The organism is Streptomyces sp. ML-6 (assembly GCF_030116705.1).
Classification (GTDB): Bacteria; Actinomycetota; Actinomycetes; order Streptomycetales; family Streptomycetaceae; genus Streptomyces.
In genome coordinates this window covers 5,423,780-5,478,702 of record NZ_JAOTIK010000001.1, presented here as the reverse complement: position 1 = coordinate 5,478,702, position 54,923 = coordinate 5,423,780, and the positions used below count along the sequence as shown (strand labels likewise).

Annotated in this window: 55 protein-coding genes and 2 pseudogenes (2 of these 57 running past the window's edge); 26 read left to right on the top strand and 31 right to left on the bottom strand. The window is 72.0% G+C overall.

The genetic code is table 11. The annotated features are described in order from the left end of the window. From OCT49_RS24430 to OCT49_RS24415, 4 genes are all read right to left on the bottom strand, one after another. On the bottom strand, positions 1-108 hold the beginning of the coding sequence (locus OCT49_RS24430) for an SAV_2336 N-terminal domain-related protein (protein ID WP_283853968.1). The gene continues 3,345 nt to the left of window position 1, outside the view; 108 of the gene's 3,453 nt are visible here — the first part of the coding sequence; it begins with the start codon at positions 106-108; the stop codon falls past the left edge of the window. A gap of 163 nt (positions 109-271) precedes the next feature. Then, positions 272-1,303: an AAA family ATPase gene (locus OCT49_RS24425; protein WP_283853967.1), complete on the bottom strand. Its 1,032-nt coding sequence runs from the start codon at positions 1,301-1,303 to the stop codon at positions 272-274. 88 nt (positions 1,304-1,391) lie between these two features. Next, a complete protein-coding gene (locus tag OCT49_RS24420; protein WP_283853966.1) occupies positions 1,392-3,476 on the bottom strand; it encodes a VMAP-C domain-containing protein in 2,085 nt (694 codons plus the stop codon). 56 nt (positions 3,477-3,532) lie between these two features. After that, positions 3,533-4,264 carry a CU044_2847 family protein gene (locus OCT49_RS24415; RefSeq protein ID WP_283853965.1) on the bottom strand — a complete coding sequence of 244 codons (732 nt, stop codon included), beginning with the start codon at positions 4,262-4,264 and terminating at the stop codon, positions 3,533-3,535. 186 nt (positions 4,265-4,450) lie between these two features. Here OCT49_RS24415 and OCT49_RS24410 point away from each other — a divergent pair, with 186 nt between their 5' ends. From OCT49_RS24410 to OCT49_RS24400, 3 genes are all read left to right on the top strand, one after another. Then, entirely contained in the window at positions 4,451-4,630 is a 180-nt protein-coding gene (locus OCT49_RS24410) for a DUF6104 family protein (protein ID WP_003992906.1), read from the top strand. Between the two features lie 745 nt (positions 4,631-5,375). Next, the gene (locus OCT49_RS24405; protein ID WP_283853964.1) at positions 5,376-6,233 is read left to right on the top strand and encodes a DUF4097 family beta strand repeat-containing protein; all 858 of its coding nucleotides are present in this window, start codon (positions 5,376-5,378) and stop codon (positions 6,231-6,233) included. Position 6,234: 1 nt separating this feature from the next. Continuing rightward, complete coding sequence (locus tag OCT49_RS24400; protein ID WP_283853963.1) at positions 6,235-7,263, top strand: PadR family transcriptional regulator; 1,029 nt, start codon at positions 6,235-6,237, stop codon at positions 7,261-7,263. Positions 7,264-7,350: 87 nt separating this feature from the next. Here OCT49_RS24400 and OCT49_RS24395 read toward each other — a convergent pair whose 3' ends face one another. The 5 genes from OCT49_RS24395 to OCT49_RS24375 all read right to left on the bottom strand — a co-directional run bounded on the left by OCT49_RS24395 (position 7,351) and on the right by OCT49_RS24375 (position 12,249). Further along, the gene (locus OCT49_RS24395) at positions 7,351-7,929 is read right to left on the bottom strand and encodes a Clp protease N-terminal domain-containing protein (protein WP_283853962.1); all 579 of its coding nucleotides are present in this window, start codon (positions 7,927-7,929) and stop codon (positions 7,351-7,353) included. After that, positions 7,929-8,138: a sigma factor-like helix-turn-helix DNA-binding protein gene (locus tag OCT49_RS24390; protein WP_014154112.1), complete on the bottom strand. Its 210-nt coding sequence runs from the start codon at positions 8,136-8,138 to the stop codon at positions 7,929-7,931. Before OCT49_RS24390 ends, OCT49_RS24395 begins: the two co-directional genes overlap by 1 nt. Before the next feature lie 89 nt (positions 8,139-8,227). Continuing rightward, positions 8,228-9,658, bottom strand: a complete 1,431-nt coding sequence (locus OCT49_RS24385) for a cellulase family glycosylhydrolase (protein ID WP_283853961.1) — start codon at positions 9,656-9,658, stop codon at positions 8,228-8,230. A gap of 68 nt (positions 9,659-9,726) precedes the next feature. Next, positions 9,727-10,692 (bottom strand): zinc-binding dehydrogenase, encoded by a 966-nt coding sequence (locus tag OCT49_RS24380; protein ID WP_283853960.1) that lies wholly within the window; start codon positions 10,690-10,692, stop codon positions 9,727-9,729. A 345-nt stretch (positions 10,693-11,037) separates the two neighbouring features. After that, positions 11,038-12,249 (bottom strand): NAD(P)-dependent malic enzyme, encoded by a 1,212-nt coding sequence (locus OCT49_RS24375; RefSeq protein ID WP_283853959.1) that lies wholly within the window; start codon positions 12,247-12,249, stop codon positions 11,038-11,040. Between the two features lie 523 nt (positions 12,250-12,772). On the opposite strand from OCT49_RS24375, the gene OCT49_RS24370 reads away from it, so the two are divergent. Genes OCT49_RS24370 through OCT49_RS24360 form a run of 3 tightly spaced genes read left to right on the top strand, consistent with a single transcriptional unit; the run spans position 12,773 to position 15,489 of the window. Then, complete coding sequence (locus OCT49_RS24370) at positions 12,773-13,735, top strand: ABC transporter substrate-binding protein (protein WP_283853958.1); 963 nt, start codon at positions 12,773-12,775, stop codon at positions 13,733-13,735. A gap of 27 nt (positions 13,736-13,762) precedes the next feature. Then, a complete protein-coding gene (locus OCT49_RS24365; protein WP_283853957.1) occupies positions 13,763-14,731 on the top strand; it encodes an amino acid ABC transporter permease in 969 nt (322 codons plus the stop codon). Next, complete coding sequence (locus tag OCT49_RS24360; RefSeq protein WP_283853956.1) at positions 14,728-15,489, top strand: amino acid ABC transporter ATP-binding protein; 762 nt, start codon at positions 14,728-14,730, stop codon at positions 15,487-15,489. The genes OCT49_RS24365 and OCT49_RS24360 overlap by 4 nt, the downstream gene beginning before the upstream one ends. A 119-nt stretch (positions 15,490-15,608) precedes the next feature. On the opposite strand, the gene OCT49_RS24355 is transcribed toward OCT49_RS24360, so the two are convergent. Beyond that, the gene (locus OCT49_RS24355; protein WP_283853955.1) at positions 15,609-16,367 is read right to left on the bottom strand and encodes a class I SAM-dependent methyltransferase; all 759 of its coding nucleotides are present in this window, start codon (positions 16,365-16,367) and stop codon (positions 15,609-15,611) included. Positions 16,368-16,458: 91 nt separating this feature from the next. On the opposite strand from OCT49_RS24355, the gene OCT49_RS24350 reads away from it, so the two are divergent. After that, entirely contained in the window at positions 16,459-17,088 is a 630-nt protein-coding gene (locus OCT49_RS24350; RefSeq protein ID WP_283853954.1) for a CGNR zinc finger domain-containing protein, read from the top strand. Here OCT49_RS24350 and sodX read toward each other — a convergent pair. After that, entirely contained in the window at positions 16,992-17,444 is a 453-nt protein-coding gene (gene sodX / locus OCT49_RS24345; RefSeq protein WP_283853953.1) for a nickel-type superoxide dismutase maturation protease, read from the bottom strand. The genes OCT49_RS24350 and sodX overlap by 97 nt on opposite strands. 180 nt (positions 17,445-17,624) lie before the next feature. Between sodX and sodN the strand changes: the two genes are divergently transcribed. Beyond that, positions 17,625-18,020 carry a superoxide dismutase, Ni gene (gene sodN / locus OCT49_RS24340; protein ID WP_072483792.1) on the top strand — a complete coding sequence of 132 codons (396 nt, stop codon included), beginning with the start codon at positions 17,625-17,627 and terminating at the stop codon, positions 18,018-18,020. 388 nt (positions 18,021-18,408) lie between these two features. Here sodN and OCT49_RS24335 read toward each other — a convergent pair whose 3' ends face one another. Beyond that, entirely contained in the window at positions 18,409-18,840 is a 432-nt protein-coding gene (locus OCT49_RS24335) for a DUF5959 family protein (RefSeq protein ID WP_283853952.1), read from the bottom strand. A gap of 149 nt (positions 18,841-18,989) precedes the next feature. On the opposite strand from OCT49_RS24335, the gene OCT49_RS24330 reads away from it, so the two are divergent. The 4 genes from OCT49_RS24330 (at position 18,990) to fabV (ending at position 22,694) form a co-directional block, all read left to right on the top strand. Beyond that, positions 18,990-19,379, top strand: coding sequence for a TIR domain-containing protein (locus tag OCT49_RS24330; protein WP_283853951.1), 390 nt, complete (start codon positions 18,990-18,992; stop codon positions 19,377-19,379). 464 nt (positions 19,380-19,843) lie between these two features. Then, the gene (locus OCT49_RS24325; protein WP_283853950.1) at positions 19,844-20,455 is read left to right on the top strand and encodes an RNA polymerase sigma factor; all 612 of its coding nucleotides are present in this window, start codon (positions 19,844-19,846) and stop codon (positions 20,453-20,455) included. Positions 20,456-20,916: 461 nt separating this feature from the next. Then, positions 20,917-21,258, top strand: coding sequence for a hypothetical protein (locus OCT49_RS24320; RefSeq protein ID WP_283853949.1), 342 nt, complete (start codon positions 20,917-20,919; stop codon positions 21,256-21,258). 224 nt (positions 21,259-21,482) lie between these two features. Continuing rightward, positions 21,483-22,694, top strand: a complete 1,212-nt coding sequence (gene fabV / locus OCT49_RS24315; protein ID WP_283853948.1) for an enoyl-[acyl-carrier-protein] reductase FabV — start codon at positions 21,483-21,485, stop codon at positions 22,692-22,694. Between the two features lie 135 nt (positions 22,695-22,829). Here fabV and OCT49_RS24310 read toward each other — a convergent pair whose 3' ends face one another. Next, positions 22,830-24,089 carry an MFS transporter gene (locus OCT49_RS24310; protein ID WP_283853947.1) on the bottom strand — a complete coding sequence of 420 codons (1,260 nt, stop codon included), beginning with the start codon at positions 24,087-24,089 and terminating at the stop codon, positions 22,830-22,832. Between the two features lie 198 nt (positions 24,090-24,287). On the opposite strand from OCT49_RS24310, the gene OCT49_RS24305 reads away from it, so the two are divergent. Then, positions 24,288-25,220, top strand: a complete 933-nt coding sequence (locus OCT49_RS24305; protein WP_283853946.1) for a hypothetical protein — start codon at positions 24,288-24,290, stop codon at positions 25,218-25,220. Between the two features lie 64 nt (positions 25,221-25,284). On the opposite strand, the gene OCT49_RS24300 is transcribed toward OCT49_RS24305, so the two are convergent. Next, complete coding sequence (locus tag OCT49_RS24300) at positions 25,285-25,875, bottom strand: helix-turn-helix domain-containing protein (protein ID WP_283853945.1); 591 nt, start codon at positions 25,873-25,875, stop codon at positions 25,285-25,287. A gap of 118 nt (positions 25,876-25,993) precedes the next feature. Between OCT49_RS24300 and OCT49_RS24295 the strand changes: the two genes are divergently transcribed. Both OCT49_RS24295 and OCT49_RS24290 read left to right on the top strand, forming a co-directional pair. Then, a complete protein-coding gene (locus tag OCT49_RS24295; RefSeq protein ID WP_283853944.1) occupies positions 25,994-26,830 on the top strand; it encodes an EamA family transporter in 837 nt (278 codons plus the stop codon). Positions 26,831-26,924: 94 nt separating this feature from the next. Then, complete coding sequence (locus OCT49_RS24290; protein ID WP_283853943.1) at positions 26,925-27,632, top strand: B3/B4 domain-containing protein; 708 nt, start codon at positions 26,925-26,927, stop codon at positions 27,630-27,632. A gap of 63 nt (positions 27,633-27,695) precedes the next feature. Here the strand turns inward: OCT49_RS24290 and OCT49_RS24285 are convergent, their stop codons facing one another. From OCT49_RS24285 to OCT49_RS24275, 3 genes are all read right to left on the bottom strand, one after another. Then, positions 27,696-28,370, bottom strand: coding sequence for a response regulator (locus tag OCT49_RS24285; protein WP_283855927.1), 675 nt, complete (start codon positions 28,368-28,370; stop codon positions 27,696-27,698). A 134-nt stretch (positions 28,371-28,504) separates the two neighbouring features. Further along, complete coding sequence (locus OCT49_RS24280) at positions 28,505-29,680, bottom strand: sensor histidine kinase (protein ID WP_283853942.1); 1,176 nt, start codon at positions 29,678-29,680, stop codon at positions 28,505-28,507. 27 nt (positions 29,681-29,707) lie between these two features. Further along, positions 29,708-30,496, bottom strand: a complete 789-nt coding sequence (locus OCT49_RS24275; protein WP_283853941.1) for a hypothetical protein — start codon at positions 30,494-30,496, stop codon at positions 29,708-29,710. Positions 30,497-30,900: 404 nt separating this feature from the next. Here OCT49_RS24275 and OCT49_RS24270 point away from each other — a divergent pair, with 404 nt between their 5' ends. After that, positions 30,901-31,380, top strand: a complete 480-nt coding sequence (locus OCT49_RS24270; RefSeq protein WP_283853940.1) for a VOC family protein — start codon at positions 30,901-30,903, stop codon at positions 31,378-31,380. A 182-nt stretch (positions 31,381-31,562) separates the two neighbouring features. On the opposite strand, the pseudogene OCT49_RS24265 reads toward OCT49_RS24270, so the two are convergent. Further along, positions 31,563-32,903: pseudogene (locus OCT49_RS24265) on the bottom strand (MFS transporter); the annotation flags it as partial. Between OCT49_RS24265 and OCT49_RS24260 the strand changes: the two are divergent. Further along, a pseudogene (locus tag OCT49_RS24260) lies at positions 32,900-33,190 on the top strand (TetR-like C-terminal domain-containing protein); the annotation flags it as partial. The pseudogenes OCT49_RS24265 and OCT49_RS24260 overlap by 4 nt on opposite strands. Positions 33,191-33,373: 183 nt before the next feature. On the opposite strand, the gene OCT49_RS24255 reads toward OCT49_RS24260, so the two are convergent. From OCT49_RS24255 to OCT49_RS24235, 5 genes are all read right to left on the bottom strand, one after another. Further along, positions 33,374-34,309, bottom strand: coding sequence for an NAD(P)H-binding protein (locus OCT49_RS24255; RefSeq protein WP_283853939.1), 936 nt, complete (start codon positions 34,307-34,309; stop codon positions 33,374-33,376). Beyond that, positions 34,306-34,665, bottom strand: a complete 360-nt coding sequence (locus tag OCT49_RS24250) for a DUF952 domain-containing protein (protein ID WP_283853938.1) — start codon at positions 34,663-34,665, stop codon at positions 34,306-34,308. Before OCT49_RS24250 ends, OCT49_RS24255 begins: the two co-directional genes overlap by 4 nt. A 9-nt stretch (positions 34,666-34,674) precedes the next feature. Next, positions 34,675-36,372 (bottom strand): choice-of-anchor A family protein, encoded by a 1,698-nt coding sequence (locus OCT49_RS24245; protein WP_283853937.1) that lies wholly within the window; start codon positions 36,370-36,372, stop codon positions 34,675-34,677. A gap of 234 nt (positions 36,373-36,606) precedes the next feature. Then, the gene (locus tag OCT49_RS24240) at positions 36,607-37,683 is read right to left on the bottom strand and encodes an NAD-dependent epimerase/dehydratase family protein (protein ID WP_283855926.1); all 1,077 of its coding nucleotides are present in this window, start codon (positions 37,681-37,683) and stop codon (positions 36,607-36,609) included. Between the two features lie 135 nt (positions 37,684-37,818). Next, on the bottom strand, positions 37,819-38,772 hold the full coding sequence (locus OCT49_RS24235) for a LysR family transcriptional regulator (protein ID WP_283853936.1): 954 nt from the start codon (positions 38,770-38,772) through the stop codon (positions 37,819-37,821). Between the two features lie 259 nt (positions 38,773-39,031). Here OCT49_RS24235 and snpA point away from each other — a divergent pair, with 259 nt between their 5' ends. Further along, positions 39,032-39,712 carry a snapalysin gene (gene snpA, locus OCT49_RS24230; RefSeq protein ID WP_283853935.1) on the top strand — a complete coding sequence of 227 codons (681 nt, stop codon included), beginning with the start codon at positions 39,032-39,034 and terminating at the stop codon, positions 39,710-39,712. A gap of 144 nt (positions 39,713-39,856) precedes the next feature. Here snpA and OCT49_RS24225 read toward each other — a convergent pair whose 3' ends face one another. From OCT49_RS24225 to OCT49_RS24205, 5 genes are all read right to left on the bottom strand, one after another. Then, positions 39,857-40,216 (bottom strand): GntR family transcriptional regulator, encoded by a 360-nt coding sequence (locus OCT49_RS24225; RefSeq protein WP_283853934.1) that lies wholly within the window; start codon positions 40,214-40,216, stop codon positions 39,857-39,859. A gap of 2 nt (positions 40,217-40,218) precedes the next feature. Next, a complete protein-coding gene (locus OCT49_RS24220) occupies positions 40,219-41,202 on the bottom strand; it encodes a DUF1648 domain-containing protein (protein WP_283853933.1) in 984 nt (327 codons plus the stop codon). A 235-nt stretch (positions 41,203-41,437) separates the two neighbouring features. Then, on the bottom strand, positions 41,438-42,124 hold the full coding sequence (locus OCT49_RS24215; RefSeq protein ID WP_283853932.1) for a DUF6304 family protein: 687 nt from the start codon (positions 42,122-42,124) through the stop codon (positions 41,438-41,440). A gap of 326 nt (positions 42,125-42,450) precedes the next feature. Further along, entirely contained in the window at positions 42,451-43,503 is a 1,053-nt protein-coding gene (locus tag OCT49_RS24210; RefSeq protein ID WP_283853931.1) for a family 2 encapsulin nanocompartment cargo protein polyprenyl transferase, read from the bottom strand. Between the two features lie 129 nt (positions 43,504-43,632). Continuing rightward, entirely contained in the window at positions 43,633-45,036 is a 1,404-nt protein-coding gene (locus tag OCT49_RS24205; RefSeq protein WP_283853930.1) for a family 2B encapsulin nanocompartment shell protein, read from the bottom strand. A gap of 179 nt (positions 45,037-45,215) precedes the next feature. Between OCT49_RS24205 and OCT49_RS24200 the strand changes: the two genes are divergently transcribed. The 3 genes from OCT49_RS24200 (at position 45,216) to OCT49_RS24190 (ending at position 47,989) form a co-directional block, all read left to right on the top strand. Beyond that, positions 45,216-45,662 carry an RrF2 family transcriptional regulator gene (locus OCT49_RS24200; protein WP_283853929.1) on the top strand — a complete coding sequence of 149 codons (447 nt, stop codon included), beginning with the start codon at positions 45,216-45,218 and terminating at the stop codon, positions 45,660-45,662. Between the two features lie 113 nt (positions 45,663-45,775). After that, complete coding sequence (locus OCT49_RS24195) at positions 45,776-46,972, top strand: globin domain-containing protein (protein WP_283853928.1); 1,197 nt, start codon at positions 45,776-45,778, stop codon at positions 46,970-46,972. A 96-nt stretch (positions 46,973-47,068) separates the two neighbouring features. Then, entirely contained in the window at positions 47,069-47,989 is a 921-nt protein-coding gene (locus tag OCT49_RS24190; protein ID WP_283853927.1) for a 1-aminocyclopropane-1-carboxylate deaminase/D-cysteine desulfhydrase, read from the top strand. Positions 47,990-47,999: 10 nt separating this feature from the next. On the opposite strand, the gene OCT49_RS24185 is transcribed toward OCT49_RS24190, so the two are convergent. After that, positions 48,000-49,601 (bottom strand): Na+/H+ antiporter, encoded by a 1,602-nt coding sequence (locus tag OCT49_RS24185; RefSeq protein WP_283853926.1) that lies wholly within the window; start codon positions 49,599-49,601, stop codon positions 48,000-48,002. Between the two features lie 80 nt (positions 49,602-49,681). Between OCT49_RS24185 and OCT49_RS24180 the strand changes: the two genes are divergently transcribed. The 3 genes from OCT49_RS24180 to OCT49_RS24170 all read left to right on the top strand — a co-directional run bounded on the left by OCT49_RS24180 (position 49,682) and on the right by OCT49_RS24170 (position 51,536). Next, a complete protein-coding gene (locus OCT49_RS24180) occupies positions 49,682-49,942 on the top strand; it encodes a UBP-type zinc finger domain-containing protein (RefSeq protein WP_283853925.1) in 261 nt (86 codons plus the stop codon). Positions 49,943-50,172: 230 nt separating this feature from the next. Further along, positions 50,173-50,586, top strand: a complete 414-nt coding sequence (locus tag OCT49_RS24175) for an ATP-binding protein (RefSeq protein WP_148839137.1) — start codon at positions 50,173-50,175, stop codon at positions 50,584-50,586. A 23-nt stretch (positions 50,587-50,609) separates the two neighbouring features. Then, positions 50,610-51,536 carry an RNA polymerase sigma factor SigF gene (locus OCT49_RS24170; protein ID WP_283855925.1) on the top strand — a complete coding sequence of 309 codons (927 nt, stop codon included), beginning with the start codon at positions 50,610-50,612 and terminating at the stop codon, positions 51,534-51,536. Positions 51,537-51,660: 124 nt separating this feature from the next. On the opposite strand, the gene OCT49_RS24165 is transcribed toward OCT49_RS24170, so the two are convergent. Further along, a complete protein-coding gene (locus tag OCT49_RS24165) occupies positions 51,661-52,038 on the bottom strand; it encodes a hypothetical protein (protein WP_283855924.1) in 378 nt (125 codons plus the stop codon). 240 nt (positions 52,039-52,278) lie between these two features. Between OCT49_RS24165 and OCT49_RS24160 the strand changes: the two genes are divergently transcribed. Continuing rightward, positions 52,279-53,247, top strand: coding sequence for a diacylglycerol/lipid kinase family protein (locus tag OCT49_RS24160; protein ID WP_283853924.1), 969 nt, complete (start codon positions 52,279-52,281; stop codon positions 53,245-53,247). Positions 53,248-53,566: 319 nt separating this feature from the next. Further along, positions 53,567-53,824, top strand: coding sequence for a WhiB family transcriptional regulator (locus OCT49_RS24155; RefSeq protein WP_003953983.1), 258 nt, complete (start codon positions 53,567-53,569; stop codon positions 53,822-53,824). A gap of 213 nt (positions 53,825-54,037) precedes the next feature. Here the strand turns inward: OCT49_RS24155 and OCT49_RS24150 are convergent, their stop codons facing one another. Then, on the bottom strand, positions 54,038-54,923 hold the 3' portion of the coding sequence (locus tag OCT49_RS24150) for a sensor histidine kinase (protein ID WP_283855923.1). 581 nt of this gene lie beyond the right edge of the window; 886 of the gene's 1,467 nt are visible here — the last part of the coding sequence; its start codon lies off the right edge, out of view — the gene reads right to left on this strand; the stop codon is at positions 54,038-54,040.

Genomic DNA, 54,923 nt, shown 5'->3' with positions numbered 1-54,923 from the left:
GTCGGGGTCGAGCCCGGCCTCGCGCAGCCGCGCCACGAACGCGGGGTAGAGCCCGGCGTCGCCGGCGGGTACCGAAGCGCTCTCCGGCGCCGACGCGCCTTCCGGCACCCACCCGCCTTCCGGTGCCGGCATGCCTTCCGGCGCCGTGCCCTCCCCCGGTACCGACGCGCCTTCCGGCGCCTGCGCGCTCTCCGTGCCCGGTGGCGCGGCGTCGTCGGGGTGGTGCCCTCCGTCCGGCCCGTGTCGTGGCCCGGCGCCCGTCATCGGCTCATCACCTCGGCCGGTCGAGTCGCTGGATGAGCAGGTCCGCGAGCCGGTCGCGGCCCGCCGGGGCGGCGGCGTCGGTGAGGTAGATCGCGTTCAACAGCTGGTCGGTGGCGAGGAGTTCGCTGCGGGACCGCTCCAGGAAGTGGGCGATGAGGTCGTCCCCGGAGCGGGCCGCCTCGTCGCCCAGGTGGGCACGGACGAACGTGGCCAGGCGCTGGTGGTCGGGGCGGCCGAGTTCCAGGTGGATGCAGCGGCGCATCAGGGGTGCCGGGAAGTCCCGTTCGCCGTTGCTGGTGAGCACCACGAACGGGAAGGACGTGCACTGCACCCGGCCGCCGCGCACCTTCACCTTGTTGCCGTCGTCGTCGAGGACCTCCGCCTCCCCGTCGGGCAGCCGGTCGGCGATCCGCTCCAGCTCGGGGATGCCGAACTCGCCCTCCTCCAGCACGTTGAGCAGATCGTTGGGGAGGTCGATGTCGCTCTTGTCGAGCTCGTCGATCAGCAGCACCCGCGGCCGTTCGGAGGGCAGCAGCGCGGTGCCGAGCGGGCCGAGCCTGATGTAGCTGCCGACGTCACCGGCGACGTCGGCGCCGCCCGTGCCCGCCGCGGCGCCGTGCGCGGCGATCTGCACGTCCTGGAGCCGGGCGATCGCGTCGTAGTGGTACAGCCCGTCGAGCAGCGTCGTCCGGCTCACGATCGGCCAGCGCAGGACCCGGCCGAGCCCGAGCTCGTGGGCGACGGAGTGGGCCAGGGTGCTCTTGCCCGCGCCGGGGGTGCCGGTGACCAGCAGTGGGCGCCGCAGATAGAGCGCGGCATTGATCATTTCGAGCTCCTCGGCACCCGGCCGGTGGAGCTCCGCGACGTGCCGGTGGCCGCCGAGCCGGCGGTCGGCGGAGCCGTCCCCGTCCGCCTCGTCCGGGTCCGGCGCGCCACGGCTCGCGAAGTCCCGCCAGGGCGGCGGCGGAGGCAGCCGCTCGATGCCTTCGTGCGGTTCGCCGGCCCCTCGGTAGATGAGCCACTCGCTGGGTTCACTCATAACGTGTTCCTCGTCGTCACTCGTCCGCCAGGGCCGGCAGTCGAACGTGCTTCACGGTAGTCATCCGGCACACACGCCGTAAGGGGGTTCACGGCGCTTGCAGCAACTCACCGGCGTCGCACGCCGGTTGTTGCGGGTCGTCGAACATCAGCACCACCCCATGGGACCAATACGTCTCCGCCTGCCCCGCGAACACCCCTTTTCTCAGTTCATGGATCCTTCGCGGGAGCCGCTCGGCCGACCGGCTGCCGGCGACCGTGTCGCCGACACGGAGGTGGAACTCCGTGCAGACCGCGGCCGGTTCGGATCCGGGCCGCCGCCACAGGGCCACGCCGAAGCCGCTGTCGAGCACGCGCACGAACCCCGCGAGGCTCTGCGCGTCACCGGTTCCGCCGTACCGGCAGAGCACCGGGACGGTCTCGTAGCCCAGTTCGCGCAGTTCCGCCACCGCGGGTACGGATACCCGCAACGCGTCCGCGCAGTCGAGGACCGCGGCCCTCATCGGGCCGGTGCGGGTGCGGTTCCAGCGCGCCTCGCGTTCCCGGAACCCGTCGTCGGACAATTCGGGGCGCTCGTCCGAGCAGCGGACGACCACCGGCCGCTGGACCCCGAGCGGCCGTCCGTCCGGCGGCAGCCGCCACTCCTCGACCTCCAGGTCCAGCAGCGCGAGCGGCACCGAGACCTGGAGGACGGCGGGGCTGCCGGGTTCGTCGCACAGCCGGAACGCCTCGGTGAGGGGCGCGGCGAGCCTGCCCCGCAGGTCACCGACCGCCGTTCCCTGGCTGTCCTCGGTCATGGGCACGTCCTGGCCGGCGGGACCGGAGGGGGAGGCCACGATCCGCCAGTCGTAACTGTCCGGCTCCCAGGCGCGCGCCCGCAGGCTCAGCAGGACGAACGGCGCGGGCCCCGAGGGTCCGTCCGGTCTGTCGGCCGACGGCTCGGCCTCCCCCGGGTGTCCGTGTTCCCGGCCGGCCCCGGCAGGGTCGTACGAGGCCGGGCCGTGCCGGGCCGGATCGTCCTGGGCGGGGTCGTACCGTTCCCGGTGCCGGAGCTTGGTCATCTCCAGGCGGAACGGCGGGCCGAGCCGGTTCTTCGCCGTCTCCTTCACCCAGTCCCACAGGGCTTCCTCGGCGAGCTTGGTGGAGGGCACCGCGTAGGGGCGCTCGGCGGCGATGACGCCCATGCAGTAGCGCAGGACGAGCTTCAGCGCCTCGTCGCCCTCGCGCGCGTCGTAGAGGACGCCCAGCCCGTCGCGCCAGCCGCGCGGGGCGGGGACGCCGACGGGCCGGTACACGTGGCCCAGGCCGCCGAGGATGTCGAGGAGGTTGCGGGTGCTGACCGGCGGCGGGAGTTTGGCGAGCCGGCCGAGCAGGTCGACGCGCTGCTGCGGGGTGAGGGCGGGGCCCGCCGTGGTGCCCAGGTCCCGTTGGACGTCCGCCCAGGTCTCCTCGCCGTAGACGGGGTTGTCGTGCCGGTCGGCGTGGTAGCGGTCGTGGGCGTGGAACACGGCCTGGTACGGGTCGTCGGACTCGGCGGTCGCCGCCGCCTCCGGCACGGGGAGCGTGCGCAGTCGCTCGATGCCGATGACCGTGCCACCGGTGGCGTCGTCGGAGCGCGACTTGAGGACGCCGACGACCTCGCCGCGGGCCAGGTCCACGAGGGGGCCGCCGGACATCCCCGGGTACAGCTGGCTCGCCTCGATCAGCATCTGCTCGTCGCCGTCGGACCAGTCGTCGATGGAGCCCACCACCCGGCACTCCCGGCCGAGCCGCTTGAGCGCCCCGGCCCCGCCCTCCGCCCAGCCCGCGAAGTAGTACACGCCGCGGTTCAGTCCTGCGGAACGCTCGCTGAGGTACACGCAGGGGTGGTCCACGGGACGCAGCAGCTGGATCAGCGCGAGATCGGGGGCCGGCCATCCGCCGGTGGCGGGCCGCTCCTCGGGCAGGGCGGCCACGACGGTGCCTCCGACGGTGACGGCCTCGCCGCCGCGGGCCGTCCTGTAGACCACGTCCACCTGGCGCCCCCTCCCCTCCGACGCCACGTGCGCGCACGTGAGGACCCAGCTCGGGGCGATGAAGAAGCCGCTCCCCAGGAAGTCGCCCCCGGATTCCCCAGGGGCATACCCGGGCTCCGGACGATGGATGCGCACCGTCGCGTCCTTCACGAGGCTCATCAGAGCGGACTCCCCGCCGTTCGGACCGGGCCACGCGCCCCCGCCCGGCGGCCGCGTCACGATCCGCTTCCGTCCTCCGGCCCGGTGCCGCTCGCGTGCGCCGGTGCGCCGGTGGATGCCCCGGCGGACGGATCGTCACCGTCCGGTTCACCGGCGTCCGGATCACCGGACGCCGACGCGGGTACGGGGACGGGCGCGGGCGCGGGTTCCGGTGCCGGTGCCGGGGGGCCGATCAAGGGCGGTGTCGAGGGCACGGGCGGCGGGACGACGGCCGCGGGGCCGGACGGTACGGGCGGGGCGGCAAGCTGCCCGGTCGTCTGCGCCGGGACCTGCGCGGGGGGCGACGGATCGACGGGCGGGCCGCCGCCGTTCCAGGTCAGGGTGACCTTGATCGACCCCTTGGCCTCGCCGTCCGCGAGGAGCCCGACGACCTTGCCCGCCTTCGCGGTGAGCTCGATGCCGAACTCGACGCTGACCTCGTCGGCCCGTACGGACCGCAGCGGCTCGGCGAGCGAACGCGCGACGCTGGTCACGACGCCGTGCAGACTCTCGACCCGGGCCTGCACCCGGTCCGCCATCCGGTCCGGCCCCCGATCGGCCCGGATGTCGGTGAAGGACGGCCCCGACCCGGGGTGTGCCCCGACGTCCGTGAACGACGGCCCCGTCGACGCCACCGGCTCCGCCGGTCCGGCAGGCTCCTCCAACTCCTCCGCACCGGAGATCCGCGCCCAGACCTCCGTGCCGTCGGGCATCTCGATGCGCGTGATACGGGCCTCGCTGTCGCCCATGAAAAACCCCCGTTCCCCAACTACCCGCAGGCTAACGGCAGTACGCACCCGAAGCGAGGGACACGAGGAAGTGCGCGGGCCGGAACGCGGGGGCGGTGCGGGCGGCCTTCGGCCCGGGTCCGAGCAGGCTCCGGACCGGGTCCGGGCCGGGGCCGCGGGGCCGTCACCAGGCATTAGGCTTGGCGCATGTACTTCACCGACCGTGGTATCGAGGAGCTGGAGAAGCGGCGAGGCGAGGAGGAGGTCACCTTCGAGTGGCTCGCCGAGCAGCTGCGCACGTTCGTCGACCTCAACCCCGACTTCGAGGTGCCGGTCGAGCGCCTCGCGACCTGGCTGGCCCGGCTCGACGACGAGGACGACGAGTAACCCCTCGTACAGCCCCTCGTAACAACCGTCCCCACCCGGGCCCCACCCGCCCGGGACGCCCCCGGGTTCTCACGCGTCCGGCCGTCGCGGCCGGCCCTTCCCGCCGCCCGCTCCCGCCTCCCCCGCCCCTCCCCTTCCCCGGACCCCTCGCGTCCGCCGCGGGCGGCGAGGAGGCCGAGCGCTCCGTGCACCAGCAGCGCCCCCGCGAAGGCCCGACCGCCCTCGCGCGGGCCCGGTCGGACGATCGGCTCCGCTCCGGGGCACCCCGGCCGCCGCGTACAGCCGGTCGCCGGCCGTGACCGACCGGGCGGCGGAAACCCGACGCGAGCAGCCGGCCGGCCCCTCGCCGTCCCACCACAGGGCGAGCACCGGCCACGCCGAACCGACCGCGAGCGCGACGGCCCGCCCGGCCGTGCCCCGGCCCACCGGCTCCGCACCGCCCCCGTGCCCGGCCCCGCGTCCGGCTCCGCGTCCGGCCCCGCGTCCGGCTCCGCGTCCGGCCCCGCGTCCGGCTCCGCGTCCGGCCCCGCGTCCGGCTCCGCGTCCGGCCCCGCGTCCGTCCGCACTGTCACAGGCCCCAGCCGCCGCCTCCCCACCCGCGCCCGCCTCCCCACCCGCGCCCGCACTCGCACCCGCGCTCGCACCGGAATCGCGACACGTCTTGACTTCCCCGGACCGCGATATATCGTCTCCAACAAGAGACGCGATATGTTGCGTCATTCCGTGTTCCTTGGAGGTCAGATCCATGCCTGTGTCGTCATGGGCCATCGCCGAGCCCCGGAAACTGACCTTCGACGACCCCGTGACGTCGCTCAACGTGCGCATCGTCGGGGGCACCGTCAACGTCGTCGGCACCGACGACCCGACCGCCCGGCTGGAGATCTCCGACGTCGAGGGCCCGCCGCTGACCGTGACCCGGGAGGGCGGCACGCTCACGGTCGCGTACGAGGACCTGCCCTGGCACAACTTCCTCAAGTGGCTCGACCCCAAGGGCCGGCGCCGCAGCGCGGTCGTCTCGCTCGCCGTACCGGCCGGCTCGGCGGTGGAGGTCGGGGTGGTCGGCGCCGGGGCCGTCGTGTCCGGGCTCCGCGGACGCGCGGAGGTGCGGAGCATCACCGGCGACACCACGCTCGTCGGGCTCACGGGCCCGGTCCGGGCCGAGACCGTGTCCGGGAACGTGGAGGCCCAGGCGGTCACCGGCGAGCTGCGCTTCCACTCGGTCTCGGGCGACCTGACGGTCGTCGAGGGCGCGGGCACCTCGGTACGGGCGGACTCGGTCAGCGGCGACATGGTGCTGGACCTGGACCCGGGCGGGGACCCCACGGACATCCGGCTGACCACCGTCTCCGGCGGGGTGGCCATCCGGCTGCCGCACCCGGCGGACGCGACGGTCGAGGCCAACACCGCGAGCGGTACCGTCTCCAACGGCTTCGAGGACCTGCGGGTCAGCGGCCAGTGGGGCACGAAGAAGATCACCGGCACGCTGGGCGCCGGTACCGGCAAACTGCGGGCCACGACCCTCTCGGGATCGATCGCCCTGCTGCGCCGCCCGCCGAGCGAGGACGACCCGTACGCCGCCGAGCCGACCGGAAAGGTGCTCTGACATGCCCCCCGTATTCGCCCACGGCCGTCTCCGCCTCTATCTGCTGAAGCTCCTCGACGAGGCCCCCCGGCACGGCTACGAGGTGATCCGGCTGCTGGAGGAACGTTTCCAGGGGCTGTACGCCCCCTCGGCGGGCACGGTCTACCCGCGCCTCGCCAAGCTGGAGGCCGAGGGCCTCGTCACCCATGCCACCGAGGGCGGGCGCAAGGTCTACTCGATCACCGACGCGGGCCGCGCCGAACTGGCCGACCGCACCGGCGAACTGGCCGATCTGGAGCTGGAGATCCGGGACTCGGTCTCCGAACTGGCCGCCGAGATACGGGACGACGTGCGCGGCGCCGCCGGCAAGCTGCGCAGCGAGATGCGGGCCGCCGCGCGCGAGACCAGGCACACCGGCTCCGGAACCGGCACCGGGGGCGACCGGGAGTCCCCCTTCGGAAACTTCGGGAACTTCGGCGACCTCGGCGGCCTCGGGGACTTCGGCGACCTCGGCGACAAGGAGGCGTGGCGGGTCGCGAAGGAGGAGCTGCGCAAGGCCAAGCAGGAGTGGAAGGAGCAGGCCCGCCGGGCGAAGGACGAGTCCCGCCGCGCCCGGGAGGACGCCCAGAAGGCCCGGCGCCAGGCCAAGGAGGCCCAGGAGCGGGCGCGCGAGCAGATGCAGAACGCCGCCCGCCAGGTGCAGGAGCACTTCGCCCGGGGCGACTGGCCCTCGGGCGTACGGGAGGGGCTGGCCGAGATCACCGGTCAGCTGGGCGGCTTCGCCAGGACGGGCACGTGGCCCCCGTACATCAAGCCGGAGCCCGCCGACGCCGACCCCGACTGGGGCCGGGACACCGCCCGGACCGGCGACCCGGCCCGCGACCTGGACCGCCTGCTCGACCGGTTCCGCGACGACATCCGTGATGCCGCCAGGGACCGGGGGGTCACGGCGGAACAGGTGGCCGAGGCCCGTCGTCACCTGTCGACGGCGGCGGCGCACATCGACGCGCTGCTGCGGAAGGACCACGAAGGCGACGAGAGCGACGGGTAACGACGGCCACAGCAAGGGCGACGCCGAGAAGCACTGACCGGCGGGCGGGGCGGGAGGGGTGTACGCCCTCCCCGCCCCGCCCGCGGTTCAGCCCGCCTTCCTCCAGGTGCCCGTGCCGCCGTCCGTGCCCCCGGCGCCGTACAGCGCGCGGTCCACCGTCTCGTACGTCGCGCCGTGCGCGGCCAGCACGTCGGCGGCCACGCCGGGGCAGGCGGTCAGGGCCAGCAGGATGTGTTCGTCGCCGATGGAACGGTCCTTGCGTCCCGTCGCGATCCGCAGCGACCTCGCCAGGACGTCCTTCGCCCCGCGGGTGAACGGGCGGCGCCCGGTGCCGCGCCTCCTGCCCCGGTCCAATGCCCCCTCCCCATGGGCCTCCTCGACGCGGGCGACGACCTCGGTCACGTCGATGCCGAGTCCGGCGAGCGCTTCCGTGTCGGCCCGGGTCAGCCCGCCGCGCCGGCGCGCCTCGGCCAGATCGGCCTCGACGGAGGCGCGGCGGTCGGTCAGGCCGAGCGCGGCGAGGGCGAAGCCGGCCCGGCCGTCCTGCCGGTCCAGCAGGGCGAGCAGCAGGTGTTCCTCGGTGATCGATTCGGCGCGGGTCCGTTCGGCGTGGGCCACGGCGCCGGTCACGGTCTCCCGGGCGCCCCGGGTGAAGCGTTCGAACATCAATGCCTCCCGTACTTCTTGTGCACGGCCTGTCGGCTGACGCCCAGTTCGGCCGCGATCTCCTGCCACGACCAGCCCTGCACCCGGGCGCTCCTGACTTGTACGGCTTCCAGTTGTTCCAGCAGTCGGCGCAGCGCGGCGACCGCCCGCAGCCCCACCCGGGGGTCGCGGTCGCCTGCGCGCGCGGCGAGATCCGTCGCTTCGGTCATGCTGTCAATCTAGGTTGACACTCCCCTCATGTCAACCGTAGTTGACAGGAGGGGAGTGCGCCGGACGAGGAAGGCCGACAGGGGCGTGCTCAGCGCTCCGTGCGGCCGGGGGCCGTCCCGGTCGCCGTGACCGTGATGCGCTCCCCCGCACGGGCCCGGACCCGCACCTCGTCGCCGTGCCTGCGGACCTCGGCGCGCCCGCGCACGGAGATCCGCCACCTCCCCGCCTCCGCCGGCAGCGAGATCTCGGTGACGCCCCGGCGGCCCGCCGTGTAGACGAGCCGGTAGGTGCGGCCGGTGTCGTCGTACGTGTCGGAGTGGACGGTTCCGGCGACGGCGGGCGCGTACGGGGTGACGGTCCGTTCCTTGTTGGCCGCAAAGGCGCCGCTCTCGTCCAGGGCGCAGTAGCCCCCGCCGTAGCACCACACGTAGCCCGCCCAGCCCGAGGTGTAGCGGCTCAGGGAGGCCATCGCGTCCCGGTAGAAACGGCCCATCATCGGCAGCCTGTTGTTCAGCGGGCCCCACTCCCCGACGACGATCGGGACGCGCCGCTGTCGTGGGTAGGCGGTGACGGCCGCCTCGTACGACTCGATCCAGCCGGCCGACGGGTCGTAGTCGGCGCCCGCCTCCATCGCGGTGTTGTAGAAGTGCGGGGCGTAGACGGTCCGGTGGTCCCTGATCGCGCCCAGGCCGGTGGGCACGCCCTCGCCGACGATGGGGGTGGGTTCGACGAACAGCCAGTTGGTGCGGTCGACCGAACGGACCGCGCGGGCCAGCCGGTTGTACATCGGGGTGAGCTGCCGGGCCTCGATGCGGCGGGCGGCCGTCGGCAGGTCCTCGCCCTCGCGCAGCTCCCCCATCGGCTCGTTGATCAGGTCGTAGCCGAGCACGGCGGGGTGGTTGCGGAACCGTTCGGCGACGACCTGCCACATCCGGGCCTGGGCGCGCTGGAGGTCGGGGTCCTCGTAGAGGTGGGTGAAGGCGCGCTGGACGGCGGGTTCGAAGTACTCCGAGAACCAGTCGTCGGGGTTCGGTGTGAAGGGCAGCCCGTCGGTGCGGGTCGCCCAGGCGGGGATGCCGCGGTGGCCGAACGCCGGGCCGAACACGTCCTGGTGGGCGTCGAGCAGCACCTGGATGTCGTACTTCCGCGCCCAGTCCAGGATCCGGTCGATCCGGCGCAGGTACTCGGCGCTGTAGTGGCCCCGGCGCGGCTCCAGGTCGTCCCAGAAGAAGAGCAGCCGGGCGAAGTTGAAGCCCTTGGCCCGCAGGTCGCGGAAGTGTTTCTCGGTGATGGCGGTGAGTGCCCGGTCACCGCTGTTCGCCTTGTCCTCGACGTTCCAGCCGCGCAGGGTGAGCGTGCGCCCGGCGTCGTCGGTGAGGCGGGGGATGCCGGCCCGTTCGGAGGCCGGGGCCGGGGCCGATGCCGGTTTCGGTGGTGCGGGACGTGCGTCGGCGGCGGGGGCGAGTGCCCCCGCCGCGAGCACGAACGACGTGACGATCGAGGTGAGTACGCTGCCCATTCGCAGCCGCATCCGTATCCGCGTCCGTATTCGCATGGCGCAGATCAGAGCAGCTCACCCCGGACACCTCAAGAGCAGGTGAGCACGATTTTTCCGAACTGGTCGCCCGATTCCAGCCGTTCGAAGCCCTCGCGGGCTCGGTCCAGCGGCAGCACCTCGTCGATGACGGGCCGCACCCCGGTCGTCGCGCAGAACGCCAGCAGGTCCTCCAGCTCGTCCTTGGAGCCCATGGTCGAGCCGACGATCTTCAGCTCCAGGAAGAAGATCCGGGTCAGCTCGGCGTGCGAGGGCCGGTCGCCGCTGGTCGCACCGGAGATGACGATCGTGCCGCCGGGGCGCAGCGACTTCACCGAGTGGGACCAGGTGGCGGCCCCGACCGTCTCGATGACCGCGTCCACGCGCTGCGGCAGTCGCGCGCCCGGTTCGAACGCCTCGGTCGCGCCGAGCTCGACGGCGCGCCGGCGCCTGGCCTCGTCGCGGCTGGTGGCGTAGACCCGCAGTCCGGCCGCCCGGCCGAGCACGATCGCCGCCGTGGCGACGCCGCCGCCGGCCCCCTGGACGAGGACCGAGTCGCCGGGGCGCACCCCCGCGTTGGTGAAGAGCATCCGGTACGCGGTGAGCCAGGCGGTCGGCAGGCAGGCGGCCTGCTCGAAGGTGAGCTCCTTCGGCTTGGGCAGCACGTTCCAGCTGGGGACGGTGACCCGCTCCGCGAAGGTGCCCTGGTAGCGCTCGGTGAGGATGGAGCGGGGCTCCCCCGGTCCGACGCCGTGGCCGCTCTGGCCGATGACGGAGTGCAGGACGACCTCGTTGCCGTTCTCGTCGACCCCGGCGGCGTCGCAGCCGAGGATCATCGGCAGCTTGTCCTCCGCGAGGCCGACGCCGCGCAGGGACCAGAGGTCGTGGTGGTTGAGGGAGGCGGCCCGTACGTCGACGGTGGTCCAGCCGGGCCGCGCCTCGGGGGCGGGGCGTTCACCCAGCTCGAGGCCGTTGAGGGGGTGGTCGCGGTCGATGCGGGATGCGTAGGCGGCGAACATGGCCCCGACGATAGGCCGGGGCGCGGGCCGGCGTAACCGGCCACGGGTGTGACGCGCACCGCGCACCCTCCCCGCGCAGGCATGCCGCCGCCGTACCGACGAGTGCGAGTACGGGCACGGGCGCGACCCCGGGCACAAGTGCCGCCCCGGGCGCGGGCACGGAAAAGGGCGGGGTGCGGAACGGGTCCGCCGCGGGCGGACTCTTCCGCCCGCGGCCACACTCCTCGACCGGGCACCCACACCCGCGTCCACACCCCGCCCCGGGGCTTCCGTCCGGATCCCCCGGCCCCCGGCCATCCGGCCCGCCGCACCCGACGGCCGGCGGTCCGGGCGGAGGTCCGGGGCTCAGCGCCGGGCCACGCCCTCCGCGCGGGCCGCCGCCGCCACCGCGGCGGTGACCGCCGGGGCCACCCGCTCGTCGAACGGCGACGGGATCACGTAGTCCGCGGCCAGCTCGTCGCCCACGACATCGGCCAGCGCGTTCGCCGCGGCGATCTTCATGCCCTCGGTGATCCGGGAGGCCCGGACCTGGAGGGCGCCCGCGAAGATGCCGGGGAAGGCCAGCACGTTGTTGATCTGATTGGGGTAGTCGGACCGCCCGGTCGCCACGACGGACGCGTACTTGTGCGCGACGTCGGGGTGGACCTCGGGGTTCGGGTTGGCCATGGCGAAGACGAACGCGCCGGGCGCCATCGAGGCGACGGCCGCCTCGGGGACCGTGCCGCCGGAGACGCCGATGAAGACGTCCGCGCCGGCCAGCGCGCTCTCCAGCGTGCCGGAGATCCCGGCCCGGTTGGTGATCTCGGCCAGCTCCCGCTTGACCTCCGTCAGGTCCTCGCGGTCCCGGCTGACGACGCCCTTGCGGTCGGCCACGGCGACGTCGCCGAGCCCCGCCTCCAGCAGGAACTTGGCGATGGCCACCCCGGCCGCGCCCGCGCCGGAGATCACCGCGCGCAGGTCGCCGAGGCTGCGGCCGGACAGCTTCGCGGCGTTGCGCAGCGCCGCGAGCGTCACGACCGCGGTGCCGTGCTGGTCGTCGTGGAAGACCGGGATGTCGAGCCGCTCCTGGAGCTTGCGCTCGATCTCGAAGCAGCGCGGCGCCGAGATGTCCTCCAGGTTGACCCCGCCGAAGGACGGCGCGAGCCGGACGACGGTCTCGACGATCTCGTCCGCGTCGGTGGTCGCGAGCGCGATCGGCACCGCGTCCACGCCGCCGAACTGCTTGAAGAGGATCGCCTTGCCCTCCATCACCGGGAGGGAGGCCTCGGGTCCGATGTCACCGAGGCCGAGCACCGCGGTGCCGTCCGTCACGACGGCGACGACCTGCGACTTCCAGGTGTAGTCGTGGACCAGCTCGGGGCTCTCGGCGATGGCGCTGCACACCTTGGCGACGCCGGGGGTGTACGCGAGGGACAGGTCGTCCTTGTCGCGGATCGGGACGGTGGCCTGCACGGCCATCTTCCCGCCGCGGTGGAGCGCGAAGGCCGGATCGAACGGCTCATCGGTGGTGCTGTCGGTGGTGCTGTCGCTGCGAGGATTGACGATCTCCGCTGCCATGGTGTTGACCCCTTAAGTCTTCATCGTTTGAGGGTGGCCACTCCTGGTTGAGGAGGGGTGGGCGGGCACCGCGTACGTGCCCTGCACCGGCGGTTGGCCCGCCCCGGCAGGGGGAAATACATACGCGCGGGCGCGCCGCACACGCGCCCTGAGCCCCGGATGAGGGGTGTAAACGTCTTTCTTACCGGACGGACCGCATTACGGACGAGTTCATAACGGTGCGGTGACGTGGCTCATAGTCGAATATCAGGACAAGTAGAACAAGCGACGAAAAAGCGTCCACCTGCCGAGACGCGCCACAGATCCTCCGGTGCGGGCAGGGAAACCCCGGAGATGGTCCGGCGCGAGCGCCTCGGACCTTGATGTTCAGGGTTCGCCCGTTATCCGATTTTGACATGACAGGCCCCCTGAATGGGCTAGTCCGAATGGCAAGATGCCCTAATCACACAGGGCGGCGACATCCGACGTCGTGTGTCTTGCACTGCCTGGCAACACTACGCACAACTGCCGGAGGAACCTGATCATGACCGCACGCACCACTCGTCGTACGCCTGCGAAACACCGGATTGCAGCGGCCGGCACCATCGCGGTCGCCGGCACCATGCTGCTGACCGCCTGTGGCGATCAGACCAACAGCGGGTCGACGAAGACCGGCGGAGAGACCACTTCCAGGAACAGCGCCCCGCTCTTCGACAAGCTGCCCGAGAAGTACCAGAAGTCCGGCGTCATCAAAGTCGGCACGAATGCCGAGTACGCCCCGATGGAGTCGGTGGAGAACGGCAAGATCGTCGGGGTCGACCCCGATCTCGCCGAGGCCCTCGGCAAGCAGCTGGGGGTGAGGTTCACGTTCACCTCCGGCTCCTTCGACGGGCTGATCACCGCGCTGAACACCGGACGCCACGACATCGCCATGTCGTCCATCACGGACAACAAGCAGCGCCAGGAGGGCCTGGACGAGAAGGGCAACAAGCTCGGCAAGGGCGTCGACTTCGTCGACTACTTCCTGGCCGGCACCGCCGTCTACACCAAGAAGGGCAACCCCGAGGGCATCATGTCCATCGAGGACCTGTGCGGCAGGACCACGGCGGTCCAGCGCGGCACCACGTACGAGGCGACCCTGAAGAAGCAGTCCAAGGCGTGCGAGGCGGCCGGCAAGAAGGCCGTCGACATCGAGTCGTTCGAGAACGACACCGAGGCCCAGACCCGGGTGAAGTCCGGCGGCGCGGTCGCCGGGGTGAACGACTACCCGGTCGCGCTCGACCTGTCCCGCAAGTCCGGCGGCGGCAAGGACTTCGAGGTCGTCGGCGAGCAGGTGGACGCCGGCCCGTTCGGCATCGCCGTGAGCAAGGACAACACCGCACTGCGCGACGTGCTCAAGGAAGCCGTGGACGCGATCATCGCCGACGGCTCCTACAAGAAGGTGCTCGACAAGTGGGGCGCGGGCACGGGGGCGATCGACAAGGCCGCCATCAACGGCGGCAAGTGACCGGCTTCCCAGCGAAGGGCAGTCTCCATGACTGACAAGTTCGACAAGGTGCCCGGCGCTCCGTCGCCCGTCACCTCACCCGTCTCCAAGGCACCCTCGGTCGCACCGGAGGCCATCCGGGCCATTCCGGTACGGCACTACGGCCGCTGGCTCAGTGGCATCGTTGTCTTCGCGCTCCTCGCCGCCCTCGTGTACGCCTTCTCGCAGGGCAACATCCAGTGGCAGGCCGTCCGGGACAAGGTCTTCGACGAGACCGTCCTGGCCGGGGCGGGCCGCACCCTGCTGATCAGCGTGCTGGCGATGCTCCTCGGCGTGGCGCTGGGCGTGCTCCTCGCGGTGATGCGGCTCTCGAAGAACCCCGTCACGAGCTGGGTCGCCTGGCTCTACATCTGGTTCTTCCGCGGCACACCGGTATACGTGCAGTTGCTGCTCTGGTTCAACCTGGCCCTGATCTTCCCGATCCTGAACATCCCGTTCATCTACAAGGACGAGATGACCGACGTGATGACGCCGTTCATGTGCGCCCTGCTGGGTCTCGGCCTCAACGAGGCCGCGTACATGGCGGAGATCTGCCGGGCCGGCATCCAGTCGGTGGACGAGGGCCAGACCGAGGCGTCGCACGCGCTGGGCATGACGCAGGCGAAGACCATGCGCCGCGTGGTGCTCCCGCAGGCGCTGCGGGTGATCATCCCGCCGACCGGCAACGAGTTCATCAACATGCTGAAGACCTCGTCGCTGGTGTACGCGGTCACGTACAACGAGCTGCTGCGCTCCACCTCGCAGATCGGTTCGACCAGTTACGCGGTGATGGAGATGCTCTTCGTCGCCTCGATCTGGTACATCGTGATGACCAGTGTGTTCAGCGTGGGTCAGTACTACCTGGAGCGTCGTTACGCCCGGGGCAGCCTGCGGAGTCTGCCGCCCACCCCGTGGCAGCGGGTCAGGGCCAACCTCGCGTCGTTCAGCAACCGCCGCACGGGAGGTGCCTCCGCATGAACGCCATGGTGAAGGCCGAGGGCGTCCACAAGTCCTTCGGCGCCGCGCACATCCTCAAGGGCATCGACCTGGAGGTCGCCCCGCGGGAGGTCTTCTGTCTGATCGGCCCATCCGGTTCCGGCAAGTCGACCTTCCTGCGGTGCATCAACCACCTGGAGAAGATCAACGCCGGCCGGCTGTACGTGGACGGCGACCTGGTGGGCTACCGCCAGAAGGGCGACAAGCTGTACGAGCTCAAGGACAGCGAGGTCGCCCTGAAGCGCCGGGACATCGGCATGGTCTTCCAGCGCTTCAACCTCTTCCCCCACATGACGGCGCTGGAGAACGTCATGGAGGCCCCGATCCAGGTCAAGGGCGAGTCCAAGGCCGTGGCCAGGGCCCGTGCCGAACGGCTGCTGGACCGGGTCGGCCTGGCCGGCAAGGCGAAGAACTTCCCCTCCCAGCTGTCCGGCGGCCAGCAGCAGCGGGTGGCCATCGCCCGCGCCCTGGCCATGGAGCCGAAGCTGATGCTCTTCGACGAGCCGACGTCGGCGCTCGACCCGGAGCTGGTGGGCGACGTCCTGGACGTCATGCGCGACCTCGCGGAGGACGGCATGACGATGGTCGTCGTCACCCATGAGATGGGCTTCGCCCGCGAGGTCGGCGACGCGCTGGTCTTCATGGACGACGGCGTGGTGGTCGAGGCGGGCCACCCGCGCGACGTGCTGACCAACCCGCAGCACGACCGGACGAAGTCCTTCCTGTCGAAGGTGCTGTAGCGGCGCTTCAGGGGACGGAGGGGCGGTACGGACCGATTCCGTACCGCCCCTCCGGCGTACCATCCCTCCGGTGTACCGCCCCTCCGGCGTATCGGCAGGCCGCCGGACGGAGGTGTCCCTCACTTCACCGCGAGCACCAGGGTGTCCGAGGGGGAGGCCCAGACGGGCCGCGCCTCGCCGAATCCGGCCTTGCGCAGGGTCTCGGCGTGCCAGTCCGCGGAGGGCATGTCGCCGTCCGCGTGCTCGCCGTAGATCCGGTACCGCTCGGCGGTGGGCCCGGCGAGCGCCGGGTCCTCGGCGGCCAGGGCCCACCAGTCGGCCCAGTCCAGCGCGCCCTCGGCCCTGGCCCGGTCCATGACGGCGTGCCGGTGGGCGCGTTCGGCCGCGTTGATCCGGGGGGTGGTGGTGTCGATCATGTGGTCGGCGTTCATGAACACCCCGCCGTCCCTGACGAGCCCGCCGATGTGCCCGTAGAGCGCGGTGAGCGGCTCGGTGTGCAGCCAGTGCAGGGCGGTGGCGGTGAGGACCGCGTCGTACGAGTCGTACGGCAACAGCCCCGTCCACTCCGGGTCCTTGAGGTCGGCGGTGACGAAGGTGACGCGCCCGTCGCCCTCGAAGTGCCCGCGCGCGATGGTGAGCAGCGCCGGGTCGAGATCCACACCGGTACTGGTGGCTTCGGGGAACCGCTTCAGCAGCCGGTCCGTAATACTTCCCGTACCGCACGCGAGGTCCAGCACCCTCGGCCGGGGCCCCACGAAGGCCTCGACCATGTCCAGCATCACCCGGAACCGCTCCTCGCGGTCGGGCATGTACCACTCCTGCTGCCGGTCCCAGCTCTCCTGCCAGGCCCGCCAGTCCGTACCAGTCGTTTCCGCCACCACCAGAACCTCCATGTAATACCCTGGGCAGGTAGAAGCCCATTACATCGTTGGCCACATCGACCTTAGACCGTCGCCGTAAGGACTACAAGTGGAACTGGCCTATTACTCGGACTATGCCGTGCGCCTGGTCAACACCGAGGAGCCGGCCCGCAACAAGGACTGCCTCACCTCCGTCGAGGCGGTCCGGGAGCTGTTCGGCCCCAACCGTCAGGCGGCCCGGCGGGCGACCGACTCGGACGTGACCCGCTTCAGGTCCGTACGGGCCCGGCTGCGCGCGGTCTTCGAGGCGGCCGACGGCGGCGACGAGACCCTCGCCGTCGACCTGCTCAACTCACTGCTGCTGGAGTTCCCGGTCAGCCCGCAGATCTCCGGGCACGAGACCCGGGACGAGGACGGCAAGCCGGACTGGCACATGCACCTGGCCGACCACCCGTCGAACGCCACGGCCGGGTACGCCGCCATCGCGGCGATGGGCCTCGCCTTCCACCTCACCTCGTACGGGGTCGACCGGCTCGGCCTGTGCGAGGCGCCGCCGTGCCGCAACGCCTACCTCGACACCTCCACCAACCGGTCCCGCCGCTACTGCTCGGACCGTTGCGCCACCCGGGCCAACGTGGCCGCCTACCGGGCCCGGAAACGCCTGGAGACGGAGCGCGCCGCCGAGACCGGCCGCAACGCGGAGACGGCCCAGGCCACCACGCCCAGCACCGACCGCTGATCCTTCTTCAGCGGCCGGTAGCGCACCCGGGCGGTGGCCAGCACGAGCTCCTCCGGCACCGTCCCGTAGTCGGTGCTGTCACCGCCCGCGAAGGTGTTGTCCGCCAGCACCCACCAGCCGCCCCGCCGGCGCTCGGCGGCCCGCTTGACGACGAGCAGGTCCTGCTGGAACGGATGGCGCAGGATCACCACGTCACCGGGCCGCACCCTCGCCCCGTACTGCACGAGCAGCCAGTCCCCGTGATGGAGCGTCGGCACCATCGACGGCCCGGTCACCTCCACCACCTGGAACGGCACACGCCCGGCCCGCCCCTGCGCCGTCCCGGGCACCTCCGGCATCTCCGGCACCTCCCGCATCTCTCCGGAACCTCCCCGCTCCCTCAGTAAAACGTCCTGATCCGGCGTTCCGTCCATTCGGCCACTGGTCTCATCCTCACCCCGGACTTTTGGCCTAAGCCCCCGGGGGCACCCACGAAAACCCGTCTCCCACGGAGTAATGTCCCACCTGAGAAGACGATCACGAGGAAGGACAGCTCAATGCTTTCCCGCCTGTTTGCCCCCAAGGTGAAGGTCAGCGCCCACTGCGACCTGCCCTGCGGCGTGTACGACCCGGCCCAGGCCCGCATCGAGGCGGAGTCCGTCAAGGCCGTCCAGGAGAAGTACCAGGCCAACGAGGACCCGCACTTCCGGGCCCGCGCGGTGGTCATCAAGGAGCAGCGCGCCGAGCTCGCCAAGCACCACATCTCGGTGCTGTGGAGCGACTACTTCAAGCCCCCGCACTTCGAGAAGTACCCGGAGCTGCACCAGCTGGTCAACGACGCCCTGAAGGCCCTGTCGGCCGCGAAGGCGTCCACGGACCCGGCGACGGGCCAGAAGGCGCTGGACTACATCGCCCAGATCGACAAGATCTTCTGGGAGACGAAGAAGGCCTGATCCTCGATCAAGCCGCTTGACCTGCGATTTCTCCGATCGTCTGGTCGACCTGCCCGCACCCGGTCCGCAGGCCGCCGAGCACGGCGTCCGTGGCGGCCCGGGTGCGGTCCTGTTTTCCCGTCACGAACAGCAGACGGCATCAGCAGAAGAAAGCCTTCCGCCACCCACAGGCAGGCTGCCGGACCTGTCCTGGTGGACTGGGCCCTCCCCTCCGCACACCGCGGACGCGGAAGAGGCGGCGGAATCCGCCCCGGCCCTCGCAGCCACCGACCTGGGCCGGACCGACGACGAGTGCCGCCGCCTGCGGATCCGCCGGGAGATCCGCGACGACATCCACGAAGTCTTCCTCGTTCTCGGATGCGCACTCAATACTGCTGGCGACGGTTGCTCAACTCGCTGACAGCATCGGAACCCAGTGCGCCCTCACCCGGTGCGAGCGCTGCTGGTGATCTGCAATCCAGTCGTCCGGCGGGACGACCGGCACTCTCACGGTGACCATGGAACCCGACTCGTCCTCCACCACCACCTCCGGACAGTCACGCTCGCCGCAGAGCTGGATCCAGACGGACGGCCCCCTGTCCCACTCCATCCAGGCGACGTCCTCGCCGGCGTCGAGCCTGTTCAGCGCATCCGCCCAGCTCGCCAGTTTCGAGGCGGACAGCACCAAATCGATACGCCCGGACACGAAGGGCGTTCTGACCACGATCTCGGCGTCGAGTCCGGCGCCCCACCTGGGATCACGCCCCAGAACGTTGACGGTGACACTGTTCCCCTCGTCATCGGCGAGGGAGATGAGCTCCCTCGGAACGATGTCGCCCATAACTGCCCCTCCATCAGCGAGTACCGAGAGATCGTCACCCTGTCACGCGTGCGTCCGCCACTCCATTTCATGAGGAGTCAAGGCGATCTCGGACATCCTCGTTCTCGTCTCCGCAAGCCCCCCTTGGACCACATCACCAGGAGGAACCGATGTCATCCCCGCAACCGCTCACCCCCGAGGAGAAACTCGCCGACGCGAAGAAGCGGCTGAGCCTCCCGCGTATCGTCGTGATCTGCGGCTCCACCCGCTTCATGGCCGAGATGACCGAGGCCGATCTGCGGGAGACCAAAGCCGGAAGGATTGTCGTCAAGCCGGGTTGCGACCTGAAGTCGCCGCACGAACTCTGGCCCGACCCTGTCGAGGCCCAGGCGCTGAAGGTTCGACTCGACGATCTGCACCGGGCGAAGATCCGGCTCGCTGATGAAGTGCTCGTCGTCGGCGACTACATCGGAGACAGCACCCGAGCCGAAATCGCCTATGCCCGGTCGCTGGGCAAGCCCGTGCGGTTCACGCACCCCGAAGTCGACCCCGACGCCTGACTGCCCGCCCCCCACACCCTCTACAGGCACCCCTCGGAATTGGTCATCCAGGTGTCCGGTCAGTCCGCACCCGGTCCGCAGGACACCCGGTCGCGACCGTCGCGCCCCCTCGCCAGCCATCAGCAAAAGGCCAGGTCAGCGCCCCGCAGGAAAGATCCCCCCTCAGGTCACCGACCTGGCCCGTCACCAGTGCCTCATCAGGCGGGGGCGTACGGGGCCGGTGGGGCACACTGTCCGGACGGGGGCGGGCAGCTCGTCCAGTACGTCTCCCGGGCACAGGTGCGCGTGATGGCGGCGGATGCGTGAAAGCGCTGTGGGCTTCGGGGCAGGCTCCTCGGCGCCCCTGCCGGATCGGTCGCGTTGGTTCCGGAAAAAATCGGCCCGGGGGTTCCCAGTGGCCGGCCTCGCGAACGTCATCCCGTCGAACGGGATCAAGCCCCTGAACGGAACCGAGGTAGGCCCCCTTGACATCCGAATCCGTACCGACGCGGGTATTACCGGCGCAGAAGCAGCGCCGTATCCCGGAGCTGTTGCGCATGGGCAGGAAACCGCCCCGCACGGTCGACGAACAGCTGGAGGACCTCGCCCGCGCATCGGCCACCTACTTTCCGGCGATCGCCCGTCGGCTCGGGCAGCACAATCGCTCCCAGTTGGTCGAGGACGTCTGGCAGAACGCCTTCGCCAAGGTGACCAAGCGACTGCGCGAGGACGCCGGGTCCGTGGACAACCTCCATGCCTACATGCGCCAGGTGTGCGTCAACTGCGCCGTCGACGAACTCCGCCTCATCCAGCGCCGTTCCGAGATCCTCGTCGGTGACGGGACCGCCGTGCTGGAGGACCGGGAGAACGCCGAACTCGACGCCTCCGGTGTGTACTACGCCGACATCCGCGACGAACTCAAGGTGCTGCTGACGCCGATGGAGCACCGGGCGGTGTTCCTCACCTCGGTGCTCGACTTCACCTCGGAGCGGGCTGCGGAGCTCATGGACGTCTCCCCCAGTTCGGTCCGCAAGGCCCTGGGGCGGGCCCGGGAGAAGGTGGCAAGGCGCAGGCCCGGTCTCGGACAGGAGGCGTAGCCGCTGCCCAGGGTGTGCGCTCCCATGTGCCCGCGCGACGGGAGCGTACGCCCGAGGGAGGGGCTATCCCGCCTCCATTCATAGGAAAGGAACCCATGTGTTGACTGTCCTTCTCCGCCTGCCGATCTCATGGTGCACAGCCTTGCTCAACGCCGTTGTCGTCCGTTTCGACCGATTGAGGCGGCCCGAGCCGGACTTCTCCGTCTTCGCCACCAGGAGCGCGGCTTCCGCAGGTCCCGCAACGGGCTTGCGGCCCGCTCCGGGTGAGGGGCTGCAGCCTCGGCAGGCGTAGGCCCGATCGGTCGGGGTGGTCCCGGAATGCTCGGGGGAGGTCCGGGGACGTTCCGACGAAGGCCGAAGCGTACGGGCCGGGTCCCGCAGTGGTTGTTCCCACTGCGGGGCCCGGCCCTCGTCGTACCCGGTGAAGGCCACCGAACACGACACCTCTCACGGAGACCGGGATGACCACCCACCGACGCCGCCCCGCCCTGACGCTCGCCCGCGTCGACCGACTGCTGATCGCCGCCGAGCGGGACGTCGCCGAACGGCGGACGGCGTACGAGGCCGCCAGGGCGGAGCGACGCCGCATGCGTCGCCTCAAGGCGGCCGCTCGCTCCCGTTTCCGGTACGCCGCGCTCCGCCGCGCGCAGCCCGTCCTGCGTCTCGCCCTCGCGCTGTGCGGCCTCGTCTCGTTCGTCGTCGGGATGGCGTTCCTGGGGCTCCACCGGCCCTGCGGCCCCGAGTTGTTCGGTGTGACCGCCGCCGCCTGGTCCCTCTGTGCGGCGGTCCCCAGGGTCCGTTGACCGGCGCCCGCCTGCTCTGCCGACCGCGCCGATCCGGGTGTTTCCGCCGGTCGGCGGGGTCGGTGTTGCGCCGCTGGAGCTAGTGGGAATCCTCCAAGCCCGGCCGGGCATCGTTGTGCCGGTCGGGGCCGCCGTGTCCCTCCGCACGGCCGCAGACTTGCAGGACGGGGCGGCCGAGGCGGTCGCCGCGTCCATGTCCGTGACGACACCTGGGGCACCACACCGTGAGCGAACGCGTCATTGCGCCCAAGAGCCGGGGTTTCCTGTTCCTGGACTCCCACCCCGACGGCTGCCGACAGCTGGTGGACGAGATGTGGCGTGCCGTCCCCGCCCCGGTCGCCGCCGCCGAGGGCGAGGGGCCGGTGGCCCTGGTCATCGGTTCGTCCGCCGGGTACGGCCTGGCCGCCACGATCGCGGGCCTGGCCCGGGTCGGTATCCGCGGCATCGGCGTGTGCTTCGAGAAGGCGCCCGCGCGGCGCACCGGCACGGCCGGCTGGTATCGCACCGCCGCCACCGCCCGGCTCGCTCGGCAGCACGGGCGGGACATGGTCTTCCTCAACGGCGACGCGTTCAGCGACACGATGAAGGAGCAGGTCGCCGACCTCCTCGTCGAGCGGTTCGGGGGACGGCTCGACTACCTGATCTACTCGGTGGCCGCGCCCCGGCGCACCGACCCGGACACCGGTGACGTGTACGCCTCGGTCCTCAAGCCGATCGGCTCGCCGTACACCACCAAGACCCTCGCCTTCGACGAGAACGGCGTCCCGGAGGTGAAGGAGGTCACCACCGCGCCGGCGGAGGGCGACGACATCGAGCAGACCGTGGCGGTGATGGGCGGCGCCGACTGGGAGCGTTGGATCACGTTCCTGGCCGACCGGTCCCTGCTCGCCGACGGCTTCACCACCGCCGCCCTGTCCTACATCGGCTCGCCGCTCACCGGGGCGATCTACCGGCAGGGCACCATCGGCGTCGCGAAGTCCCATCTGGAGGAGACCGCACGCACGTTGGACGAGCGTCTCGGCAAGACCCTGGGCGGCCGGGCCGTGACCTCGGTCAACGCCGCCGCCGTCACCCAGTCCTCCACCGCCATCCCCGGCATCGCCCTGTACGTCGGGCTGCTGCGCGGCGTCCTCGGCGACACCATGGTGGCCCCGATCGGTCAACTGGTGGAGTTGTGGGACCAGTTGACTGGTGTCCGCCCCCTCGACACCGACGACGAGGGCCGGGTCCGTCTCGACACCTGGGAACTCGAACCGGCCGTGCAGAACGCCGTCGCCGAGCGCTGGACCACCGCCACCAGCGAGAGCATCACCGAACTCGCCGACCTCGACTGGTTCAGCGACGAGGTCCGTCGTCTCTACGGATTCTCCGTGCCCGGCATCGACTACACCGCCGCCGTCGAGACCGACGTCCCCTGGCCCGCTCCCACCGTCTGACCCGCACCACGGCGGCCCCCGATCGCGTGTGTCGCGGAACGGGGGCGCCGTGGGCGGGGGGTGTGGAGGTGCAGTCCGTGCGCGGTTCGTGGGGCGCGGACCCGGCCGTTCCGGTGGGTCGGGTGCCGAGGGCGCTCACACCGGCCGCTTCGCGTCGTGCCTCCGTACGGACGGGAGTGCCAACACCACCGCGACCGCGGCCAGTTGCCACAGCACCCCGAACCCCAGGAGCCGGTCCACGCCCACGACGCCCGACACCGGCCCGGCCAGTGCCAGGCCGAGCGGCCCCAGGGCGAAGGCGCCCAGGCTGTCGAAGGCGCCGATGCGGCCGCGGGCCTCGACGGGGATCTCGCGCTGGATGACGGTCGCCATGAGGGCGCTGCACACCGCCGCACCGCCTCCCGCGACAAGTGCGGCGGTCGCCACCCAGGCCAGCGGCGCCCGGGCGGCCAGCGCGGCGACCGGGACGGCCCAGCCGGCGGACGCGACCACGGACCAGGCGACCGCCCGGCCGGGGTTCCGGCCGAGCAGCGCCAGGCCGCCGACGACCGAGCCGACGCCGTACAGGGCCAGCACCAGCCCCCAGGCCCTCGCGCCGCCGAGCCGCTGCTGGGCGAGCATCGGCCCCAGCACCAGGAACGGGGCCCAGAGGAAGAAGTTGAAGAGGCTGATGTGCAGGGTCGTGACCCACAGCCAGGTGCGGGAGGTGAACTCCTTCCAGCCGAGGCCCAGTTCGGCGAGGAGCCCGCGCCGGGGCGCGGCCGGCCGTGACAGCGGCAGCCCGACCAGGGCCAGGACGCTCACGCCGTAGCTGACCGCGTCGACGGCAACCACCGTGCCCGCGTCGGAGACCGCGATGAGCAGGCCGGCCAGCCCCGGCCCCACGACCGAGGTCACCGCCTGGGTGATCTGCAGCAGCGCGTTGGCGTCCGCGAGGTCGTCCTCGGGGACGAGGCCGGGCACCAGGGCGGTCAGCCCCGGGCTGAATCCTCCCTCGCCGATCCCGAGGACCATCGCCAGCACGGCCACTTCCCACACCCTCGCGCTGTGGGTGAACAGCAGCACGGCCAGCACGCCCTGCGAGCCGAACCGCAGCAGGTCCGACGTCAGCATGACCGTACGGGCCCCGAGCCGGTCGGTCAGTACGCCGCCGAGCAGCAGCACGGCCAGCACCGCGAGGATCCGGGCCGCCATCACCGCGCCGACGGCGTCGACCCCGCCACCGGGCAACTGCAGTACGACGAAGGCCGTGGCGATCGTGTTCATCCCGGAGCCGAGCAGCGACGTGCTCTGGCCCACGAGGAAACGGCGGAATCGCGAGTGCCGCAGCACGCGCAGACGGTGAGCGGCGGACCGGATCCCGGGCACGGCGGAAGAGCGGTTACGAAGCGTCATGGGTCCGCACTCTTCCTCCGCCGAACCATTTCCCACAAGCGTTTCCGGAAAGAAAGTTGAGTCTTTTGCGAGCAGTTTTACTTCCTCGTGAATTACCGCAGTAAATAGCCTTCATTTACTGCAACATGCCTGGTGGTAGGCTCAGTTGAGGAGGAGCGGGAGAGTAATTACGAAGCTTATTTACTGCGGGAGGATGGGATGGAAGAACAACGGATCGACGCCCCAGGTGAACTTCGTCCGGCGCCGGTGGAATACGGTGCCGCCGTCGACCGCTATCTCGCCGCGGCCGGTCTCGGCAGCGCCTCCCGCCGCGTCTACCGCATCTCGCTGCTCGGGTGGGCCTGGCCGTTGGTCGACCGGCGGGCGCCGACCGGCCGCGAGCGCAGGGGCGCCCGTCCGCCCGTCGTTCCGCTTGCCCTGCTCGACGCCCCGGAGGCGGCGGAGCGGCTGCGGCGGGGGCTGGCCGGCCGCGCCGACACCGCACGACCGCGCACGCTGGACCGCGAACTGGCCTGCCTCCGGGCGGCCACGGCGTGGTGGTCGGCACGGGGCTGGATCACCGCGAATCCGGCCGCCGGACTGGCAGTGCCGACGCCGTGTCCCGCCCCTGGGCCCGCCCCCGCCGGTACTTCCGTTTCCGCGGTCGCGGGGTCGACCGTCGACGTTCCGGACCGGGCCCGCGCCACCCTGGCCCTACGGGCTCCGCTCAGGGAGTTGACGCTGTGGCACCTCCTCCACGAGTCGCGGGCCGGCGTCGAGCAGGTGCTCGCCCTCGACATCGACCACCTCGACCTGCCCGGCCGACGCACCAAGGAGAGCGCACCGGGCCCCTTGCGCTGGGGGCCGGGCACGGCGCGCCTGTTGCCCATGCTGCTGGCCGGGCGTACTGCGGGGCCGGTGTTCGTCACCGACCGGCGGGCGCCCACCGGTACGGCCGCGGCCGACCGGTGCCCGGTGACCGGCCGGGGGCGGCTTTCCTACCGTCGGGCCGCGGAACTCTTCACCGCCGCGACCCGACCGCTCGACCCGGCCGGACACGGCTGGACCCTGCTCGTCCTGCGCGACCGGGCACCTCGGAGCGGGCGGGCCGCCGGGCGAGGCACCGGCAGCCGGTCGTCGGGGGCCCCGTAGACCCGTACACCCCCATTCGCCCCATGCATCCCTTAAACCCCGTGCACCCCATGCACCCCGCGGTTCAGCTCCCCGAGCCGGGGCCGGGGCCGGGCGGGATGTGGACCGTCATGATCAGGTGGCAGGTCTCGGTGCCCGCGCCGCGATAGGTGTGGGGGGTGTCGCCGTCGAACGTGGCGGTCTGCCCGGCCTCGACGGTGTGCTCGGTACCGTCGACGACCAGGGTCATCCGGCCGGAGGTGACGCTGAGGGTTTCCACGACCCCGGCCTGGTGGGGGTGGCTGGGGTACTCCTCGTCCGGCCGCAGGCGCCAGCGCCAGACCTCGACGGGCGCCGGGCCCGAGGTCGTCAGCATGAGCCGGGCCTCGCCGCCGTGCGCACCGGTCCACAGGGGCGCCACGGCATCGGCGGTCACGATCCGGACGCGGCCTTCGGAGGGGCCCTGCATCAGGGCGGAGACGGAGATGCCGAGGGTGTCGGCCAGCCGGACCAGGGTGGCCAGGTTGGGGTTGCCCTGGGCCTTCTCCAGTCCCACCAGGGCCCCCTTGCTGACCTGGGCGCGCCGGCCGAGCTCCTCCAGGGACAGGCCCGCCCGGATGCGGGCCGCCCGGACGTTGTGCGCGACCGTCCGCAGGGCTGCGGCCGTCTCGGTCACGGGATCACCATCTCTCACAGCTGAACTATTTCAATGAACCGTCCGGTCGTTTCATTGACACGCCCCGGTCGGTCCGTTATACGGTGCGGTCATTCCATTGAATGGTAAGGGATTCGCTGTGATCGCTCTGCTGCTGGCCCTGGGCAGCTCGCTCGCTTACGGGTGCGCCGACTTCCTCGGCGGCCTCGGCGCCCGCAAGGCCCATGTGCTGCGGACCGTGATGATCGCGGCCCCGTCCAGTCTCGTGGTCGAACTGCTGCTGTGGCCGGTGCTCGGCGCCTCGTTCAGCGCCGGCGCCCTCGGCTGGGGCGCCGCGTCGGGGGTCGCGTCGGCCGCCGCGTTCGCGTTGCTCTACCGCACCCTGGCGATCGGGCCGATGAACGTGCTGTCGCCCGTCACCGCGCTGGTCTCCGCGGCCCTGCCCGTCGGCGTGGGCCTGCTGCAGGGCGAGCACCTGGCCGCCGCCGGGCTGATCGGCCTGCCGCTCGCGCTGGTCGCCGTGGTGCTGGTCAGCGCCGGGCACGGGACCGGGTCGGCGCGGCCCTCCCGCACGGCGCTGCTGCTGGCCCTCGGGGCCGGCGCCGCCATCGCCCTCCAGCTGGTCTTCCTCCACCAGGCGCCCACCGACAGCGGCGTGGCCCCGCTGCTCATCGGCCGGACGGTCTCCTCGGCGATCACCCTGACCGCGGCGGGGCTGCTGCACCGCCGGCTGGGCTCCGAGCGGCCCGCGTACGCGGCCTCGGCGGCCGCGGGGGCGCTGGACTCCGTGGCGAATCTGCTGTTCCTGCTCGCCGCCCGCAGCGGGGACCTCGCCGTCGTGGCCGTGATCACCGCCCTCTATCCGGTCGGCACGGTCCTGCTCGCCCGCAGCGTGCTCGCCGAACGCATCCATCGCGGCCAGCTCGTCGGCCTGGGCACCGCCGCCGTCGCCGTCGGCCTCCTCGCCCTGACCTGACCTGGCCTGACCCGGGTCCGGGCAAGTCCCGGCCCCTCGCCCCATCGATCCCCGTACGCACGCACGCACGCACGCAGGAAACGGAACCACCCCCATGCCCACCTTCCGCATCTCCACCTCCGTCGTGGAGTCCTTCCCCGACACCCTCATCGCCCTGGTCACCGCCACCGGCCTGCGCGGCCGCGAGCCCTGGCCCGACACCGTCGCCGCCCTGGCGGAGCTGGAGGGACGGCTCGCCGACGGCAGCTGGCACCCCGCCGACGAGACCGATCCCCGCATCGAGGCGTGGCACACCGCCTACCGCTCCTTCGGCACCAACCCCCGCCGCATCCGCCCCAGCGTGGACGCGCTCGGCCGCCGCCTCGCCAAGAAGGGCGCCCTCCCACGCATCAACCCGCCCGTCGACTCCTACAACGCCGTCTCCGTCCGGCACGGCCTGCCCGCCGGTGCCTTCGATCTGGGCCGGGTCACCGGCGACGTCGAGATCCGGCACGCCGACGGCTCCGAGTCCTTCACCCCGCTCGGTGAACCCGACACCGTCGAGAACCCCGCTTCCGGCGAGATCGTCTACGCGGACACCACCGGCGTCCTGACCCGGCACTGGAACCACCGCGACGCCCACCGCACCCGTGTCACCGAGGACTCCGCGGACGTCGTGTTCATCCTCGAAACCCTCCACGCCGCCCGCGACGGCCACCTCGTCGAGTCCGCCGCGCACGAACTGCGGGACCTGCTCGCCCCGCACGCCGACCGGACCGCCGTGCAGCACCTGGACGCGGCACGGCCCCGGGTCACCGTCTGAGCCCCTCTCCCCCGGCCGTACCCCGCGGCAAGTGGGGCCCGGACGGGTGCCCGGCGTCCGGGGTCACGCCTCGCGCCTCCGGGCGTCGACCAGCCCGGTCTCGTAGGCGACAATGACGAGTTGGGCCCGGTCGCGGGCCCGGAGCTTGGCGAGCAGCCGGCCGATGTGCGTCTTCACCGTGGCCGGGCTCAGGTGGAGGTGTTCCGCGAGCTCCGCGTTGGACAGACCGCGCGCGATCAGGCCGAGCACCTCCAGCTCCCGGTCCGTGACCCCGTCCAGCGAACGGGCCGGCGGGCGGCCCGGTTCCGGGCGGCGGGCGAACTCCGCGATCAGGCGGCTCGTCACCGAGGGCGCGAGCAGCGATTCCCCCGCGGCGACGACTCCGATGGCGGCGAGGACCTCGGTCGGCGGGGTGTCCTTCAGGAGGAAGCCCGCAGCCCCGGCGCGCAGCGCGGCGTAGACGTACTCGTCCAGGTCGAAGGTGGTGAGGATGAGGACCCGCACCCCGGAGGTGGCCGGGTCCGCGCAGATGCGGCGGGTGGCCTCGATGCCGTCGAGCTCCGGCATGCGGATGTCCATCAGCACCACGTCGGGGCGTTCGCGCCGCGCGATCCCGACGGCCTCCGCACCGGTCGCCGCCTCGCCCACCGCCGTCATGCCGGGGGTGTGGTCGATCAGCACGCGGAAGCTGCCGCGCACCATGGCCTGGTCGTCCGCGACCAGCACCCGGACCGGCACGTCGTCCCTGCCCTCCCTGCCACCGGTACCGCCACTGCCACCGGCGCCACCGGTACTGCCGGTACCACCGACCTCGTCCGTCTCTGCGGCCCCCGCGGTCCCCTCGGCCCTGTCGGCCCCATCGGCCCCGTCGGTCATGTGCTCCGCTCCCCGTCGACCGGCAGCCGGACGGCCACCGCGAAGCCGCCCTCCGGGCGGGGCCCCGCGGCGAAGCTGCCGTGGTACATCATGACCCGCTCCCGCATGCCCAAAAGTCCGTGTCCGCCGGGAAGTTCGTGGCCGGAACGACGACGGCCCGGCGGTGGACCCTCGTCGGTGACGTCTATGCGGATCTCGTGCACGTCCGCCTCGACCGCGACCCGGCAGCGGGTCGGGGACGCGTGTCGTACGACATTGGTGACGGCCTCCTGGACGATCCGGTGGACGGTCACCCGCATCCCCTCGGCCAGGCCCTCCGTGCCGTGGACCGCGAAGCGGATGTCCGTGCCCGCCCGCCCGGCGGCGACGGCCAGTTCGTCCAGGCGGCCGAGGTCCGGGACCGGGCCCAGGGGCGTGTCCGGGGGCGTGTTCCGGCTGCGCAGCACTCCGAGCGTGCGCCGCATCTCGGCCAGGGCGGACCGGCTGGTCTCCTCGATGACCTTCAGCGCGTCCCTCGCCTCCTGCGGATCGGCGCCCGCGACGTGTCCGGCGACGCCCGCCTTGACGGCGATGAGACCGAGGTTGTGCGAGACGATGTCGTGCAACTCCCGGGCGATCCTGAGGCGTTCCTCCTCCACGGCACGCTCCGCGCGGCGCCGTTCGTCGCGCAGGGCGGCGGCCCGGCGTTCACGCACGACGAAGCCCGCACCCCAGGAGCCGCCGATCACCAGCACCGCGGCCCCGGCCACCCCGACGGCCCCCCACGGGTCCTCGGCCGGGGTGATCACGGCTTCGCCGAGGTAGACGGCACCGCCCGCCACCGCCACCGCGACGGCCAGCGCGGGCACGGAGCGGCGGGCGGGTTCGACGAGACCGACCGCGTAGGCCCCGAGACCGGCCGCGACGTACGGTTCGCGGACGATGTCCAGGAGCGAGGCGGCGGCCAGCGCGACGAGGACGGTCGCCAGGACGAGGAGCGGCCGACGGCGGCGTACGGCGACGGGCAGGCCCACTCCGGCGGCGATCAGGCACCCCAGCCAGAACGGCCCGGTGTAGTGCGCCTGGCCGTCGCCGGAGTCCATCCGGACGAATCCGACGTAGCCGGAGGTCAGGAGCAACGCCGCGACGAGGTCGAGGAGTTGGAGCAGTCCGCGGCCACCCTTGGGGATCATGGTCCGACCGTATCCGTAGGGGTGCACTCAACCGGCCTGTCCGAGCAGCACCATGAGCACGACCACCGCCCCGGCCGCCGGAACCCAGCGCAGCACCGCCGCCCGGCCCGGCCGCGGCGCCTCGCGCAGCAGGCCGAGGCCCGACGGCACCAGCGCGACGCACAGCCCGGCGAGGGCCACCAGCGACAACGGGGTGGTGCCCTTGAGAACGCCCAGGGGCAGCGCGGCCGTGAGGGCGAGCGCGCAGGCCCGCACCGGCCCGAGCACCCGGGTGCGCCACGCGCCGAGGGCGAGGACGATCCAGCCCGCGAGGACGGCGAGGTTCAGCGCGGCGAAGACGTGGAAGGCCCCGTAGCCGGCGGTCACGGCCTCGGTGGCGGCCTCGGCGCCGCGGGACCGCACCAACTGGAGGGCCAGGTGGTCCACCCCCGCGTGGAACGTGCGGGCGAACAGCCCGAACACGACCAGTACGCCGCCCCACAGCCCCCACCCCGGGCTGCGGGCCCCGATCCGGGCGGCGATCACGGCCGCGGCGGGCCAGAGCAGCACACCACCGGCGGCGAACAGGCCGTACGCGGTGGCCATCAGCGCGGGATGGCGTTCGTACGCGGCGAGTTGGCCGGGGTAGAAGAAGGGGAAGCGGACGCGCAGCAGCGCTCCGGCCAGCATCAGGAGCGGGGCGAGCACCATGGCGGCACCCCCGACCCAGCGTCCGGTGAATCCGGCCGTACCCATCCGCTCCACCGGCAGCACGGCGCGCAGCCGGGCGCCGGGGGAGGGGGCCGCGGGGTCCACGAGGACCGTTCGGTTCGTCATGCCCTCGACGATGCCGCCCCTCCCCCGGCCGGGGCGTCGGACCAGGGCACGGACCTCGGGGTCGGACCTGGGTATGACATCGCGCGCCCCGCCCGACGACCCCGTACGTCCCCGCCCGACGACGCCGTACGCCCTCCTCCCGCGCGATGACGTCGTACGCCCCGCGCGATTCGGACGGGCCGGTCGTTCGGTGCGGGGTGCACTCGTGTCGTCGGGCGAGTTCGGGGGTCTCCACGGGGGACCATATGGAGTCGACCGTTCCCTGCTTCCTCACGGGTGCTCCCGTACAGCGATGAGTTTTCGGACCGGGACCAGTCGATATGGGTGGACATGCGCAGGCGACGGGCTGCGCGCATTACGGGGTTGCGCACTTGACGGGGTTGCGCACATGACAGGAGACAGCGATGACCACCGAAGGCTTCACCACGTGTCTGTGGTTCGACGGGCAGGCCGAGGAGGCGGCGGAGTACTACCTCACGGTCTTCAAGAACTCACGCCTCGGCAGGATCGGCCGCTACACCGAGGCGGGGCCGGGGCCCGCCGGGTCGGTGATGACGGTCGAGTTCGAGCTCAACGGCCAGAAGTTCGTCGGACTGAACGGCGGGCCGGAGTTCACGTTCAACGAGGCCGTCTCGTTCCAGATCCGCTGTGCGGACCAGGCCGAGGTGGATCACTACTGGAGCAGCCTCACCGACGGGGGCGAGGAGGGGCCCTGCGGCTGGCTGAGGGACCGGTACGGCGTCTCCTGGCAGGTCGTGCCCGAGGCGCTGCTGGAGATGGTCCTCGACCCGGACGCGGAGAAGGGCGCCAGGACCACTAGGGCGATGATGACCATGAAGAAGCTGGACATCGCCGCCCTGCGCGCGGCCCACGACGGGGCCTGAGACGCGCGGGTCCGGGGACGAGCGAAACCGGGCCGCACCGGCGCGGAGGACATGCGGGCGCCGACAGCGGCACGAGAACCGGGAACCGGGGCGCACGGATGCGGCGATGCCGGGCCGCGGACGGATCAGGCCGATCCGCCGCCCGGCATCGCCGCCCGGCACCACCGCACCGCTCCCCGGTCTCACTCCCGGGCGCCGTCCCCCGCGCCGCTGCCGGCACCGAGTCGCGCACCGCGTCGCGGCCCGAGGAAGGCGCCCGCGAGCAGCGCACCCGCGAGGACCAGCGCCGAGTTGACCAGGATCGCAACCGACACCCCCGAGAGGACGCCTTCGGGGCCGGTGTCGCCGAGGGCGGACGTCCGGGCGGTGACGACGGCGCTCATGACCGGGATGCCCATGGTGATGCCGACCTGCTGGGTCATGGTGGCCAGGCCGGTGGCCAGCCCCTGCTCCTCGTCCGGCAGCCCGGAGGTCGCGGTGACCATGAAGCCGACAATCATCAGCATGTTGCCGATCCCGCCGACAAAGGTGGCCGCCAGCAGGAGCAGGATCCACTCCCCCGCCGTTCCGAGCGCCACCAGGGAGAGCGTGGCCACGGCCTGGACGATCCCGCCGGCGACGATGGTCGTACGGCTCCCGAAGCGCCCGACCGCACGGCCGCCGAACGCGCCGCCGATCACGGTGCCGACACCCAGCACACCGAAGGCGAGTCCGGTGGCGAGCGGCGAGTGGCCGAGGACCTCCTGCAGGTAGAGGGTCAGCAGGAAGACCAGCGAGGTCTCGGTGACGAAGGCGATCAGCCCCGCGGTGTTGCCCCAGATGACACTGCGCCGCTTCAGGACGTGCAGGGGAACCAGCGGCGACGCCGCCCGCTTCTCGACGGCCCGGAAGCCGACGAGGAGCACGAGACCCGCGAGGAGCGCGGCCAGGGTGGTGGGCTCGGTCCAGCCGGACTCGCCGGCCTGCGTCAGCCCGTGGACGAGCAGGAGCAGACCACCGGTGACGGTCACGGCTCCCGGCACGTCGAGCCGGGAACGCCCGGCGGGGCGCGATTCGGTGAGGACGGACGGGGCGAGGGCGACCACCAGGGCGGCCACGGGCACGTTGATGAAGAACGCCCAGCGCCAGGAGAGCAGATCGGTGAGCAGGCCGCCGAGAACGGCTCCGGCGGTGAACCCGGCGGACATCAGTGCGCCGTTGAGGCCGAGAGCCCGTTCCCGCAGCGGGCCTTCCTTGAAGGAAGTGGTCAGCAGCGCGAGCCCGGCCGGGGTGACGGCCGCCGTGGCGAGACCCTGCAACACCCGCGCCACGAGCATCACTTCGGGTGAGGTGGCGAGGCCGCCCAGGACGGAGGAGAGGCCGAGAACGGTCATGCCGCCGAGGAACATCCGTTTGCGGCCGACGAGATCGGCGACCCTCCCGAACAGCAGGGTGAAGCCGGCGACGGCGAGCGCGAACGAGGTGGCGATCCACTGCAGGTTCGAGAGGGAGAACCCCAGCCCCTCGCCGACGACCGGCAGGGCCCCTCTTCAAGTCCGTGAGCGCTGCGGCCACGTGCGACCCGCGCACGGCCGGGGCGCTGCACCGGTTCTACGCGGTCCGCGTCGAGGAGTGGTCCGGCTGCGTCACCGAGGCGGTCGAGCGCGGGGAGCTGCCCGCGGGCACGAACGCGGGCGAGGTGATCCGCGCCGTGTCGGCCCCGCTCTACTACCGGCTGCTGGCCGGCGGCGGGCCGCTCGACGAGGCGGCCGCGGACCGTGCCGCCGAGGCGGCGGCCGCGGCGGCACGGGCGGGCGTGTACGTGGACTGAGGACGCCGGGCGGCCCCGTCACACGAAACAGGCAGTACGGATGGTGGAGATGGGGTGGATGGCACGAGCCGCACGGATGGTACGGACGGTACGGGCAGGGCTGCCAGTGCCGGCAGGACTGTCAGTGCCGGCAGGAGTGCCGGTACCGGCAGCACGGTCAGCGCGTGCAGTACGCGCACGCGGTCAGCGCGGCTTCAGCAAGTGCCGGTAGCTGTCCGGGTGTTCCCTCAGATAGGTGGCCAGATCCATCGCCGGACGCCCCGTCAGATTCGGCACTGCGGCCGAGACCGTGGCCATCTCACCGGTGGCGATGGCCTCGTACGACGTCACCCAGCCGGTCACCTCCCAGTCCTCGGCCCCGTAGTGCGCCCGTGAGGCGTAGGCCTCCTCGCGGGTCTCCGGTACGTAGGTGACGGTCCGGCCGGTGGCCCTGCTCAGCTCCTCGGCCGCCTCGGCGAGGGTGAACGCCTCGGGGCCCGTGAGGTCGTACGTCACTCCGTCGTGGCGGGTTTCAGCATGCTCGGTGTCGGCCAGCAGTACGGCGGTCGCGGCGTCCGCGATGTCCTCGTGCGCCACCGCCGCCACCCGGCCGTCGCCGCCCGGACCGCGCAGCACCCCGTCGGCGCCGGTCATCGCGGGGAGCCCGGCGAGGTACAGGCTGTCGCGCAGGAAGGTGTGGCGCACGTCGGCGGTCCGGATGTGCGCCTCGGTGTGCCAGTGGTCCCGGGCGAAGGTGAACGTGGCATCCGGCGCGGCGCCGAGGAAGGAGACGTACACGATGCGCTCGACGCCCACGGCGACCGCCGCGTCCACGGCCGTCGTGTGCTCGCGCACCCGGTGGGGGCTCTCGTGCGCCGATACGAGGAACAGCGTGTGCGCCCCGGCGAGTGCGCGGCGCATGGCCTCCCCGTCGCCGTACGGGGCGGGCGGGGCGGCGACCGCGCCGGGCAGTTCGGGCAGTCGCGCCGGATCGCGCCCGAGGAGCCGCACGGGTACTCCGGCGCGTGCCAGGCGCCGTGCGACCCGGCCGCCCACGGCGCCGCTCGCCCCGGTGACGGCGATGACGGGGGCCACGGGATGTGCCGGACCCGCGGAGGTCTCAGGGGGTGGAGCGTTCATGCGGGGTCACCTTCCTTGTCCGGCCAGGGGCGCACTTCCACGACCGCGTCCACCGGGACGGGCCCGTAGATGTGCGGGAACTCCTCGCCGCCGGGCGGGACGGACTCGTACCGCACGGGCGCCGGGAGCCGGTCGGGGTCGATGACGAGGACCACGAGTTCCTGGTCACCCGCCCCGGCCCCGCTCCCGGCGCCGTACAGCATCTCGGCCACGCCGGCGAGCTGGTGCGGCAACGAGCAGTGGATGAAGCCCTCTTCGTGCAGGGTGCGGCCGCGGGTGGACATCTCGTACGTCCCGATCCCGCGGGCCGCCTCCCACAAGGGCCCTTCGGTGAGGTGCAGCAGCAGTTCGGCCATGGGCCAAAGCTAGCTGCGTCGGCGCGCCCTCCGGGCCATCAACGTGGCCGCCGAACCGGCCGCGAGCAGAGCCGCGGCGATACCACCGATGATCCATTCACCGCCGCGGGAGCCCGTGTGGGGAAGCTCTCCCCCGGGGTGGGGCTTGTGCGGCCAGGAGTGGGTCTGGGCGGGATCCGGTCCGGGCCACGTATCCGAGTGCCACGGCCCGGGGGTGTGGGTGCGCGTCGGGGTACTTGTGGGTGTCGGCTTGCCGGTGTGCGTCGGCTTACCGGTGTGGGTCGGCTTACCGGTGTGGGTCGGCTTACCGGTGTGCGTCGGCTTGCCAGTGTGGGTCGGCTTACCGGTGTGCGTCGGCTTGCCAGTGTGGGTCGGCTTACCGGTGTGCGTCGGCTTACCGGTGTGGGTCGGCTTACCGGTGTGCGTCGGCTTGCCAGTGTGGGTCGGCTTACCGGTGTGCGTCGGCTTACCAGTGTGGGTCGGCTTACCGGTGTGCGTCGGCTTACCAGTATGCGTCGGCTTACCAGTATGCGTCGGCTTGCCAGTATGCGTCGGCTTACCGGTGTGCGTGGGGGTGTCCGTCGGAGTCGGCGTGTCCGTGGGCGTAGGCGTATCCGTCGGAGTCGGTGTCGGGGTGGGTTTCCCGGTGCAGCTCGGCAGGTCCCCGTCGAAGGGGTAGGCGTGCAGTTCCTGGCCGCCCGACTGCCCCGCGGACGTGTGGATCAGCGAACCGGCGGTGTAGAAGCGGCCGTTGGTGCCGCTCATGTCCAGGGTGGTCGTGCTCGACGGCTGGCCGATCAGCACGCTGCCCTGGAACTGGGCGGCACCGTGCAGCCCGATCTCGGTGGCGTCGGGGAAGTTCCACAGCAGGCGTTCGCGCAGTCCGGCCTGGGGCAGCGACCCCATGAACGTGTTGATGTTGCGGCTGCTCCCGTAGACGTTGACGAGCACCGTCGCGCCGTCCGGGATCGCGTTGAAGGTGATGCCCTGCTGGCCGCCCCCGCCCGCCGCCACGTCCGCGTCCACGGCGAACACCTGGAGGGTGGAGATGCCGTCGCCCACGAAGGTCGTCTCGAAACCGGCGTTCACCGTGGTGCCCGTGACGGGGCGTCGGTGGTCCTGGCCGTCGTCGTACGCGTAGCAGCGGCTGGCCTCGGTCAGCTGGTCGCGCAGCGCCGTGTACGGGTCCGTGGCGGCGGGGTCCATGACCGGATCCGGGATCACCGTTCCGCTGACGGTCTCGGCGTACTTGACCACCCCGTGGTTCGGTCCCTCCTCGGCGACCAGCCGCTGCCCGTCCACGACCGTCAGCGGCCCGCCCACCGTCAGGTAGTCGGAGTCGTTGGGGGGCGGCACCCGGGAGCCCACGCCGACCACGCCGACGTTGTAGATCTGCGAGACCCCCTCGCGCTTGTTCATGTCGAACCGGCCGAGGGTGACGATCTTCCCCTCGGCCTCCGCGGCGGCCTCCCGGACCAGGAAGTCGCCGCCGACGAAGATGTTGATGTTGCTGTCGTGATTGGTGACGGGTCCGTTGTTCGGGTCGAGCCAGGTGGTCGGGCAGTCGTTCCCCAGGCAGGGGCCGAGCCCGCCGGGCAGCGGGTCGGCGAGAGCGGTGGCCGTCAGCGTGCCCACCAGTGCCGCGGCCGCCGCCACGGCCACCGCCGCCTGGATACTTTTGCCGTGTCTGCGCTTATGCGTTGCCATAAAGGGCAATATGCAGCTTTGCCTATCAAACCATGCGGAATGCCACGCCGGATCGGATTCGATGTACCCGGATACCCGGGCCACGCACCGGCGCACCGGAACATCGGAACCGGTCCGGCACGCGCCCTGCCGGTCCGATACGCACACCCGCCGGTCCGGCGCCCGCACCCACCGGTCCGATACGCACACCCGCCGTCGCCCACACCCGCCGGTGCGCCCCGCCGGATGTGTGCGTCAGCCCTGCTTCGCCAGCAGTTCGGCCTCCACCAGCGGGTCCAGGCCGACCGCCGGCCGGTCCGGCCGCTGCGGAGCCCGTCCGCCCAACTCCTCCAGCCACTTCCAGGTGTCGGCGACCGTCTCCTCGACCGGCCGGCAGCGCAGGCCGGAGGCATACGCCTTGCTCACGTCGCCCCCGTGCACCGCGTCGTACAACTCGCCCGGGGGCACCCAGACCGGCAGGTCGCTCCACGGCTCCACGCCTGCCGCGAGGACCGTCTCCGCGGGCGTCCAACGGAGCGTCGCGCCGGAGCCGGTGGCACGTACGCAGGCGTCCAGCAGCTGCCCCATGGTGGCGTGGCCCGAACGGCTGACCAGGTTGTACGGCCCACCCAGACCGCTACTGCCCGCGTCCAGCAGCCAGTTCGCGAGGTCGCGGACGTCGATGTACTGGAGCTTCAGGTCCGGGGTCCCGGGCGCCAGCACCGGTCCGCCCCGGGCGATCCGCGTCAGCCACCAGGGCAGCCGGCCGACGTTCTCGCCGGGGCCCAGGACCAGGCCCGCACGGGCGAGCAGGGCCCGGTCCCCGAAGGCGTCGAGCGCGGCCAGTTCACCGCCCCGCTTGGCCAGGGCGTACGGGACCTCCCCGTCCTTCCCGTCCTCGTCGGGCGAGGCCCCGGCCACCAGCGGGCCGTCCTCCGGCAGCCCGGCCGGGGCCGGATGGTCGTACACGGAGCGGCTGGAGACATACGCGTACCGGCCGACCCGATCGGCCAGCAACCGGGCCGCGTCCCGCACGGCGGAGGGCGCCCCGGTCCAGGTGTCGACCACCAAGTCCCAGTCGTACGCGCCCCCGTCCCCGTCCCCGCCCGGGCCCCCGTTCGCGTTCCCCTCCCCGGCCGCGTTCGCTTCCCCGGTACGGGAGGCGGGTGCGGCCAGTGCCGCGAGTCCGTCCTCGGCGGTGCGGTCGCCGAGGAGTTCCGTCACCCCCGGCGGGGGCGCGTGCCGGCCCCGGTGGAACACCGTGACCTCCCAACCACGTGCGAGCGCCTCCTCCGTGACGGCACGTCCGACGAATTCCGTACCACCCAGCATCAGAAGTCTCATGGGACCGACTCTGCCTGCCGCGTCCCCGGTCCGGAACCGGCCCTCGCTCTCAGCGGAATCGAGCACCGGTTCGCCCGTCCGGCCGCCCGCTCACCGTCGGCCGCCACCCGCGAAGGAGCCCGGTCAGGGGGCGCAGACGAGCGGGCTGCGGTTGCGCAGCAGCCACTGGTGGTAGCCGGCCGCCCGCTGGGCCGCCTCCCGGTAGGCCGCCTCCAGCTCCGCGTACGCCGCCGTCGTGTCGGTGCCCGGCCGGGACACCAGCAGCAGCCGTACCGCGAGGGGGTCGTCGCGCAGCGGGCGGATCGCCATGTCGTCGCGCGGCCCGGAGGTGGGCTGGCAGGGGGCGACCGCCTCGCCGAGCACGATGAGGGAGGCGGCGGTGAGGTAGTCGCCGTGCAGGACGGTCGGCGCGAGGCCGGCCTCGTCGAACACCCGGCGCAGCCCGTCCCATTCGCCGTCCACCGTGGGGTCCACCATCCACCGGTCGGCGGCCAGGTCCTCCAGGTCGACCACGGGCCGGGCGGCGGCCGGATGGTCCCTGGACATGGAGATGAACTGCGGTTCGCGTTCCAGGAGAACGCGCTGTTCCAGGCCTTCGGGGACGGGCAGCGGGCAGCCCTCGACCTCGTGCACGAAGACGACGTCCAGCCCGCCCGCCCCGACGTCGCGGAGCAGTGCGCGGGCCGACACGTCGACCCGCAGCGAGATGTCCGTGTCGGGCAGCCGGAGCCGCAGCCTGCGCAGCCAGCCGCCGATGATCCGGCTCGCGGTGCAGCCGATGCGCAGTCGCGGGCCGGTGGCGCGCACCGCGGCGGCCTCCGCCTTCGCGTCGCTGACCAGGGCGGTCATTCCGTCGACCAGGGGGCGGGCCCGGCTGAGGACGGCGCGGCCGAGCAACGTCGGCCGGCAGCCGGTCCGTTCGCGGGAGAACAGCTCGGCGCCCAGGGTGTTCTCGATCCGTCGCAGCTGGGTGGTCAGGGAGGGCTGGCTCACGCCCAGGCTGCGGGCGGCCCGGTGCAGACTGCCCGTGTCCGCGATGGCGCACAGCGCCCTGAGGTGTCTCACCTCAAGCTCCATGCCGTCGAGCGTAGGGCGGCGGACGACGGTCGCACCAGACTCCCCAATCCCACCAAAGTCCGTTAATTCACCTGGAGTTGACGCAGGATTCGGTGAAGATACCGAGGACGGTGATAGTGCGGCGCTATCGCCGGTTGACATCATCCGCCGCGGCCTCCGCTCCCCGACACTCTCTCCGTACCCCACCCCGTCCCCGTCCGGTCATCGGACGGGTCCATCGGACGGGTTCATCGGACCGGTAATCGGTAGGAGACCCCCCATGAGACACCCCAGGACCGTCATGTCGGCCGTGGTCGGCCTCGGCTTCGGCCTCGCCGCCGCACTGGGCACGGCCCCCGCCATCGCCGCCTCCACGGCCTCCGACTCGGCACCCGCCGTCGCCACGTCGGAGGCCCGGGCCGGCTACACCGCCTACTCCGAGTCGCAGGAGAACGCCGCCGCGAACAAGGCGTTCTTCGAGGCGGTCGCCAAGTCCGTGGCGAAGAAGCGGGCGGCGAACCCCGGCGCCCAGGCCGTCACCGTCGTCTACAGCGCCACCAACGCGCCGAGCTTCCGCAACCAGATAGCCAGCAGCGCGCAGATCTGGAACAGCTCCGTCTCCAACGTCCGGCTGCAGGAGGGCTCGAACGCCGACTTCGCCTACTACGAGGGCAACGACCCCCGCGGCTCGTACGCGAGCACCGACGGGCACGGCAACGGGTACATCTTCCTGGACTACGCGCAGAACCAGCAGTACAACTCGACCCGGGTCACCGCGCACGAGACCGGGCACGTGCTCGGCCTGCCGGACCACTACTCCGGTCCGTGCAGCGAGCTGATGTCGGGCGGCGGCCCCGGCACGTCCTGCACCAACGCGTACCCCAACGCGAGCGAGCGCAGCCAGGTCAACTACCTGTGGCAGTACGGCTTCGCGGCCGCGCTGGCCCGCAGCTCCTCCTGATCCGTCCCCTCGCACCTCCCCCGGGCCGCCTCGCGGTCCGGCGCGCGGGATCCGGGGCCACCTCGTAGGACGGGGTGGCCCCTCGGGGTCTCCGGGCAACGGCGCTCCGGGGCCCGGCTTCGCGAGGGGCCGGGTGCCACGGCCTCAGGGCGTGTTCAGTGCGGTACGCACCAGATCCAGCAACTCGTCCTCCGTCATCCCCAACTCACGTGCGTCGGCGACCACTTCGCGCACCCTCTCCAGCAGCCGGGCCCGCTGCGGCGGGACGCCGCCGGTGACCACCGCGCCGCGGCCCCGACGCAGCTCGATGAGCCCCTCCTCGCGGAGCCGTTGGTAGCCGCGCAGCACGGTGTGGACGTTGACGCCGAGGGACTCCGCGAGCACCCGGGCCGCGGGCAGCCTCTCGCCCGGCACCACCGCCCCGTCGGCGACCGAGCGGCGCACGGACGCCGCGATCTGGTCGCCGAGCGGCACGGCGGACGTGGGATCGACACGGAACAGCATGCTCAGTGCTCCGCCCGACGCTGATCGATCAGGGTGTTGAGGAGCGCGGCCCCGGTCGCCGAGTCGTCGACGGTCACCGCGAACTTCCGGCCGTCCGTCAGCCTCGCCACGATCCCCTCGCCGGAGCGGAGCATCACACCCGTGCGCCCCGGCCGGACGCGGTATCCCCAACCGCCGTATTCCGCGATGGGGCTGATGTCCTGACTGCTCGCCGCCTCGATCCGGTCGAGCGGCACCCTGACGCGCGGCCAGCGCAGCGTTCCGGAGACGGTGATGCCGCGCCGGTCCACCGCCACGCACGGCCGCACGAACCCGGCCATCAGCACGGCGGTGAGCAGCGGCGGCAGCCCGGCGGCCCAGCCCGACAAAATCAGGCCCACCACGCCCAGGGCGACGAGCAGCAGCACGATCAGCGGCAGCCACCAGCTCCCGACGCTGCGCGCCCAGCCGGCGACCTCCCCGTCCGCGAGCGCGATCCGCGCGGCGTCACCGCCCGGTTCGCCCCCGGCCGGGGGCACCGGTGCGGGCCGGAGCGCGGCCAGCCCCGCCCCGATCCCGCCCGCGAGCACGGCGGCCCCCAGCGCGGCGGCGAGCTGCCACAACGGGAGCGAGACGCCCTGCGCCTCCCCCCGCGCGCCCTCGACGGCGTCCACGTTGGCGAGCAGCACGGCGGCCATCAGCCAGCCGAAGAATCCCGCGAAAGCGTAGCCCCCGGCGACGAGCAGGCGGTGGGCCCGCCCGTGGAACTCGCCCCGCCGCACCATGAGGGACCACGAGACGCCGGTCACGGCGAACACCAGAGTGCAGAGCACCGGGTACCAGATCAGTGCCATATGGCCGTCCGCCCGGCCGTCGAGCGTGAAATGGCCGGCCGGCCGGTCGGGCAGCCGGTCCCGGAACACGAGGAACAGGACCAGGTCGACGACGGGCGCGAGCAGGAACGGCAGGACGACAAGAGCGGTTCCGCCCAGGTTCTTACGATTCATTAAAACCTCCCTTGTTCGCATGTTAGTAGAACAATGCCGGAACAACAATCCAGCTCCTCGATCCCTCGATCCCTCGATCCCCCGCCCCCCGCTCCGCTCCCCCGCCCCCGAACAACAGGGCTGCCCCGTACCGGAGCGGTTCCGGTACGGGGCAGCGTCGACGAGCGGAAACGTACGAGGCGGGACGGGAAGCGGGACGGGTCGGGAAGCGGGAGGGGCGGAGGGCGGGAGGGTGTCAGGCGTGTTCCAGCGGGAACGCGCCCCGGTGCCCGGTACCGGTGCCGCCGTCCGGGCGGGGCTCGTACTCGCGGCAGCTCCAGACTTCCTGGACGAATCCGGTGCGCCGGTCCCACAGTTCCAGGAGGTCGCCCTCACCGGACGCCCCTCGGTAGGCGTCCTTGGCCCCCCGGAAACAGGCGAGGCCCCCGGACAGTCCGCGCCCCGCCCCCGGGGCCGGCTCCGGGGCCGGGAAGTAGTCCGAGAAGGCGCAGGCTATGCAGGTCCGGAGGCGCACCCCGGGCGGCAGGGCGCGCTGGATCGTGGCGAGGGCGGAGGCGAAATCGCTCTCGGCGCGATGGGATGCGTAGGCCGCACCACCGAACTGCAATTCGAGGCTGAGGTACGGATCGGGGCGGCGCAGCGACAACAGGCAGCTGAGCGTGGCCTGATGGACGGCTCCGTCCCAGGCCACCGGGAGCGGCAGGTCCCACTCCAGGACGCAGTCGCTCAACGCGCCGTCCACCAGGGAGAACCGGTCGTCGACCGGTGGTGTCCCGACGACCGGGGCGAGGCCGTCGAAGCTCGTGCCCTCGAAGTCGATCCCCCTTGTCCGGAGACGTAGTTGCTGTCCGTCGGTGGTGAGGACGACGGCGTCGGAACCCTGCCGGTCCCGGTACCACCCTGCCCATGACTCATCTGTCATGGGCAGGGACTGTAGTCCGTTCCCATGACAGTCGGTCTGTCGCCCTCCTCTTCCCCGAACGGCCCTTGTGACCTCGGCTCCTTTCCCCTTCCTTTCCCCTTCCGCGCCCGGCCCTTCCAGGAGTTTCCCGCTCCGTCCCCGGCCCCTCCGGACGCTTCCCCTTCCGCGCCCGGCCCTTCCAGGAGTTTCCCGCTCCGTCCCCGGCCCCTCCGGACGCTTCCCCTTCCGCGCCCGGCCCTTCCAGGAGTTTCCCGCTCCGTCCCCGGCCCCTCCGGACGCTTCCCCTTCCGCGCCCGGCACCTCCGGGCGTTCCCGTGCTCCCGCGCTCAGTGCTTCCGGCGGGTGACGAACTCCGCCAGGGTCAGCAGGTCGCCCGCCCGGGCCAGGTCGGGCACCGCCCTGGACAGGTGGTGGATCGCGCGTGCCATCCGGTCCGCGGCGCAGATCTGCGCCCAGTCCCGGCCGCCGGCCCGGTCCACGGCGTCGGCGGCGCGGCTCACCTCGTCGGGTGTGTTCATGGGTCCCCGGTAGAGCGTGGCGAGTTCGGCCGCCGCGGGGGTGCCGGAGGTCAGGGCCGCGACGACGGGCAGGGACTTCTTGTGGGCGATGAGGTCCGCCCCCACCGGCTTCCCGGTCCGCTCCGGATCGCCCCAGATGCCGATCAGGTCGTCGATGAGCTGGAAGGCGAGTCCCGCCTCCCGGCCGAATCCGTCCATCGCGCCGACCGCCCGTTCCTCCGCGTCCGCGTAGAGGGCCCCCGTCGCGCAGGCGCAGCCGAGCAGGGCGCCCGTCTTGGCGACGGCCATGGTCAGGCACTCGTCCAGGGTGACCCCGCCGGGGTCACGGTCCTCGAAGGCGCAGTCGGCCTGCTGGCCCGCGCACAGCTCGATGATGCAGGTGGAGAGCCGCGCCGAGGCCCGCGCCGCTGCCGGGTCCGTGTCCTCGGCGAGCAGCCGCTGGGCGAGGGCGAGCATGGCGTCGCCGGTGATCACCGCGGCGGGGATGCCGAACACCGCCCAGGCCGTGGGCCGGTGCCGGCGGGTCCGGTCCTCGTCGATGATGTCGTCGTGCAGCAGGGTGAAGTTGTGGGCCAGCTCCACGGCGACGGCGGCCCGTAGCGCACGTTGCGGGTCGCCGCCCAGGGCCCGGGCGGCGGCGAGGACCAGCGCGGGTCTGATCGCCTTTCCCGCCCGCCCCGAGGCCGGGGAGCCGTCGGCCTCCTCCCAGCCGAAGTGGTAGGCCGCGACCCGGCGGATCGCGCCGGGCAGGGAGTCGACGGCGGCGCGCAGCCGCGGGTCGACGAGGGCCCGGCTCTGCTCCAGGAGCGCCTGCGCCTCCTGGCCCTGCGCGAGGGGGGCGACCGGGTCGCCGTCGCCCAAGACGCGGGGGATGGGTGGTTGGGGTACGTGTTGGGTCTTCACTGGCCGTCCTCCCGGAGCCGCCCCGGGCGCGGCTGCCCGGGGCGGGGATCGACGGGGACCGGACACCGCCGTCCGGCCCCCGGTGTGTCAATGGCGACGACCGACCTCGACGTTCTCCAGTACGCCCAGGGCGTCCGGCACGAGGACGGCTGTGGAGTAGTAGGCCGTGACCAGGTACGAGATGATCGCCTGCTCGTCGATGCCCATGAAGCGGACCGAGAGGCCGGGCTCGATCTCGTCGGGGAGGCCGGACCGGTGGAGCCCGATGACCCCCTGCTCGGCCTCGCCCGTCCTCATGCAGATGATCGACGTGGTCCGGGCGTCACTGACCGGGATCTTGTCGCACGGGAAGATCGGCACGCCCCGCCAGGCCGAGACCCGGTCTCCGCCGACCTCGACGCTCTCCGGTGCCAGGCCGCGCCTGCTGCATTCGCGGCCGAACGCCGCGATGGCCCTGGGGTGGGCGAGGAAGAGCTTCGGACCGCGGCGGCGCGAGAGCAGTTCGTCCAGGTCGTCGGGGCCGGGCACCCCGTCGTGCGGCTGGAGGCGCTGCCCGTGGTCGCAGTTGTGGAGCAGCCCGAACTCGCGGTTGTTGACCAGTTCGTGCTCCTGGCGCTCGCGCAGCGCCTCGACCGTGAGCCGCAACTGCTGCTCGGTCTGGTTCATCGGCTGGTTGTACAGGTCGGCGACCCGGCTGTGGACCTTCAGCACGGTCTGGGCGACGCTCAGCTCGTACTCGCGCGGCGCGAGCTCGTAGTCGACGTAGGTGTGCGGGAGGACGGCTTCGCCGGCGTGCCCGGCGGAGAGGTCGATCGCCGCCTCGCCGTACTGGTTGGTGCGTTGGTGCGGGATGGCGAGGAGGCCGGCGAGGTGGGTGCGGAGCGAGTCCGCGCGCTCCGCGAGGTTCAGCACGTCAGCCCGGCTCAGCGTCAGCACCGTGCAGGGGGTGACGGCGCGGACCGTGCAGTCCCAGACGGCGTCGCCGTCGACCAGGGCCTGGTCGCCGAAGTAGGCCCCGTCGGCGTGGACCCCGAGCACCGCTTCGTCCCCGTAGGGGCCGGTGCCGATCTTCTCGACCTTGCCGTGCGCCAGCAGGTGGACGACGTCCGCCGCGTCCCCCTCGGAGGCCAGCACCTGCCCGGCGGCGATCTCCCGCTGCTCGCAGCGCCGGGCCAGCTCGCCCAGCACCTCCTCGTCGCCGAAGTCCCGCAGGGCCGGCAGCTCCCCGAGCTCCGCGGGGACGACCGTTACCCGGTCACCGGTCTGCACGAAGGTGACCCGGCCGTCCCCGACCGAGTGACTCAGCCTCCGGTTCACCCGGTAGGTGCCGCCCTGCACCTGGACCCACGGCAGCATCTTCAGCAGCCACCGCGAGGTGATCTCCTGCATCTGCGGGACGGACTTGGTGGTCGTCGCGAGGTTCCGCGCCGCCGCCGTGCCCAGACTCTGCTGCGGCGGCGACACGCTCCGAACCTCTTCGCCAACGGACATCCGACGCCCTCTCAACTCTCCGGCAGACCTGCACGGAGAAGCCTTTCAGCGCGGAGAGCCGCGGCGCCATTACACAAAAGAGTGCGACTGATCCGCCCACGGGCTGGGCAGAGGACCCGGTCGCACCCGAGGAGCGGGATAACTTGCATCAAGGATGCAAGTTATCTACCGTGAGGGTCATGCGGCTGACGAAATTCACCGACGTGGCGTTGCGCGTGCTGATGCGCCTCGCCGTCGCGGAGAACGAGGAACCGCCGACCACCCGGGAAGTGGCGGCCACCATGCAGGTGCCGTACACCCACACCGCGAAGGTAGTCGCCAAGCTCCAGCACCTCGGCCTCATCGAGGCGCGACGGGGGCGCGGCGGCGGGCTCAGCCTCACCGCGGCGGGCCGTTCCGCCTCCATCGGCGGACTCGTCCGCGAACTGGAGGGGCCCGGGGACGTCGTCGACTGCGAGGGCACCACCCCCTGCCCGCTGCGTTCGGCCTGCCGGCTGCGCGTGGCCCTGCGCCAGGCGGAGGACGCCTTCTACGCCTCGCTCGATCCGCTCACCATCGATGAACTCGTCACCGCTCCCACCGGACCCCTGCTGATCGGCATCAGCAGCAGCCGCCCCTCCGGCTGACCGGTACCCACCCCACACCCGCACCACTGCCACGAACCGGGCCGTCCTGCCCGGTTTCCTCTCGCAAAAAAATACGCATCTCAGATACCAATTCAAGGTTCCAGGAGGAACAGATGCTCTCCGAGACGTCGACCGCCACCGTCCGTGCCACCCTCCCCGCCGTGGGCGCGGCCATCGGAGACATCGCCGATCTCTTCTACCGCAAGATGTTCGCGGCCCACCCCGAGCTGCTGCGCGACCTCTTCAACCGCGGCAACCAGGCCTCCGGCGCCCAGCGCCGGGCTCTGGCGGGCTCCATAGCCGCCTTCGCGACCCAGCTGGTGGAGCACCCGGACACCCGCCCCGACGTGATGCTCAACCGGATCGCCCACAAGCACGCCTCGCTCGGCGTCACCGCCCCGCAGTACGAGATCGTGCACACCCACCTGTTCGCCGCCATCGCCGAGGTGCTCGGCGACGCGGTCACCCCGGAGGTCGCCGCCGCGTGGGACGAGGTCTACTGGCTGATGGCCGGTGCCCTGATCTCGATCGAGGAGCGGCTGTACGCCCAGCAGGGCGTCGTCGCCGGTGACGTGTGGCGCGAGTGGGAGGTGGTCGCCCGGATCGAGGAGACCGCGGACGTCGCCACCTTCCAGCTGCGCCCGGCCGACGGGGTGCCCGCCCCCGCCTTCCGCCCCGGCCAGTACGTCTCCGTGCAGGTGGAACTCCCCGACGGGGCCCACCAGATACGCCAGTACAGCCTCTCCTCCGCCCCCGGGTCGCGGCTCCGCTCGATCACCGTCAAGCGGGTGCACGAGGCCGGCGCGCCCGACGGCGAGGTCTCCAACCACCTGTACAACGAGATCGGGGCCGGCGACCGGCTGCGCGTCTCCGCCCCGTACGGCGACCTCGCGCTCGACTCCGCCGACGCCCCGCTGCTGCTCGCCTCCGCGGGCATCGGCTGCACCCCGATGCTCTCGATGCTGGAGCACCTCGCGGCGACCGACCACCGCGCCCCCGTCACCGTCGTGCACGGCGACCGCTCCCCCGCCACCCACGCCATGCGCACCGACCACGCCCTGCTCACCGAGAAGCTCCCCGCCGCCACCGCCCACTTCTGGTACGAGGACCCCGAGCCCGGCCACCCCGCCGACCGCACCGGCCTGGTCGACCTGAGCGAGGTCGCCGTCGCCCCCGGCACCCACGCGTACCTCTGCGGCCCCCTGCCCTTCATGCGCTCCGTACGCACGCAGCTGCTGGCCAAGGGGATCCCGGCGGCCGACATCCACTACGAGGTGTTCGGCCCGGACATGTGGCTGGCGCAGGACTGATCCCGGTCACCGCTCGCGGCTGCGCGAGGACGTGACCACCGTGGCCGGCCGGGCCCGTCGCCCGGCCGGCCACGGCCGTGCCGCGACAATGGGCGCATGGCAGCTCCCTCCCCCGCCCCCCGGCCGGCCGCCGCCGCGGGCCCCGCCCTCGCCCTCCGGCCCCGGCTGCCCTCCCCGTCGCAGGAGGTCCGTGACGAACGGTTCGAACGGCACGGCGTCCGGTTGCTGCTCAAACGGGACGACCTCATCCACCCCGACCTGCCGGGCAACAAGTGGCGCAAGCTCGTCCCCAATCTGCGGGCCGCCGCCGGGCGCACCGTGCTGACCTTCGGCGGGGCGTACTCCAACCACCTGCGGGCCACCGCCGCCGCCGGGCGGCTGCTCGGGTTCCCCACCGTCGGGATCGTGCGCGGCGACGAACTGGCGGACCGCCCCCTGAACCCCTCGCTCGCCCGGTGCGCGGCCGACGGGATGACCCTGCGCTTCGTGGACCGTGCGACGTACCGCGCGAAGGGCGATCCGGAGGTCCTGGCGGGGCTGCTGAGCGCCTTCGGGGACTGCTGCGTCGTCCCGGAGGGCGGAAGCAACTCCCTGGCCGCACAGGGCTGTACGGAGCTGGGGCGCGAGTTGCGCGGTTCGGCCGACGTGGCCGCGGTGGCCTGCGGCACCGGGGGCACCCTCGCCGGTCTCGCCGCCGGCCTGGGCCCGGGGCGGCGCGCCCTCGGCATCCCGGTGCTGCGGGGCGGCTTCCTCGGGGACGTGGTGCGCGGCCTCCAGGAGGAGGCGTTCGGCGGCCCGGCCGGGTCGTGGTCCCTGGACGAGCGCTTCCACTTCGGCGGCTACGCCCGTACTCCCCCGGCGCTGCACGCCTTCGCGGACGAGTTCGAGCAGCGGCACGGGATGCCCGTCGAGCGGATCTACGTCGCCAAGCTGCTGTACGCGCTCACCGAGCTGGCCGCGGAAGGCGCGTTCCCTTCGGGAACCACGGTCGCGGCGGTCGTCACGGGCGCTCCGTAGAGGTCCGCCCTCAGGGGGCGTCCGTCTCCCGGTAGGCCGCCGCCTCCTCCAGGTCGAGCCGTCTGAGCAGGGTCCGCAGCATCTCGTCGTCGATCCGCCGTTCGTCCCGCAGCCGGACGAAGACCTCGCGCTCGGTGCCGATCATCTCCCTGGCCAGGCGGCGGTAGGTGTCGTCCGCCGACTCCCCGGTGACCGGGTCGGCCGCGCCGAGCCGCTCCCACACCGCGTTGCGGCGGCGCTCCAGCACGGCGCGCAGCCGGTCGGCGAGGGGGCCCGGCAGGTGGTTGCGCGGATCGGCGAAAAGCTCCTCCAGCCGGGCGTCGGCGGCCGCGGACGCCTCGCTCTGGGCCTGTGCCTCGGCCAGCGTCCCGGCCCGCTCGTCGCGCCCGGGGAGCTTCAGGACCCGGACCAGGACCGGCAGGGTGAGGCCCTGGACGACCAGGGTGCCGATGACGGTGGTGAACGTCAGGAACAACACCAGGTCGCGGGCCGGGAAGGGGCTCCCGTCGGCGGTGACGTACGGCACGGAGAAGGCGATGGCCAGGGAGACCACGCCCCGCATCCCGGCCCAGCCGACGATCAGCGGCGCCCTCCAGTCGGTCCCGGGTTCGCGTTCCCTGATCCGTCTCGACAGCCATCGGGGCGTGTACGTCGCCGGGTAGACCCAGAGGAAACGGACCACGACGACGGCGAGGAAGACGAGCACCGCCCACCACACGGCGTCGCCCGTGTCGTACGCGCCGAGCCCCTTCAGTACGAAGGGGAGCTGGAGCCCGATCAGTGCGAAGACCGAGGACTCCAGGACGAACGCGACCATCTTCCGGACGGCCTCCTCCTGGAGCCGGGTCGCGAAGTCCACCTGCCAGGACCGGTGCCCCAGGTAGAGCGCCACGACGACCACGGCGAGCACCCCGGAGGCGTGCACGCGTTCGGCCGCCGCGTACGCCACGAACGGGATCAGCAGCGACAGCGTGTTCTGGAGCAGCGCCTCCTTCAGGTGCGTGCGGAGCCAGTGCAGCGGCACCATCAGGGCCAGGCCGACCACGACGCCGCCGACCGCGGCGAGGAGGAACTCGCCGATCCCCGCGCCCCAGCTCATGCCCTCGCCCACGGCGGCGGCGAGCGCCACCTTGTACGCGGTGATCGCCGTGGCGTCGTTCACCAGGGACTCGCCCTGCAGGATCGTCGTGATCCGGCCGGGCAGTCCCACCTTGCGGGCCACCGCCGCGGCCGTGACCGCGTCCGGCGGGGCGACGACCGCGCCGAGCACCAGGGCGGCGGTGAGCGGCAGCCCGGGCACGAGGCGGTACGCCAGCCAGCCGACCACGACGGTCGCGAACAGGACGTAGCCGACGGACAGCAGCGCGACCGGCCGCAGATTGGCCCGCAGGCCGAGGTAGGAGCTGTCGAACGCCGCCGTGTAGAGCAGGGGCGGCAGCAGCAGCGGAAGCACGACGTGCGCGTCCAGGGTGTACGCGGGAATCCCCGGCAGGTACGAGGCGATCAGCCCCGCGGCAACCAGCAGCAGCGGGGCCGGTACGGGGGTCCGGCGGGCCGCGCCCGCGATCGCGGCGCTGACCGCGACCAGTCCCACCAGCGGCAATGCGTCCATTCCAGGTCCTCGCATCCGGGTCCGCGGACCGGGCCTCCGTCACGATTCACGGCCCGGGCGACCGTCGTAACCTGACAATCATGAGTGACTGTCCCCATGTGTCCGAGTTGCCCCGCCCCGAGCCGGTCCCGCTCGGCGAGACCTGTCCCGGGTGCCTCGCGGCGGGCACGCACCCCGTGCAGCTGCGGCTCTGCCTGGTCTGCGGCCATGTCGGCTGCTGCGACTCCTCGCCCCTGCGGCACGCGACGGCGCACTTCGAGGAGACCGGTCACCCGGTGATGCGGAGTCTCGAGAAGGGCGAGAGCTGGCGCTGGTGCTTCGAGGACGGTTCGATCGTCTGACGTCTGGGTACGTCAAACCGGCGCCGGTCGTTCGCAATTGGCCGCCGCAGACCCCTAGCCACTGTGTGTACCCATGGGTTTACCATGAGTGACAGCCATGGGCTGGGGATCCGGCGACACGGCATCATGGGTCGCGATAGCGTCGCCGGGCCACAACCGAAGACGTACCGCATGGTTCCGGGGTTTCTTCCCGGACCCTCGAAAGAGTTTGTGCCACCTTGGAGGTGAGGGTGTCCCAGATCGCAGGCGAGCCCGGGAATCAGGACTTCGTAGAGGTCCGGCTGCCCGCTGCGGGTGCCTACCTGTCGGTGCTGCGCACGGCCACGGCCGGGCTGGCAGCACGCTTGGATTTCACCCTCGACGAGATCGAGGATCTTCGCATCGCGGTCGACGAGGCCTGCGCGATCCTGCTTCAGCAGGCCGTGCCGGGCTCCGTCCTCAGCTGCGTCTTCCGGCTCGTCGAGGATTCTCTCGAGGTGACGGTGTCGGCCCCGACGACGGACGGCAGGGCGCCGGAGCGTGACACCTTCGCCTGGACGGTGCTGTCCGCCCTGGCCGGAAAGGTCGACTCCTCGGTCGCCGACGACCGGACGGTCAGCATCAGCCTCTACAAACAGCGCGGCGCGGGACCCGGGCCGGCGTGAGCAAGGGGAACGGGGAAGGTCCGGTGCGGGACGAGACGATGCGATCAGGGGTGGTACGCCCGACGGGCATCCCGGAGCAGCAGGCCCTGCCCCATCCGGTGGACGGGGCGGACGGGCCTGCGGGCCGTACGGTCGCGATGGAGCAGTCGCAGACGGAGCGGGCAGGCCAGATGAGCGAGCACGTGCACCACGATCCACATGACCGCAGCGGGGCGCGGGCACTCTTCGTCGAGCTGCGCTCGCTTCCGGACGGGTCGCCCGAGAAGGCCGAGCTGCGCAACCGGCTGGTGCGGATGCACCTGCCGCTCGTGGAGCACCTGGCCCGCCGGTTCCGCAATCGGGGCGAGCCGCTGGACGACCTCACCCAGGTCGCCACGATCGGCCTGATCAAGTCGGTGGACCGGTTCGATCCGGACCGCGGGGTCGAGTTCTCGACGTACGCGACCCCCACGGTCGTGGGCGAGATCAAGCGCCATTTCCGTGACAAGGGCTGGGCGGTCCGGGTGCCGCGCCGGCTCCAGGAGCTGCGGCTCTCGCTGACCACGGCCACCGCCGAGCTCTCCCAGCAGCACGGGCGCTCCCCCACGGTCCACGAGCTGGCGGAGCGGCTGGGCATCTCCGAGGAAGAGGTGCTGGAGGGCCTGGAGTCGGCCAACGCGTACAGCACGCTCTCGCTGGACGTGCCGGACACCGACGACGAGTCCCCGGCGGTCGCGGACACCCTGGGCTCCGAGGACGAGGCGCTGGAGGGCGTCGAGTACCGGGAGTCGCTCAAGCCGCTGCTGGAGGACCTGCCGCCGCGCGAGAAGCGGATTCTGCTGCTGCGGTTCTTCGGCAACATGACCCAGTCGCAGATCGCGCAGGAGGTCGGCATCTCCCAGATGCACGTCTCGCGGCTGCTGGCCCGCACGCTGGCGCAGCTGCGCGAGCGGCTGCTCGTGGAGGAGTAGCGGCCGACGGGCCGCGCCGGTGCCGGTACCGGCGCGGCGGGCCCCGTACCGTCCCGCGCCCCGTCGTGCGGTCCGCCCTCCCGGGGCGTGCCGGGCGGCGGGGCGCGGGACGGTTCCGGCGGGGTCAGGCGTCCGGCGTGGTGCCCGGCCGGCGGATGCCCAGCGCCTCGACCGTCGTCGGCCTGACCAGCTGGTAGAGCGCCGTCAGCGTCACCGCGGCGAGCACGATCCCGGCCGGGATCAGCACGCCCTGCGACCTCAGCAGCGTCCAGGCCACCGGGAGCGCGATGATCTGCGTGATGAGCGCGGGGCCCCGGCTCCAGCTGCGCCGCAGCATCAGCCCCCGGGCGGCGAACAGCGGGATCAGGGCGAGCGCGATCAGCGTCAGACCGCCCATCTCCGCCTGCTGCGGGCTCTCGGGCCGGCCCAGCAGGCCCATGACCAGCATGTAGATCCCGCCGATGGCGAGCGCCGCCCCTTCCAGGGCGGTGAGTGCGGCCACGAGGGTGATCCTGCTCGGCTTCGCCGGTTCGAGCCGCGGCACGGGCGACGGGTCGGACGTGTTCTGCTGAGTACTCACCCCTGCAGGTTGGCATCCCGGCACCGCGAAAGCGAAGCCGGGGTCGGAATCGGTACGGGACGGGCCGTCCGTCCGGCCCCGCCGCACCCGAGCCGTCACGGAGCGTAAAGGTCATGGGGAAGGACTTCAGGGCGATACCGCGCGGTAGGTAGTCTGGCGGTCATGCGCGCACTCCTCGTGGTCAATCCAGCTGCTACCACCACCAGTGCGCGGACCCGTGACGTGCTCATCCACGCGCTCGCCAGCGAGATGAAGCTGGAGGCCGTGACCACCGAGTACCGCGGCCACGCCCGGGACCTGGGGCGGCGGGCTGCGGAATCCGACGACATCGACCTGGTGGTCGCCCTGGGCGGCGACGGCACGGTCAACGAGGTCGTCAACGGCCTGCTCCACAACGGCCCCGACCCGGACGGCCTGCCGAGCCTCGCGGTGGTCCCCGGCGGCTCCACCAATGTGTTCGCACGCGCCCTGGGGCTGCCCAACGACGCGGTGGAGGCGACCGGCGCAATCCTGGACGCCCTCGCCAACCGCACCGAACGCACGGTCGGGCTCGGGCTGGCGGCCGGCACTCCGGGCAGCGAGGACGAATCCGTTCCCGAACGCTGGTTCACTTTCTGCGCCGGACTCGGATTCGACGCCGGCGTGGTCGGCCGAGTCGAACAAAAACGCGAACGCGGTAAGCGTTCGACCCATGCGCTGTACGTGCGCCAGGTGGTCCGGCAATTCCTGGAGGAACCGCGTCGCAGGAACGGGGCGATCACCCTGGAGATCGCCGGGGAAGAACCCGTCACCGACCTCGCGCTGTCCATAATCTCCAACACCGCCCCCTGGACCTTCCTGGGGAATCGCCCCATGTACGCGTCCCCCAAGGCGAGTTTCGACACCGGTCTCGACGTGCTCGGACTGAAGCGGCTCTCCACTTCGGCGGTCGCTCGTTATGGCACTCAGCTGCTCACTTCGAGCCCCGAGAAGGGCCCTCGCGGCAAGCACGCCGTTTCACTTCACGACCTCACGAACTTCACCTTGCATTCAAAGGTGCCACTGCCCTTCCAGATGGACGGCGACCACCTGGGAGTGCGTACGAGTGTGACGTTCACAGGCGTACGCCGTGCACTGCGTGTGATTGTGTGAGTGGAAGGGACCAAAGTCCTTTAACTCGAACGTTTGGGCTGGGATCCACCCCATAGAAGTACGGCTGTGACCTAGTCGACACCGAGGAATCAAAAAAAAGTTTCCAGAAGGGGTTGTATCCGCCGCTGAGGTTTGCGAATCTCTACATGGCGATCGGGACGGCCCGCAACAACAGCCTCCACTGAGAGCCAGAACCCCTCCTCACTGCACAGGACCACAACCAGCTCTACTGGGAGTCGGCTCTTCGCCTGCGGGGGGATTCGTGAAAGCGTTCACATTCACAAGCAACAGTATGCAATACCAAGGAGAGGTAGCAGCCATGGACTGGCGTCACAACGCCGTTTGTCGTGAGGAAGACCCCGAGCTGTTCTTCCCCATCGGCAACACCGGTCCTGCGCTGCTGCAGATCGAGGAAGCCAAGGCCGTCTGCCGCCGCTGCCCCGTCATGGAGCAGTGCCTGCAGTGGGCGCTCGAGTCCGGCCAGGACTCCGGCGTCTGGGGTGGCCTCAGCGAGGACGAGCGCCGCGCGATGAAGCGCCGGGCCGCTCGCAACCGGGCGCGTAACGCCAGCGCCTGAGCCGACGCCACCGCTACGAGCCTCAGCCAGGCGGCGCGTACAGCGCGTACGCACCACCCCGCCCCCCGAGTCGCAGCGCGCAGTACCCCCGAAGCGCATGCTTGAACAGTGGACCCGGGCCGTGTGATCACACAACGGCCCGGGTCCACTGCTGTGTTGACGCTTCCGGAACGGGCCGGGGCGGGCCGGGAGCGGACCCGCTCCCGGCCGGGATCACTTCTCGGGGCGGACCGGGATGTCGAGGACGACCCGGGTGCCGCGCCCGGGGGCCGGGACCATGCCGAAGGTCCCGCCCAGCTCCCCCTCCACCAGCGTCCGGACAATCTGCAGCCCCAGATTGCCGGCGCTCTGCGGGTCGAACCCCTCGGGCAGGCCGCAGCCGTCGTCCTGGACCGTGATCAGCAGCCGCTGCTCGACCGAGGAGCCGCCGCGCACCGCGGAGACCTCCACCGTGCCGGACTCGGCGAGCGTGAACGCGTGCTCCAGGGCGTTCTGCAGGATCTCCGTGAGGACCATCGCCAGCGGGGTGGCCACCTCGGCGTCGAGGATGCCGAACCGGCCCGTGCGACGGCAGGTGACCTTGCCCGGGGAGATCTCGGCGACCATGGCGATGACCCGGTCGGCGATGTCGTCGAACTCCACCCGCTCGTCCAGATTCTGGGACAGCGTCTCATGGACGATGGCGATCGAACCGACGCGCCGCACCGCCTCGTTGAGTGCCTCGCGGCCCTGCTCGGAGTCCATCCGCCGGGCCTGGAGCCGCAACAGGGCGGCAACGGTCTGGAGGTTGTTCTTCACCCGGTGGTGGATCTCCCGGATGGTGGCGTCCTTGGTGATCAACTCGCGTTCGCGGCGGCGCAGTTCGGTGACGTCCCGGAGCAGGACCAGGGAGCCGATCCGAACGCCCTTGGGCTTCAGCGGGATCGCCCGGAGCTGGATCACCCCGCCCGCGCACTCGACCTCGAACTCCCGGGGCGCGTAGCCGCTGGCGAGCTTGACGAGGGCCTCGTCCACCGGGCCGCGGGAGGGGGCCAGTTCGGCGGTGATCTTGCCCAGGTGCTGGCCGACCAGATCGGAGGCGAGGCCGAGGCGGTGGTAC

What these genes read in the sequence shown, in the direction of transcription:
- OCT49_RS24425 (WP_283853967.1), bottom strand. Translation starts at nt 1,303, where the DNA reads ATGAGTGAACCCAGCGAGTGGCTCATCTACCGAGGGGCCGGCGAACCG.
- OCT49_RS24420 (WP_283853966.1), bottom strand. Translation starts at nt 3,476, where the DNA reads ATGAGCCTCGTGAAGGACGCGACGGTGCGCATCCATCGTCCGGAGCCC.
- OCT49_RS24415 (WP_283853965.1), bottom strand. Translation starts at nt 4,264, where the DNA reads ATGGGCGACAGCGAGGCCCGTATCACGCGCATCGAGATGCCCGACGGC.
- OCT49_RS24410 (WP_003992906.1), top strand. Translation starts at nt 4,451, where the DNA reads ATGTACTTCACCGACCGTGGTATCGAGGAGCTGGAGAAGCGGCGAGGC.
- OCT49_RS24405 (WP_283853964.1), top strand. Translation starts at nt 5,376, where the DNA reads ATGCCTGTGTCGTCATGGGCCATCGCCGAGCCCCGGAAACTGACCTTC.
- OCT49_RS24400 (WP_283853963.1), top strand. Translation starts at nt 6,235, where the DNA reads ATGCCCCCCGTATTCGCCCACGGCCGTCTCCGCCTCTATCTGCTGAAG.
- OCT49_RS24395 (WP_283853962.1), bottom strand. Translation starts at nt 7,929, where the DNA reads ATGTTCGAACGCTTCACCCGGGGCGCCCGGGAGACCGTGACCGGCGCC.
- OCT49_RS24390 (WP_014154112.1), bottom strand. Translation starts at nt 8,138, where the DNA reads ATGACCGAAGCGACGGATCTCGCCGCGCGCGCAGGCGACCGCGACCCC.
- OCT49_RS24385 (WP_283853961.1), bottom strand. Translation starts at nt 9,658, where the DNA reads ATGGGCAGCGTACTCACCTCGATCGTCACGTCGTTCGTGCTCGCGGCG.
- OCT49_RS24380 (WP_283853960.1), bottom strand. Translation starts at nt 10,692, where the DNA reads ATGTTCGCCGCCTACGCATCCCGCATCGACCGCGACCACCCCCTCAAC.
- OCT49_RS24375 (WP_283853959.1), bottom strand. Translation starts at nt 12,249, where the DNA reads ATGGCAGCGGAGATCGTCAATCCTCGCAGCGACAGCACCACCGACAGC.
- OCT49_RS24370 (WP_283853958.1), top strand. Translation starts at nt 12,773, where the DNA reads ATGACCGCACGCACCACTCGTCGTACGCCTGCGAAACACCGGATTGCA.
- OCT49_RS24365 (WP_283853957.1), top strand. Translation starts at nt 13,763, where the DNA reads ATGACTGACAAGTTCGACAAGGTGCCCGGCGCTCCGTCGCCCGTCACC.
- OCT49_RS24360 (WP_283853956.1), top strand. Translation starts at nt 14,728, where the DNA reads ATGAACGCCATGGTGAAGGCCGAGGGCGTCCACAAGTCCTTCGGCGCC.
- sodX (WP_283853953.1), bottom strand. Translation starts at nt 17,444, where the DNA reads ATGCGGGAGGTGCCGGAGATGCCGGAGGTGCCCGGGACGGCGCAGGGG.
- sodN (WP_072483792.1), top strand. Translation starts at nt 17,625, where the DNA reads ATGCTTTCCCGCCTGTTTGCCCCCAAGGTGAAGGTCAGCGCCCACTGC.
- OCT49_RS24335 (WP_283853952.1), bottom strand. Translation starts at nt 18,840, where the DNA reads ATGGGCGACATCGTTCCGAGGGAGCTCATCTCCCTCGCCGATGACGAG.
- OCT49_RS24330 (WP_283853951.1), top strand. Translation starts at nt 18,990, where the DNA reads ATGTCATCCCCGCAACCGCTCACCCCCGAGGAGAAACTCGCCGACGCG.
- OCT49_RS24320 (WP_283853949.1), top strand. Translation starts at nt 20,917, where the DNA reads ATGACCACCCACCGACGCCGCCCCGCCCTGACGCTCGCCCGCGTCGAC.
- OCT49_RS24310 (WP_283853947.1), bottom strand. Translation starts at nt 24,089, where the DNA reads ATGACGCTTCGTAACCGCTCTTCCGCCGTGCCCGGGATCCGGTCCGCC.
- OCT49_RS24305 (WP_283853946.1), top strand. Translation starts at nt 24,288, where the DNA reads ATGGAAGAACAACGGATCGACGCCCCAGGTGAACTTCGTCCGGCGCCG.
- OCT49_RS24290 (WP_283853943.1), top strand. Translation starts at nt 26,925, where the DNA reads ATGCCCACCTTCCGCATCTCCACCTCCGTCGTGGAGTCCTTCCCCGAC.
- OCT49_RS24280 (WP_283853942.1), bottom strand. Translation starts at nt 29,680, where the DNA reads ATGATCCCCAAGGGTGGCCGCGGACTGCTCCAACTCCTCGACCTCGTC.
- OCT49_RS24275 (WP_283853941.1), bottom strand. Translation starts at nt 30,496, where the DNA reads ATGACGAACCGAACGGTCCTCGTGGACCCCGCGGCCCCCTCCCCCGGC.
- OCT49_RS24270 (WP_283853940.1), top strand. Translation starts at nt 30,901, where the DNA reads ATGACCACCGAAGGCTTCACCACGTGTCTGTGGTTCGACGGGCAGGCC.
- OCT49_RS24255 (WP_283853939.1), bottom strand. Translation starts at nt 34,309, where the DNA reads ATGAACGCTCCACCCCCTGAGACCTCCGCGGGTCCGGCACATCCCGTG.
- OCT49_RS24250 (WP_283853938.1), bottom strand. Translation starts at nt 34,665, where the DNA reads ATGGCCGAACTGCTGCTGCACCTCACCGAAGGGCCCTTGTGGGAGGCG.
- OCT49_RS24245 (WP_283853937.1), bottom strand. Translation starts at nt 36,372, where the DNA reads ATGGCAACGCATAAGCGCAGACACGGCAAAAGTATCCAGGCGGCGGTG.
- OCT49_RS24240 (WP_283855926.1), bottom strand. Translation starts at nt 37,683, where the DNA reads ATGCTGGGTGGTACGGAATTCGTCGGACGTGCCGTCACGGAGGAGGCG.
- OCT49_RS24235 (WP_283853936.1), bottom strand. Translation starts at nt 38,772, where the DNA reads ATGGAGCTTGAGGTGAGACACCTCAGGGCGCTGTGCGCCATCGCGGAC.
- snpA (WP_283853935.1), top strand. Translation starts at nt 39,032, where the DNA reads ATGAGACACCCCAGGACCGTCATGTCGGCCGTGGTCGGCCTCGGCTTC.
- OCT49_RS24225 (WP_283853934.1), bottom strand. Translation starts at nt 40,216, where the DNA reads ATGCTGTTCCGTGTCGATCCCACGTCCGCCGTGCCGCTCGGCGACCAG.
- OCT49_RS24220 (WP_283853933.1), bottom strand. Translation starts at nt 41,202, where the DNA reads ATGAATCGTAAGAACCTGGGCGGAACCGCTCTTGTCGTCCTGCCGTTC.
- OCT49_RS24215 (WP_283853932.1), bottom strand. Translation starts at nt 42,124, where the DNA reads ATGACAGATGAGTCATGGGCAGGGTGGTACCGGGACCGGCAGGGTTCC.
- OCT49_RS24205 (WP_283853930.1), bottom strand. Translation starts at nt 45,036, where the DNA reads ATGTCCGTTGGCGAAGAGGTTCGGAGCGTGTCGCCGCCGCAGCAGAGT.
- OCT49_RS24200 (WP_283853929.1), top strand. Translation starts at nt 45,216, where the DNA reads ATGCGGCTGACGAAATTCACCGACGTGGCGTTGCGCGTGCTGATGCGC.
- OCT49_RS24195 (WP_283853928.1), top strand. Translation starts at nt 45,776, where the DNA reads ATGCTCTCCGAGACGTCGACCGCCACCGTCCGTGCCACCCTCCCCGCC.
- OCT49_RS24190 (WP_283853927.1), top strand. Translation starts at nt 47,069, where the DNA reads ATGGCAGCTCCCTCCCCCGCCCCCCGGCCGGCCGCCGCCGCGGGCCCC.
- OCT49_RS24185 (WP_283853926.1), bottom strand. Translation starts at nt 49,601, where the DNA reads ATGGACGCATTGCCGCTGGTGGGACTGGTCGCGGTCAGCGCCGCGATC.
- OCT49_RS24180 (WP_283853925.1), top strand. Translation starts at nt 49,682, where the DNA reads ATGAGTGACTGTCCCCATGTGTCCGAGTTGCCCCGCCCCGAGCCGGTC.
- OCT49_RS24160 (WP_283853924.1), top strand. Translation starts at nt 52,279, where the DNA reads ATGCGCGCACTCCTCGTGGTCAATCCAGCTGCTACCACCACCAGTGCG.
- OCT49_RS24155 (WP_003953983.1), top strand. Translation starts at nt 53,567, where the DNA reads ATGGACTGGCGTCACAACGCCGTTTGTCGTGAGGAAGACCCCGAGCTG.